55 protein-coding genes, 2 tRNA genes and 1 pseudogene (1 of these 58 cut by a window edge) are annotated in these 55609 nt (G+C 69.2%); 21 read left to right on the top strand and 37 right to left on the bottom strand.

What is annotated here, in order from left to right:
• The 3 genes in view from GT358_RS08385 to GT358_RS08375 are tightly spaced (at most 1 nt apart) and all read left to right on the top strand, a layout consistent with a single transcriptional unit that may run on beyond the window.
• Nucleotides 1-215 carry the 3' portion of a TetR/AcrR family transcriptional regulator gene (locus GT358_RS08385; protein WP_243730789.1) on the top strand. It extends 430 nt beyond the left edge of the window, so only the last 215 of its 645 coding nucleotides appear in the window; the start codon falls outside the window, past its left edge; the stop codon is at nt 213-215.
• A gap of 1 nt (nt 216) precedes the next feature.
• On the top strand, nt 217-1428 hold the full coding sequence (locus tag GT358_RS08380) for an efflux RND transporter periplasmic adaptor subunit (protein ID WP_243730788.1): 1212 nt from the start codon (nt 217-219) through the stop codon (nt 1426-1428).
• Nucleotides 1425-4709 (top strand): efflux RND transporter permease subunit, encoded by a 3285-nt coding sequence (locus GT358_RS08375; RefSeq protein WP_166582157.1) that lies wholly within the window; start codon nt 1425-1427, stop codon nt 4707-4709. Before GT358_RS08380 ends, GT358_RS08375 begins: the two co-directional genes overlap by 4 nt.
• A gap of 164 nt (nt 4710-4873) precedes the next feature.
• On the opposite strand, the gene GT358_RS08370 is transcribed toward GT358_RS08375, so the two are convergent.
• The 10 genes from GT358_RS08370 to GT358_RS08325 form a co-directional block, all read right to left on the bottom strand.
• Nucleotides 4874-4950, bottom strand: a tRNA-Arg gene (locus GT358_RS08370).
• A 42-nt stretch (nt 4951-4992) separates the two neighbouring features.
• Entirely contained in the window at nt 4993-6210 is a 1218-nt protein-coding gene (locus GT358_RS08365; protein WP_166582156.1) for a cysteine desulfurase, read from the bottom strand.
• Nucleotides 6203-6802 carry a YIP1 family protein gene (locus tag GT358_RS08360; RefSeq protein WP_166582155.1) on the bottom strand — a complete coding sequence of 200 codons (600 nt, stop codon included), beginning with the start codon at nt 6800-6802 and terminating at the stop codon, nt 6203-6205. The genes GT358_RS08365 and GT358_RS08360 overlap by 8 nt, the downstream gene beginning before the upstream one ends.
• Nucleotides 6792-7295, bottom strand: coding sequence for a hypothetical protein (locus GT358_RS08355; protein ID WP_166582154.1), 504 nt, complete (start codon nt 7293-7295; stop codon nt 6792-6794). The genes GT358_RS08360 and GT358_RS08355 overlap by 11 nt, the downstream gene beginning before the upstream one ends.
• A complete protein-coding gene (locus tag GT358_RS08350; RefSeq protein WP_166582153.1) occupies nt 7295-8581 on the bottom strand; it encodes a SufD family Fe-S cluster assembly protein in 1287 nt (428 codons plus the stop codon). Before GT358_RS08350 ends, GT358_RS08355 begins: the two co-directional genes overlap by 1 nt.
• Nucleotides 8578-9333, bottom strand: a complete 756-nt coding sequence (gene sufC, locus GT358_RS08345; RefSeq protein ID WP_166582170.1) for a Fe-S cluster assembly ATPase SufC — start codon at nt 9331-9333, stop codon at nt 8578-8580. The genes GT358_RS08350 and sufC overlap by 4 nt, the downstream gene beginning before the upstream one ends.
• A 25-nt stretch (nt 9334-9358) precedes the next feature.
• A complete protein-coding gene (locus GT358_RS08340) occupies nt 9359-9949 on the bottom strand; it encodes a hypothetical protein (RefSeq protein ID WP_166582152.1) in 591 nt (196 codons plus the stop codon).
• A 78-nt stretch (nt 9950-10027) separates the two neighbouring features.
• Complete coding sequence (gene sufB, locus GT358_RS08335) at nt 10028-11539, bottom strand: Fe-S cluster assembly protein SufB (RefSeq protein WP_166582151.1); 1512 nt, start codon at nt 11537-11539, stop codon at nt 10028-10030.
• Nucleotides 11540-11567: 28 nt separating this feature from the next.
• The gene (locus tag GT358_RS08330; protein WP_166582150.1) at nt 11568-12614 is read right to left on the bottom strand and encodes a cysteine desulfurase family protein; all 1047 of its coding nucleotides are present in this window, start codon (nt 12612-12614) and stop codon (nt 11568-11570) included.
• Nucleotides 12611-13069, bottom strand: a complete 459-nt coding sequence (locus GT358_RS08325; protein WP_166582149.1) for an Rrf2 family transcriptional regulator — start codon at nt 13067-13069, stop codon at nt 12611-12613. Before GT358_RS08325 ends, GT358_RS08330 begins: the two co-directional genes overlap by 4 nt.
• 142 nt (nt 13070-13211) lie before the next feature.
• Here GT358_RS08325 and GT358_RS08320 point away from each other — a divergent pair, with 142 nt between their 5' ends.
• The 7 genes from GT358_RS08320 to GT358_RS08290 all read left to right on the top strand — a co-directional run bounded on the left by GT358_RS08320 (nt 13212) and on the right by GT358_RS08290 (nt 19485).
• Entirely contained in the window at nt 13212-13865 is a 654-nt protein-coding gene (locus GT358_RS08320; protein ID WP_166582148.1) for an alpha/beta hydrolase, read from the top strand.
• Nucleotides 13865-14146, top strand: coding sequence for a hypothetical protein (locus GT358_RS08315; protein WP_243730787.1), 282 nt, complete (start codon nt 13865-13867; stop codon nt 14144-14146). Before GT358_RS08320 ends, GT358_RS08315 begins: the two co-directional genes overlap by 1 nt.
• 151 nt (nt 14147-14297) lie before the next feature.
• Complete coding sequence (locus tag GT358_RS08310; protein WP_166582147.1) at nt 14298-15512, top strand: NADP-dependent isocitrate dehydrogenase; 1215 nt, start codon at nt 14298-14300, stop codon at nt 15510-15512.
• Nucleotides 15509-16114: a YitT family protein gene (locus GT358_RS08305; protein ID WP_166582146.1), complete on the top strand. Its 606-nt coding sequence runs from the start codon at nt 15509-15511 to the stop codon at nt 16112-16114. Before GT358_RS08310 ends, GT358_RS08305 begins: the two co-directional genes overlap by 4 nt.
• A gap of 169 nt (nt 16115-16283) precedes the next feature.
• Entirely contained in the window at nt 16284-17213 is a 930-nt protein-coding gene (locus tag GT358_RS08300) for a hypothetical protein (RefSeq protein WP_166582145.1), read from the top strand.
• 81 nt (nt 17214-17294) lie between these two features.
• On the top strand, nt 17295-19112 hold the full coding sequence (gene typA, locus GT358_RS08295; RefSeq protein ID WP_166582144.1) for a translational GTPase TypA: 1818 nt from the start codon (nt 17295-17297) through the stop codon (nt 19110-19112).
• Between the two features lie 124 nt (nt 19113-19236).
• The gene (locus GT358_RS08290) at nt 19237-19485 is read left to right on the top strand and encodes a PepSY domain-containing protein (protein ID WP_166582143.1); all 249 of its coding nucleotides are present in this window, start codon (nt 19237-19239) and stop codon (nt 19483-19485) included.
• A gap of 50 nt (nt 19486-19535) precedes the next feature.
• Here the strand turns inward: GT358_RS08290 and GT358_RS08285 are convergent, their stop codons facing one another.
• Both GT358_RS08285 and alaS read right to left on the bottom strand, forming a co-directional pair.
• Nucleotides 19536-19829 carry a DUF1330 domain-containing protein gene (locus tag GT358_RS08285; RefSeq protein WP_166582142.1) on the bottom strand — a complete coding sequence of 98 codons (294 nt, stop codon included), beginning with the start codon at nt 19827-19829 and terminating at the stop codon, nt 19536-19538.
• Nucleotides 19826-22504 (bottom strand): alanine--tRNA ligase, encoded by a 2679-nt coding sequence (alaS, locus tag GT358_RS08280; RefSeq protein WP_166582141.1) that lies wholly within the window; start codon nt 22502-22504, stop codon nt 19826-19828. Before alaS ends, GT358_RS08285 begins: the two co-directional genes overlap by 4 nt.
• Nucleotides 22505-22764: 260 nt before the next feature.
• Between alaS and GT358_RS08275 the strand changes: the two genes are divergently transcribed.
• The 4 genes from GT358_RS08275 to GT358_RS08260 are packed head-to-tail and all read left to right on the top strand — an operon-like array spanning nt 22765 to nt 26189.
• Nucleotides 22765-23643, top strand: coding sequence for an ATPase (locus GT358_RS08275; protein WP_166582140.1), 879 nt, complete (start codon nt 22765-22767; stop codon nt 23641-23643).
• A gap of 53 nt (nt 23644-23696) precedes the next feature.
• Nucleotides 23697-24617 carry a homoserine O-succinyltransferase gene (gene metA / locus GT358_RS08270; RefSeq protein ID WP_166582139.1) on the top strand — a complete coding sequence of 307 codons (921 nt, stop codon included), beginning with the start codon at nt 23697-23699 and terminating at the stop codon, nt 24615-24617.
• Between the two features lie 55 nt (nt 24618-24672).
• Nucleotides 24673-25578 carry a polyphosphate kinase 2 gene (ppk2, locus tag GT358_RS08265; RefSeq protein WP_166582138.1) on the top strand — a complete coding sequence of 302 codons (906 nt, stop codon included), beginning with the start codon at nt 24673-24675 and terminating at the stop codon, nt 25576-25578.
• On the top strand, nt 25572-26189 hold the full coding sequence (locus tag GT358_RS08260; protein ID WP_166582137.1) for a TetR/AcrR family transcriptional regulator: 618 nt from the start codon (nt 25572-25574) through the stop codon (nt 26187-26189). Before ppk2 ends, GT358_RS08260 begins: the two co-directional genes overlap by 7 nt.
• An 8-nt stretch (nt 26190-26197) precedes the next feature.
• Here the strand turns inward: GT358_RS08260 and GT358_RS08255 are convergent, their stop codons facing one another.
• The 8 genes from GT358_RS08255 to GT358_RS08220 form a co-directional block, all read right to left on the bottom strand.
• On the bottom strand, nt 26198-27283 hold the full coding sequence (locus GT358_RS08255; protein ID WP_371416251.1) for an ABC transporter ATP-binding protein: 1086 nt from the start codon (nt 27281-27283) through the stop codon (nt 26198-26200).
• Nucleotides 27280-28092, bottom strand: coding sequence for an ABC transporter permease (locus tag GT358_RS08250; RefSeq protein ID WP_166582135.1), 813 nt, complete (start codon nt 28090-28092; stop codon nt 27280-27282). The genes GT358_RS08255 and GT358_RS08250 overlap by 4 nt, the downstream gene beginning before the upstream one ends.
• Nucleotides 28089-28958, bottom strand: coding sequence for an ABC transporter permease (locus GT358_RS08245; protein WP_166582134.1), 870 nt, complete (start codon nt 28956-28958; stop codon nt 28089-28091). Before GT358_RS08245 ends, GT358_RS08250 begins: the two co-directional genes overlap by 4 nt.
• A gap of 152 nt (nt 28959-29110) precedes the next feature.
• A complete protein-coding gene (gene rpsI, locus GT358_RS08240) occupies nt 29111-29599 on the bottom strand; it encodes a 30S ribosomal protein S9 (protein WP_166582133.1) in 489 nt (162 codons plus the stop codon).
• Nucleotides 29599-30063, bottom strand: a complete 465-nt coding sequence (rplM, locus tag GT358_RS08235) for a 50S ribosomal protein L13 (protein ID WP_166582132.1) — start codon at nt 30061-30063, stop codon at nt 29599-29601. Before rplM ends, rpsI begins: the two co-directional genes overlap by 1 nt.
• Nucleotides 30064-30194: 131 nt before the next feature.
• Nucleotides 30195-31682, bottom strand: coding sequence for a carboxypeptidase M32 (locus GT358_RS08230; RefSeq protein WP_166582131.1), 1488 nt, complete (start codon nt 31680-31682; stop codon nt 30195-30197).
• A gap of 22 nt (nt 31683-31704) precedes the next feature.
• The gene (ctaA, locus tag GT358_RS08225) at nt 31705-32841 is read right to left on the bottom strand and encodes a heme A synthase (protein ID WP_166582130.1); all 1137 of its coding nucleotides are present in this window, start codon (nt 32839-32841) and stop codon (nt 31705-31707) included.
• Between the two features lie 27 nt (nt 32842-32868).
• The gene (locus tag GT358_RS08220; RefSeq protein ID WP_166582129.1) at nt 32869-33654 is read right to left on the bottom strand and encodes an RNA methyltransferase; all 786 of its coding nucleotides are present in this window, start codon (nt 33652-33654) and stop codon (nt 32869-32871) included.
• Nucleotides 33655-33745: 91 nt separating this feature from the next.
• Here GT358_RS08220 and GT358_RS08215 point away from each other — a divergent pair, with 91 nt between their 5' ends.
• Nucleotides 33746-34369 carry a thiamine phosphate synthase gene (locus tag GT358_RS08215; protein WP_166582128.1) on the top strand — a complete coding sequence of 208 codons (624 nt, stop codon included), beginning with the start codon at nt 33746-33748 and terminating at the stop codon, nt 34367-34369.
• Here GT358_RS08215 and GT358_RS08210 read toward each other — a convergent pair.
• The 3 genes from GT358_RS08210 to GT358_RS08200 all read right to left on the bottom strand — a co-directional run bounded on the left by GT358_RS08210 (nt 34366) and on the right by GT358_RS08200 (nt 36227).
• Nucleotides 34366-35175 (bottom strand): 1-acyl-sn-glycerol-3-phosphate acyltransferase, encoded by an 810-nt coding sequence (locus GT358_RS08210; RefSeq protein ID WP_166582127.1) that lies wholly within the window; start codon nt 35173-35175, stop codon nt 34366-34368. The genes GT358_RS08215 and GT358_RS08210 overlap by 4 nt on opposite strands.
• Nucleotides 35172-35939: a GNAT family N-acetyltransferase gene (locus tag GT358_RS08205; protein ID WP_166582126.1), complete on the bottom strand. Its 768-nt coding sequence runs from the start codon at nt 35937-35939 to the stop codon at nt 35172-35174. Before GT358_RS08205 ends, GT358_RS08210 begins: the two co-directional genes overlap by 4 nt.
• Before the next feature lie 93 nt (nt 35940-36032).
• Nucleotides 36033-36227, bottom strand: a complete 195-nt coding sequence (locus GT358_RS08200) for a DUF3553 domain-containing protein (RefSeq protein ID WP_166582125.1) — start codon at nt 36225-36227, stop codon at nt 36033-36035.
• A 42-nt stretch (nt 36228-36269) separates the two neighbouring features.
• Here GT358_RS08200 and GT358_RS08195 point away from each other — a divergent pair, with 42 nt between their 5' ends.
• Nucleotides 36270-36890 carry a histidine phosphotransferase family protein gene (locus GT358_RS08195; protein WP_166582124.1) on the top strand — a complete coding sequence of 207 codons (621 nt, stop codon included), beginning with the start codon at nt 36270-36272 and terminating at the stop codon, nt 36888-36890.
• Between the two features lie 64 nt (nt 36891-36954).
• Nucleotides 36955-37521, top strand: coding sequence for an HD domain-containing protein (locus tag GT358_RS08190; protein ID WP_166582123.1), 567 nt, complete (start codon nt 36955-36957; stop codon nt 37519-37521).
• 27 nt (nt 37522-37548) lie between these two features.
• On the opposite strand, the gene GT358_RS08185 is transcribed toward GT358_RS08190, so the two are convergent.
• The 6 genes from GT358_RS08185 to rplU all read right to left on the bottom strand — a co-directional run bounded on the left by GT358_RS08185 (nt 37549) and on the right by rplU (nt 42749).
• Entirely contained in the window at nt 37549-38814 is a 1266-nt protein-coding gene (locus GT358_RS08185) for a glutamate-5-semialdehyde dehydrogenase (protein WP_208103425.1), read from the bottom strand.
• Nucleotides 38815-38816: 2 nt separating this feature from the next.
• Nucleotides 38817-39923 carry a glutamate 5-kinase gene (proB, locus tag GT358_RS08180; RefSeq protein WP_166582169.1) on the bottom strand — a complete coding sequence of 369 codons (1107 nt, stop codon included), beginning with the start codon at nt 39921-39923 and terminating at the stop codon, nt 38817-38819.
• Nucleotides 39920-40957, bottom strand: a complete 1038-nt coding sequence (gene obgE, locus GT358_RS08175; RefSeq protein WP_166582121.1) for a GTPase ObgE — start codon at nt 40955-40957, stop codon at nt 39920-39922. The genes proB and obgE overlap by 4 nt, the downstream gene beginning before the upstream one ends.
• A gap of 253 nt (nt 40958-41210) precedes the next feature.
• A complete protein-coding gene (locus GT358_RS08170) occupies nt 41211-41771 on the bottom strand; it encodes a GNAT family N-acetyltransferase (protein ID WP_166582120.1) in 561 nt (186 codons plus the stop codon).
• A gap of 179 nt (nt 41772-41950) precedes the next feature.
• Nucleotides 41951-42220 carry a 50S ribosomal protein L27 gene (gene rpmA / locus GT358_RS08165; protein ID WP_166582119.1) on the bottom strand — a complete coding sequence of 90 codons (270 nt, stop codon included), beginning with the start codon at nt 42218-42220 and terminating at the stop codon, nt 41951-41953.
• Nucleotides 42221-42233: 13 nt separating this feature from the next.
• Nucleotides 42234-42749, bottom strand: coding sequence for a 50S ribosomal protein L21 (gene rplU / locus GT358_RS08160; protein WP_166582118.1), 516 nt, complete (start codon nt 42747-42749; stop codon nt 42234-42236).
• A 213-nt stretch (nt 42750-42962) separates the two neighbouring features.
• Here rplU and GT358_RS08155 point away from each other — a divergent pair, with 213 nt between their 5' ends.
• Both GT358_RS08155 and GT358_RS08150 read left to right on the top strand, forming a co-directional pair.
• Nucleotides 42963-43268 (top strand): hypothetical protein, encoded by a 306-nt coding sequence (locus GT358_RS08155; protein ID WP_166582117.1) that lies wholly within the window; start codon nt 42963-42965, stop codon nt 43266-43268.
• A gap of 97 nt (nt 43269-43365) precedes the next feature.
• Nucleotides 43366-43890, top strand: coding sequence for an Hsp20/alpha crystallin family protein (locus GT358_RS08150; protein ID WP_166582116.1), 525 nt, complete (start codon nt 43366-43368; stop codon nt 43888-43890).
• A 12-nt stretch (nt 43891-43902) separates the two neighbouring features.
• Here the strand turns inward: GT358_RS08150 and GT358_RS08145 are convergent, their stop codons facing one another.
• Nucleotides 43903-44784: a hypothetical protein gene (locus GT358_RS08145; RefSeq protein WP_166582115.1), complete on the bottom strand. Its 882-nt coding sequence runs from the start codon at nt 44782-44784 to the stop codon at nt 43903-43905.
• A gap of 200 nt (nt 44785-44984) precedes the next feature.
• Here GT358_RS08145 and GT358_RS08140 point away from each other — a divergent pair.
• Nucleotides 44985-45074 (top strand) — tRNA-Ser (locus GT358_RS08140).
• A gap of 294 nt (nt 45075-45368) precedes the next feature.
• On the opposite strand, the gene GT358_RS08135 is transcribed toward GT358_RS08140, so the two are convergent.
• Nucleotides 45369-45866 (bottom strand): very short patch repair endonuclease, encoded by a 498-nt coding sequence (locus GT358_RS08135; protein ID WP_166582114.1) that lies wholly within the window; start codon nt 45864-45866, stop codon nt 45369-45371.
• Between the two features lie 67 nt (nt 45867-45933).
• Here GT358_RS08135 and GT358_RS08130 point away from each other — a divergent pair, with 67 nt between their 5' ends.
• Complete coding sequence (locus GT358_RS08130; protein ID WP_208103423.1) at nt 45934-47571, top strand: DNA cytosine methyltransferase; 1638 nt, start codon at nt 45934-45936, stop codon at nt 47569-47571.
• A 907-nt stretch (nt 47572-48478) separates the two neighbouring features.
• Here the strand turns inward: GT358_RS08130 and GT358_RS08120 are convergent.
• The 6 genes and pseudogenes from GT358_RS08120 to GT358_RS08095 form a co-directional block, all read right to left on the bottom strand.
• On the bottom strand, nt 48479-49339 hold the full coding sequence (locus GT358_RS08120; RefSeq protein ID WP_371416250.1) for a hypothetical protein: 861 nt from the start codon (nt 49337-49339) through the stop codon (nt 48479-48481).
• A gap of 44 nt (nt 49340-49383) precedes the next feature.
• A complete protein-coding gene (locus GT358_RS08115; protein WP_208103422.1) occupies nt 49384-51237 on the bottom strand; it encodes a hypothetical protein in 1854 nt (617 codons plus the stop codon).
• Nucleotides 51234-52220, bottom strand: coding sequence for a PD-(D/E)XK motif protein (locus GT358_RS08110; RefSeq protein ID WP_371416249.1), 987 nt, complete (start codon nt 52218-52220; stop codon nt 51234-51236). The genes GT358_RS08115 and GT358_RS08110 overlap by 4 nt, the downstream gene beginning before the upstream one ends.
• A 19-nt stretch (nt 52221-52239) precedes the next feature.
• Nucleotides 52240-54873 carry a Z1 domain-containing protein gene (locus tag GT358_RS08105; RefSeq protein WP_166582110.1) on the bottom strand — a complete coding sequence of 878 codons (2634 nt, stop codon included), beginning with the start codon at nt 54871-54873 and terminating at the stop codon, nt 52240-52242.
• Between the two features lie 113 nt (nt 54874-54986).
• Complete coding sequence (locus GT358_RS08100; protein WP_166582109.1) at nt 54987-55364, bottom strand: hypothetical protein; 378 nt, start codon at nt 55362-55364, stop codon at nt 54987-54989.
• Nucleotides 55361-55609, bottom strand: a pseudogene (locus GT358_RS08095) (hypothetical protein); the annotation flags it as partial. The gene GT358_RS08100 and the pseudogene GT358_RS08095, both read right to left, overlap by 4 nt.

The raw sequence follows: 55609 nt of genomic DNA, 5'->3' as shown, positions 1-55609 counted from the left end.
TTGCGCGCGTCATGGGCCTCGCGGTGGGCGGGCTGTCCGAGGACGAGGCGCTGCACCGGTTCGGAACTCCGGCCCGTCTGGTCTACGTCATCATGCACGGGGCGATGTCCAGTCATCTGTTGCGCGACTCCCAGGATACCGCCCTTGCAGAGCATCTGCTCCGGACGATCGAGCGGATCATGCTCGAAGCCTGCTCCGGCGAGGTGGAGGGCTGACATGGCTCGTCCGATCCGCCGCTTCGGATGGCTGATGCTGCTGCTGATCCTCGGGCTGTCGGCTGCGGCCCAGGAACCGGGCCCTGCCGTCGACCTGACCCTGCCTTCCGTCACCGTGAGCGAGGTGACCGTGCAGACCCTGCGGGACCGGGTCATCGCCTCCGGCCTCGTCGCTCCGGTGGAGGAGGTGCAGGTCTCGCCTCTGGTCGAAGGACAGCCCATCGACGCGCTGCTGGCGGATGTGGGCGACCGGGTGGAGGAAGGCGACGTGCTGGCGCGCCTCTCCACGGCGACGCTCGAGCTGCAACTCTCGCAGCTGGCGGCCAACCGGGCCTCCGTGCGGGCGCAAATCGCGCAGGCCGAGGCGAGCCTCGTCCAGGCGGTCGCCAATGCCGAGGAGGCCGAGCGCGTGGCCGAGCGAACTGCCCGGCTTGCCCAGGAGGGGACCGTCCCCCGTGCCCAGGCCGATCAGGCCCAGGCCGCCGCCATCGCCGCCCGGGCCGCCGTCGGGGTCGCCGAGCAGGGAGTTGAGGCGGCCCGTGCGCAGATGGAACTGGTGGAGGCGCAGATCGCCAATGCCGAACTGCAGTTGGCCCGGACCGAGGTGCGGGCTCCGGTGTCCGGACTGGTGGTCGGCCGCAACGCCCAGGTGGGTGCCGTGGCCAGCGCGGCCGCCGGCCCTCTCTTCACCCTGGTGCGCGACGGCGAACTGGAGTTGCGGGCGGAACTGGCCGAAGGGGATCTGCTGCGGGTTTCGCCCGGACAACGGGCGACCATGACGGCCGTGGGATCGACCGCGCCGATCGAGGGCGTGGTCCGCCTCGTGGAGCCGACCATCAACCCCCAGACGCGCATGGGCGTCGCCCGCATCGCGCTCGACGACGACGCCCGCGTCGTCCAGGGAATGTTCCTGACCGCCGAGATCCTTCTGCGCGAGGAGCGCCAGCTTGCGGTGCCCGTCACCGCGATCGGGACGGGGGCCGAGGGGACCAGCGTCATGCGCATCCGCGACGGTGTGGCCGAACAGGTAGCGGTGCGGACCGGCATCCGCGACGGCTCGCTCATCGGGGTGGTGGAGGGTCTGTCCCCCGGTGATCTGGTGGTGACGAAGGCCGGAGCCTTCGTGCGGGCCGGGGATCGCGTCAACTCGATCCCCGACGCCGATCAGCGGGTGGCGGCACGATCTGCTGCCGACGGAGAGGATACGCCATGAACTTCTCGGCCTGGTCCATCCGCAACCCTGTCGCGCCGCTTCTGGCCTTTGCCCTGCTGATGATCCTGGGCTGGCAGAGCTTCAACGCGCTGCCGATCACGCGCTTTCCGGCCATCGACGTGCCGGTGGTGGCGATTACCGTCACCCAGTCGGGTGCGGCTCCGGCCGAAATGGAAAGTCAGGTCACGCGCGAGATCGAGGACGCCGTGGCCGGCATCGCGGGCGTCAAGAACGTCAGTTCGACCGTGGTGGACGGCCAGTCCACGACGATCGTCGAATACCGCATGGAGGTGCCCACGGCCCAGGCGGTGCAGGACACCAAGGACGCCATTGATCGGATTCGCGGCAATCTGCCGGCCGGTGTCGATGATCCCGTGGTCGCCAAGATCGATGTCGAGGGTCAGGCGATCCTGACCTATGCCGTCACCGCGCCGGGCATGACCTTCGAGGAATTGTCGTTCTTCGTGGACGACACGATCAAGTCCGAGCTTCAGGGTCGCCCGGGGATCGGCCGCGTCACCCGCTATGGTGGATCGGACCGGGAAATCCGGGTCGAGCTCGATCCCTCGCGTCTCGATGCCTACGGGATCACGGCGGCCGCCGTCAGCCAGCAGCTCAGGGCCACGAATGTAAGCCTCGGGGCGGGTCGGAGCGCGATCGGCTCGGGCGAGCAGGCGATCCGCCTTTTGGGCGATCAGGGCGACGCCGCGCGGCTGGCCGAAACCCCCATCGCGCTGCCGGGGGGGCGGCAGGTCCGCCTCGCCGATCTGGGAACCGTCACCGACACCTTCGAGGAGCTTCGGTCCTTCGCCCGGGTCGATGGGCAGGAGGTTGTGGCCTTTTCGGTGTTCCGCGCCAAGGGCGCCTCCGAGGTGTCCGTGGCCGAGACCACGGAGGCCACGCTGGAGGCGATCCTGGCCGCCCATCCCGGCGTGTCGCTGACGCTCGTCGATGACAACGTGAGCTTCACCTACGGTAACTACAAGGCGGCCATCCACACGCTGATCGAGGGGGCCATCCTCGCCGTTCTTGTGGTGCTCGCCTTCCTGCGCAACTGGCGGGCCACCCTCATCGCTGCGGTCGCCCTGCCGCTCTCGGCCGTGCCGACCTTCTGGCTGATGGACGTGCTGGGCTTCTCGCTCAACCTCGTGTCCTTTCTGGCTATCACGCTGGCTACGGGCATCCTCGTGGATGACGCCATCGTGGAGATCGAGAACATCCAGCGGCACATCCGTATGGGCAAGACGCCGTTCCGCGCTGCCATGGATGCCGCCGACGAGATCGGTCTGGCCGTGATTGCCACGACGATGACGATCGTGGCCGTGTTCGTTCCCGTCTCCTTCATGCCCGGCATCCCCGGCCAGTACTTCCGCCAGTTCGGCATGACCGTTGCCATCGCGGTGCTGTTCTCGCTGCTTGTCGCGCGTCTCATCACCCCGCTCATGGCGGCCTATCTCATGCGGGCGCGCGACGCGGCGGGTCACGAGCACCGCGATGGCCTCCTGATGCGGGGGTATCTGCGGCTCGTGCGGGCCACGCTGCGCGCGCGCTACCTCACGCTGCTGGCCGCCTTCGGCGTCCTGGCGGTCTCGATCTACTACATGGCGCAGATCCCCGGCTCCTTCATGCCCGAGGACGATTCGGGGCGCATCTCGGTCTCCGTCGAGCTGCCCCCCGGTTCCACCCTGGACGAGACCCGCGCCGCGACAGACCGCATCCGCGAGGCTGTGGCCGACATCGACGGCGTGGATCGGGTGTTTGTTCTGGGCGGCACGTCCCCGACCGGCGATCTCGACGTGCGGCGCGCCTCCGTCTCGATCATGCTCGATCCCCGCGACCACTCGCTCGAGCGCAAGCTGCTCGAGATCGGCTGGCGCATCCCGATCCTCGGCGACCTGATCCCGCAGGTGGCGCCCAAGGGCCGCATCCGTCCCCAGTCCGAGATCGAACAGGAGGTGGCCGAGCGTCTCGCGCCGTTGCCCGACATGCGGGCGTGGAAGCTCAACATGGGACCCGGCGGGGGTGGCCGGGACATCTCCTATTCCATCCTCTCGACCGACGAGCAGGCTCTGAACTTGGCCGTGCGCCGGCTGGAGGAGGCGCTTCGCGCTGATCCCCTCCTGCAGGCCGTGGCGACGGAAGGCGCCCTGCCCCGGCCCGAGATCCAGATCACCCCGCGCCCCGACGAAGCGGCCCGCTTGGGCGTGACCACGGCGGCCCTTGCCGAGACATTGCGCGTGGCGACGCTCGGCGATTTCGATGCCGCGCTGGCTAAGGTCTCCATCGACGACCGCCTGATCCCGGTCCGGGTCCGGCTGTCGGCGGATGCCCGGGACGATCTGGTGCGGCTGGCAGCCCTGCGCATCCCGACCGCCACCGGAGCCTCGGTCCCGCTGTCGGCGGTCGCGGATCTGACGGTGGCGGAGGGGCCGTCCATGGTCCGGCGTCTGAACCGCGAGCGGGTGGCGACGATCGGCGCAAACCTGCCGCCGGGCGTCCCGCTCGGCGTCGCCACCGCGCGGTTCGAGGAGATCGTGGCCTCTGTGGACCTTCCGCCGGGCGTCAGGACGGCGGAATCGGGGGATGCGGAGATCCAGGCCGAACTGTTCCAGAGCTTCACCAACTCCATGGTGCTGGGCCTGTTCATGGTGCTGGGGGTCCTCATCCTCCTCTTCAAGTCGGTGATCCAGCCTTTCACCATCCTGTTCTCGCTGCCTCTTGCCATCGGCGGGGTCGCCGCGGCGCTGATCCTGACCAACAGTCCGGTCTCCATGCCCGTGCTCATCGGCATCCTGATGCTCATGGGCATCGTGACCAAGAACGCCATCCTGCTGGTGGATTTCGCGATCGAGATGCGCGCCCGCGGCATGGACCGCCTCACCGCGGTCGCGGAAGCGGGCCACAAGCGCGCACGGCCCATCATCATGACGTCCATCGCGATGTCGGCGGGCATGCTGCCTTCGGCGCTAGGCGTGGGGGACGGAGGCAGCTTTCGCGCGCCCATGGCGACAGCGGTGATCGGCGGCATCCTGATGTCGACGGTCCTGAGCCTGGTCGTGGTGCCCTCCTTCTTCCTCATCATGGACGACCTCCAGCGACTGCTGGCGCGCCTGTTCGGCGGGCTCGTCGGCCCGCGTGAGGAGGAACCTGCCCTGCCCGACCCGCGCGATCTGGCTCAAGCCGTGGCGGTCGAGCGGGCGGAGCGGCTGGCTCTGGAACAGCGGCTGCTCAGGCTCGAGGCAGAGGCGACGCCGCGGCCACGTCTGCACGTCGCGGAATAGAACCGGCGGCCCCCGCCGCAGCCGGACGGCCGCCACCGTGCGACGGCGCAAACGCGCCCCATCCTGTTCGCAGATGAAAGGGGCGCGGCGGGCATGACCGGGAGGATCTGAGGGGCGTTTCCGGGGAGCAGGTTCGGAGCGCTTCCCGGAACTCTCCTATCTTGTGGCGCACCCGACAGGATTCGAACCTGTGACCTCTGCCTTCGGAGGGCAGCACTCTATCCAGCTGAGCTACGGGTGCCCGCGCGAGCGGCATAGGCGATCGCGCCGGCGGTCGCAAGCCTCACGCGAAGAGATCGTGGCAGAACTCCAGCGCGTCGATCAGCGCGTCCACCTCCGCAATCGTGTTGTAGAGCCCGAAGGACGCACGGCAGGTCGCCATCTGTCCGAAGAACTCGAGCAGCGGCATGGCGCAATGCGTCCCCGCGCGGACGGCGATGCCGCGGCGGTCGAGAACGGTGGCGAGGTCATGGGCGTGGGCGCCCTCCATGGAGAAGGAAAAGACGGCCGCCTTGCCGGGCGCCGTTCCCTGAAGCCGGAGCCAGCCGAACGATTCGAGCCGCTCGCGCGCGTAGTCGCGCAGACGTGCCTCGTGAGCCGCGACATTCTCCATGCCCAAGCCCGTCAGATAGTCGAGGGCGGCTCCCAGCCCGATGGTCGGGACGATGCCGGGGGTGCCCGCCTCGAACATCAGCGGCGGGTCGGCATAGGTCACGCGGTCGCGCGTCACCTCGCGGATCATGTCGCCGCCCCCCAGGAACGGGCGCATCTCGGCCATGCGGTCGCGCCGGATGAACAGGCCGCCCGAGGCGGAAGGTCCGTAGAGCTTGTGGCCCGTGACCGGATAGAAGTCGCAGCCGATGGCCTGCACGTCCACCGGCATGTGAACGGCGGCCTGACTCCCGTCCACCAGAACCGGAACACCACGCTCGCGGGCGCCCGCGCAGATGGCGGCCACATCGACGACCGTTCCCGTGACGTTCGACAGATGCGTCACCGCGACAAGGCGTGTGCGCGAATCGATGGCATCAAGCACTGCCTGCGGGTCGAGGCTGCCGTCCCGGCCGCATTCCACCCAGCGCAGCTCGGCGCCCTGTCGTTCGCGGATGAAATGCCACGGGACGATGTTGGCATGGTGTTCCAGGATCGACAGCACGATGTTGTCGCCCGCCCCGATCCGGGGCATCGCCCAGCCATAGGCGACGAGGTTGATCCCCTGCGTCGTCCCCGTGGTCAGCACGATCTCCTCGGGGCTCGAGGCATGGAGGAAGTCGGCCAGCTTGCCCCGGACGGCCTCGTAGCGGTCGGTGGCGAGGTTCGACAGGAAGTGCAGGCCCCGATGGACGTTCGCATATTCCTCCGCATAGCCGCGGCGGACCGCCTCGATCACCGCCTGCGGCTTCTGTGCGGAGGCGGCGTTGTCCAGATAGACCAGAGGCCGGCCGTGGACCTGCCGCGACAGGATGGGAAAGTCGGCCCTGATCGCCTCGACGTCATACATGACCGGCACCCTCCACGCCGACGAACAGGCCCGCCACGATCGAGACGGCGATGGCGGCGGCGAACATCGCCAGGACCAGCGTCCCCAGCGTCCGGCCCCACCCGTCGAACCGGTGCAGCGCCCGGACGAAGTGGACGAGACACCAGAGCAGCACCGCGAGACCCGCAAGCCCGACCAGTCCAGCCAGAGGCGGCAGGATCAGCGAGGCGACGAGCTGCACCACCTGCACCATGACCGACAGCACCTCCAGCCAGGTCATCAGCAGCAGCGCCTCGCGGAACGACCCCATGCCCCCGAGAAGCTGCCCTCCGGTCTGGATCGCCCCGGCCGACAGGATCAGCGATCCGATCAGGATGAGCGCATGGACCATCGGGCCGATCGTGACGCCATCGCCGTCCACCCCCGGCAGCAACGGCGTGCCACGGCCCAGAAGGCCGGCAAGGATCGCGTCGATGACCGCGACCAGAACCATCGCCTCGAGGATGGTGCGCAGCGGCAGGCGCCATGCCAGCAGCCTCGTCGCGGTGGCGCCGGGTGCCACCACGCTTTCGCGGAGCATGGGAAGAAGCGCGATGTCCGGTTCAGGCCGCATGGGATCGGTGCTCCACGGCACCCGCCTCGCGCTGGCACAGGATCCAGAACAGCAGGAAGGCCGCGATCCAGGCTGCGCCGACGAGGTTCGCCAGCAGCGACGGTCCGGCGAGCGCTGCCGCCACGCCGTAGAGCAGGCCCAGCGGGACCGCCGCCAGCCATGACCAGAACAGCGCAAGCCGGGCGCCGTAGGCGGTCCCCTGCCCCCCGGCCAGCCGCGAGATGACATGGGCCAGACCGGCCAGCGCATAGAAGATCAGGGGCCAGATGATGAGCCAGGCCAGCATCTCGTAGGCGAGAAGCTGGGCCATCTCGCGGCCCTCCTCCCGGGAGACCCGCACAAGGCGCGGCCATTGCGCGACAAACACCAGGACGCAGCCGATCATCAGAAAGGCGAAGGCCCGCGTTTCCTGCTGACCCCGGGCCATGTGCTCCCGCATCACGACCCGGGGCCCGTTGCGGAAGCTCCGCCCGATATCGGCCACGACGCCCATCAGCTTCGTCTCCGCAGCCAGGCCTCCAGCCGGCGCGACAGATCCTCGGCCAGACGCTCGTCCGCGATCTCGTCAAGCGCCTCGCGCAGGAAGGCCAGAGTGAGGAGGTTCTTGGCCTCCGCCTCCGTCACGCCGCGCGACCGCAGATAGAAGAGCGCATCCGGGTCGAGCGCGCCAGCCGTGGACCCGTGCGAGCACTTCACGTCATCGGCATAGATCTCGAGTTCCGGCTTGGCGAGGAACTGGCTCCGCTCGTCGAGCAGCAGCGCCTGCGACAGCTGGTATCCGTCGGTCTTCTGCGCCCCCGGTCGCACCAGGATCTTGCCCTGGAACACGCCGACAGCCCCGTGGCGGAGCACCTTCTTGAACACCTGCCGGCTCTCGCAGGCCTCGGCGGCGTGGGTGACGAAAACCGTGTCGTCGTGATGGAACTCCCCGTCCCCCACCGACGCCCCCGCGACATGCGCGCGAGCCTCGTCGCCCGCCAGCGTCACGATGGCCTCGTTGCGCGTCAGCGCCCCGTTGAACGTCAGGGTGAAGGAGCGGAAGTCGGCCCGGGCCGCCACGCGGGCGAACAGGTGCGTCGCAGCTCGACGGCCATGATCGCGACCCTGCATGCGCACGTGATGGAACACGCCTCCCTCGGCCACATCGACCTCGATGACCTTGTTGAGCCGCGCCGCTGCCGGTCCGCTGGTCAGAAGCGTCAGACGGGCGCCCGGCTCCACCCGGACGACGTGGTGCAGCATCGCATCCGAGGCGGCCGCGACATGCCGCTGGACGATGTGGATCGGTCGCCCCGGATCGCCGGTCACCCGGATCAGGATGCCATCCGGCGCGAACGCGGTGTTCAGCGCAGCCAGCGGGCGCGGCACGGGCATCTGCCCCTCCCGCTCGAGAACGCCGAACAGGTCCTGTGCCCAGTGTCCGTCCGCCTCCGCGACGGCCGCCAGCCGGTCGATCTCGACCCCCGCCAGCGCCAGATCGTCCGACGCCGCAGGATCGAACACCCCGTCCGTGAAGACCACGCGCAACGCCTCGAGCCCCTCGAACGCCTCTCCGTCCTCGGGGGCCATGGGCTCGGCGGGCAGCGGCAGGGGCGCCACGAGAGAGCCGGGATCGGTGAAGCGCCAGTATTCGTCCCGCTTCTGGGGAACGCCCATCGCGCGCAGCCGGCGCAGCGCGTCGGCGCGCGCAGGCATGATCCAGCCCCCGCCCGGCGGAAGGGATCGCGACGCCACAAGCGCGGCGGTCGCGTCCGCGCGCAGATCCGTCCGCACCGTCATGCCGCCCCCGCCAAGATGTCGGCATAGCCGTTGGTCTCCACTTCCCTGGCCAGCTCGGGTCCGCCGCTGCGCACGATCCGCCCGTCGGCCAGGATATGCACCACGTCCGGCACGATGTGGTCCAGAAGCCGCTGGTAGTGGGTGATGACGAGGAAGGCGCGTCCCTCGTCGCGGAGGGCATTCACGCCGTCGGCGACCAGGCGCATCGCGTCGACATCGAGGCCAGAATCGGTCTCGTCCAGCACGCACATCCGGGGCTGGAGCACGGCCATCTGCAGGATCTCGTTGCGCTTCTTCTCGCCGCCCGAGAAGCCCACATTGACGGACCTCTTGAGCATCTCGGCATCGATGTTGAGCGCGCGCGCCCGGTCCCGGACAAGGCGCAGGAAATCGGCAGAGGAGATCTCCTCCTCGCCGCGGGCCTTGCGCTGGGCGTTCAGCGCCGTGCGCAGGAACGTCATGTTGCCGACCCCCGGGATCTCCACAGGGTACTGGAAGGCCAGAAACAGCCCTGCCGCCGCGCGCTCCTCGGGTTCGAGAGCGAGCAGATCCCGCCCGTCCAGCGTCACGCTCCCCTCGGTGACGGCATAGCCCTCCCGCCCGGCCAGGACATAGGAGAGGGTGGACTTGCCCGACCCGTTCGGGCCCATGATCGCGTGGACGCGGCCGGCCTCGACCCGGAGGTCCAACCCGCGCAGGATCGGCTTGCCCTCCTCCTCGAGTTCGACATGCAGGTTCTTGATCTCGAGCATCATCGTCTCCTCGGCCCCCGGGGCCCTATCGCGGTCTCGTGAAGGCGTCCAGAACCCAGCTCAGGTCGGACGGCCGCAGGATCTGCGGCTCCAGCCGGAACAGGGCGGTCCGTCCGGCCATCTTGGTCGGCCGGGCATAACGCTCGGCCGCATGGTATTCGCGTCTGTCCCGATAATCGTCCCAGAGCACCGTCACCGGCCTCTCGATCCGCAGCGCCGTCGTCAGGAAACAGGCGAGGCGGAACCGCCCGTCGATCACGACGAGGTCGGGATGAACGAAGTCGTGGCGATCCCAGACGCTCGTAGGATAGTGGTGAAACCGGTCCCAGGCCGCGTGGCCCAGCGGAAATCCCCATCGTCCGACCGGTCCGACATCGACGTGATGCACCACGACCGACCGCCGTGTGGGGTGGGCAGCAAACCATGCCCTCAGCTCCGCCGCCCAGGCCGCGCTCGTCTCGACAGAGAAGAGCCGTCCCTCGCCCAGATCGGCCAGTTCCACGGTCGATCCGCCGGCGCCATATTCGAGGATGGTCCCTGCCTGCCGGCCGAGATCGCCCAGCAGCGCCAGGGCTTCGGGCGGCAGACCCGACAGGGGACGCTCGAGCACCGTCATGCCCGCGCGGTCGGCGGCCGCCGTGCCGGACGGGTCCGGTCGGTCCGGACCCGCGCATCCTGCACGCCGCCAGCCATCCTAGCCGACGCTCCCCTCGAGCGAGATGGCCACGAGGCTCTGGGCCTCCACCATGAACTCCATGGGCAGGACCTGAAGGACCTCGCGGCAGAACCCGTTGACGACAAGCGCGACAGCCTCCTCCTCGGTCATCCCGCGCGAGCGGCAATAGAAGAGCTGGTCCTCGTTGACCTTGGATGTCGTCGCCTCGTGCTCGACCTTGGAACTGGTGTTGCGCACCTCGATATAGGGCACCGTGTGGGCGCCGCACCGATCCCCGATCAGCAGCGAGTCGCACTGGGTGTAGTTGCGCGACCCGGCGGCCTTGGGATGCATGGAGACGAGTCCGCGATAGGTGTTCTGCGCCTCGCCAGCCGAGATGCCCTTGGACACGATGCGCGACCGCGTGCGCTTGCCCAGATGGATCATCTTGGTGCCGGTATCGGCCTGCTGGCGGTTGTTGGTGATGGCGATGGAATAGAACTCGCCCTGGCTGTCGTCTCCGCGCAGGATGCAGGAGGGGTATTTCCAGGTGATGGCGCTGCCTGTCTCGACCTGCGTCCACATCACCTTGGACCGGTCGCCCCGGCAATCGGCCCGCTTGGTGACGAAGTTCAGGATGCCGCCGCGCCCCTCCGCATCGCCCGGATACCAGTTCTGGACGGTGGAGTACTTCACCTCCGCGTCCTCCTCGGCCACGATCTCCACCACCGCAGCGTGCAGCTGCGCCGTGTCGCGCTTGGGTGCCGTGCAGCCCTCGAGATAGCTCACGTAGCTGCCCTTGTCGGCGATGATGAGCGTGCGCTCGAACTGGCCCGTGTTCTCGGCGTTGATGCGGAAGTAGGTGCTCAGCTCCATCGGGCAGCGCACCCCCGGCGGCACATAGACGAACGACCCGTCCGAGAAGACCGCGCTGTTGAGCGTCGCATAGAAGTTGTCGGACGGCGGCACCACGCTGCCCAGATACTTGCGGACCAGCTCGGGATGCTCGCGGATCGCTTCCGAGATCGAACAGAAGATCACCCCGGCCCTGGCCAGTTCCTCGCGGAAGGTCGTGCCCACCGACACCGAGTCGAAGACCGCATCCACGGCCACCTTGCGCCCGGCGCCCTCGACACCCGCCAGGATCTCCTGCTCGCGCAGCGGGATGCCCAGCTTCTTGTAGGTCTCGAGGAGCTTCGGATCGACCTCGTCCAGCGACTTGGGCCGCGTCTCCATGCTCTTGGGTCGCGCGTAGTAGTATTGCTGCTGGAAGTCGATCGGCGGGATCTTCAGCATCGCCCAGTCGGGATGCTCCATCCGCTGCCAGCGCGCGAAGGCTGCCAGCCGCCATTCGGTCATCCAGGCGGGCTCGCCGTTCTTGCGCGAGATCAGCCGGACGATCTCCTCGTCGAGCCCCATCGGGGCGAAATCGGTCTCGATCTCGGTGTTCCAGCCATACTTGTAGGAGCCGAGCGAAGCGACAGTCGCAACGGTCGCCTCGTCCACGCCCTCGCGGACGTCCAGACTGTCGATGGTGTCCAGTGCGGCCATGCCGTGTCCTCTTCTCCTGCAGGGGGCGTCAGGCCGCCCTGCTCCTCTGCCTCCTGCGCGCAGCCGCCCAGGCGTCGGCGAAGCGCAGCACGTCGTCCTCGGTCGTGTCGGGTCCCAGCGAGATGCGCAGGGCGCAGGCCGCATCCGCCTCGCTGAAGCCCATGGCGCGCAGACCCGGGCTGGTCCGGACCTTGCCGCTCGAACAGGCCGACCCCGACGAAACCGCGTAGCCGGCCAGATCCATGGCCATCACCTGCGTCTCCCCCTTCCAGCCGGGTGTGAGCGCCAGCACGGTATTGGGCAGCCGCCGAGAGCCGCGCCCCACCAATATGGTGTCGGGGGAGGCGGCCTCAAGCGCCCCTTCTAGAATATTTCTAAGTTCCTCCACCCGCGCCCAGATCCCCGCCGACAGGTCCGCCAGCGCGGCCCGCAGGGCCGCAGCCAGACCCAGGATCGCCGGGACGTTCTCCGTGCCCGCGCGGCGCCCGGATTCCTGCCCTCCGCCGCGCAGCAGGGCGTCGGGCTGCGCGCCGCGCGGCAGGAGCAGCGCGCCCGCCCCCTTGGGCCCGCCGATCTTGTGGCCGGACAGGAACGCCATGCCGATCCCGGCCCAGTCGTGGGCATAGGGAATGCGCCCGACCCCCTGCGTGATATCGCTGACGGCAAGTCCCGCAGGCAGGGACTGGACGATCCCCGTCTCGGAATTGGCGAGCTGCAACGTCGCTCTCCCGGGCTCTGGCGGCGTCACCGTCCCGTCCCGCGCCACGCCGAGTTCCGGCCGGGTCCAGGCCAGGACCGCCTCGTGCTCGATCGGGGCCGACAGCAGGTCGCGCCCCGCCAGCGCCAAGGCCGCCCCCTCGGTGGCGCCGGACGTGAAGACCAGATCGGACGCGGCGGCGCCCAGCGTCTCCAGCACCGCCTCGCGCGCGCGCTCCACCGCCGCGCGGGCGGCCCGGCCCTCCGCATGGACCGAGGACGGGTTGCCGACGAGGTCCAGCCCCTCGATCATCGCGGCGCGTGCCTCCGGCCGAAGCGGCGCGGTGGCATTCCAGTCGAGATAGACTCGGCCGCTCATTCGTCCACAAGCTCCAGAAGCGCCGGAACCGCCGGACAGGGGGCGAGCTGGTTGCGCACCACATCCGACAGCCGGGTCTGGTGCAGGAACACATAGACCTGCGCCGACAACCCCTCCCACAGCCGGTCGGTCAGGATCTGCGCCTCCGTCCCGTTGGCCGCATGGCGCGCGGCGGCGCCGCGATGGAGGGCACTCACCGTCTCGTCAACGGCGCCCAGCACCTCGGCCACGCGGATGTCGGAGGCGGGCCGGCCCAGCCGGTAGCCGCCCCCGGGGCCCCGCACCGACTCGACCAGACCCTCGCGGCGCAGCTTGACGAAGAGCTGCTCCAGATAGGGCAGCGACAGATCTTGGCGCCGCGCGATCTCCGCCAGGGCCACGACCGAGCCGGCCGGCTGGAGAGCCATGTCCGCCAGCGCCACCATCGCATACCGCCCCTTGGTCGAGAGCTTCATCTTCTGCCTCCTGACCGTTGACGCATCGCGGCCGCCTCTTTACTTCGGGCGCGCAGGTCGCTGGCCGGCCTTCACGTTTAGAACTGTTCTAAGGTTTCTGACGCTTTCTGTCAAGAAAGCAGTTCCAGCCCGAGGGGTCTTGATGCCCGAAGTCATCTTCCCCGGCCCCGAGGGCCGGCTCGAAGGCCGCTACCACCCCCAGAAGGACCGGGACGCCCCCATCGCCATCATCCTGCACCCCCATCCGCAATTCGGGGGCACGATGAACAACCGGGTGGTCTACAACCTCCACTACGCCTTCCACGAGATCGGCTTCACGGTCCTGCGCTTCAACTTCCGCGGCGTGGGCCGCAGCCAGGGCGAGTACGATCAGGGCATCGGAGAGCTGTCGGACGCGGCCGCCGCCCTCGACTGGCTCCAGGCGCAGAACACCAACGCCAAGCACTGCTGGGTGGCGGGCTTCTCCTTCGGCGCGTGGATCGGGATGCAGCTTCTGATGCGCCGGCCCGAGATCACGGGCTTCGTCTCCGTCTCGCCGCCCGCCAACATGTACGATTTCAGCTTCCTTGCCCCCTGCCCCGCCTCGGGCCTCATCATCAACGGCTCGGCCGACCGCGTGGCGCCGCCCGCCGACACGCTCGCGCTCGTCAACAAGCTGCACGAGCAGAAGGGCATCACCATCACCCACGAGGTGCTCGAGGGCGCGGGCCATTTCTTCGAGGACCCGCACATGGATCGCATGATCGAGACGGTCAAGGCCTATGTCCGCCGCCGCTTGACGGAGACGACGCGCTGATGCGGGTGGCCGAGGAACTGGCGGACGCGCTCGCCCGCGACGTGATCGCCGCGGCGGACGAGCTCGGGGACGAGGGGCTGATCACCGAGATCTCGGCGGTTCTCGGGGCCTCCTCGCCCACGACGCAGGAAGCCTACATGACCGCCATCCGGGTGCGTCTGGCCGAGCGCCGGGCGCGCAAGGCACTCGAGGCACGGCTGGCGAAGGGGCCCTCGGGCGGCGCCCGGACGGAGATCGGCGCCGGACCGATCCTCGATGCGCCGGAGCCCGGCGGCCACTGATCGGGCGCGCGCCGTCAACCATTTCTTAACCTGTCCGCGCTACACATGACGGCAGGAGGATTCGGGCTTCCTCGGTATACGACGGCATACCCTACCCTTCGTCTCGTGGCCGCGCTATAGCGGCGCCGAACAGCGCTCAGGGGGAGTCCCGATGTCGAAGATCAAGGTTGAAAACCCCGTCGTCGAACTCGACGGCGACGAGATGACCCGGATCATCTGGGCGTTCATCAAGCAGAAGCTGATCCTGCCCTATCTCGACATCGACCTGAAGTATTACGACCTCGGCATCGAGGAGCGGGACCGCACCAACGACCAGGTCACGATCGACGCGGCTTATGCGATCAAGGAGCATGGCGTCGGCGTCAAATGCGCCACCATCACCCCCGACGAGGCGCGGGTGGAGGAATTCGGTCTCAAGCAGATGTGGAAGTCTCCCAATGGGACGATCCGCAACATCCTGGGCGGCGTGATCTTCCGCGAACCCATCATCTGCAAGAACGTCCCCCGCCTCGTGCCCCACTGGACCAAGCCGATCGTCGTCGGTCGCCACGCCTTCGGCGACCAGTACCGCGCCACCGACTTCCTGTTTCCCGGCAAGGGCACCCTGACCATCCGCTTTGTCGGGGATGACGGCCAGACCATCGAGAAGGAGGTGTTCCGCTCGCCCGGCCCCGGCGTGGCGATGGCGATGTACAACCTCGACGACTCCATCACCGACTTCGCCCGCGCCTCCTTCAACTACGGACTCGCACGCAACTTCCCGGTCTATCTTTCGACCAAGAACACAATCCTCAAGGCCTATGACGGCCGCTTCAAGGATCTCTTCCAGAAGGTCTTCGACGAGGAGTTCGCCGACGAGTTCAAGAAACGCGGCCTGACCTACGAACACCGCCTGATCGACGACATGGTGGCCTCTGCGCTCAAGTGGTCGGGCGGCTATGTCTGGGCCTGCAAGAACTACGACGGCGACGTGCAGTCCGACACCGTGGCGCAGGGCTTCGGCTCGCTGGGCCTCATGACCTCGGTCCTGATGACGCCGGACGGCAAGACGGTGGAGGCCGAGGCCGCCCACGGCACCGTGACCCGCCACTACCGCGAGCATCAGAAGGGCAAGGAGACCTCCACCAACTCGATCGCCTCCATCTTCGCCTGGACCGGCGGCCTCAAGCATCGCGCCAAGCTCGACAGCAATGCCGAACTGATGCGCTTCGCGGAGACGCTCGAACGGGTGACAGTCCAGGCGGTCGAGGACGGCTGGATGACCAAGGACCTCGCGCTGCTCGTGGGACCGGATCAGAAATGGCTGACCACGATGGGCTTTCTCGAGAAGGTGGACGAATACCTCAACCGCGCTCTGGCGGGATGAATGCGCCCGCGCCGGCCCCGCACGGCGTCCTAGACGATGTGCAGGGTCTGGCCGCCGGTGTGGTCCTCGCAGCCTTCGGCATCACGATCCTGACCCATCTGGGCCTCGTCACGGGCCAGACGGCGGGCCTCGCGGTGCTGATCTCCTATGCGACGGGCTGGCCGTTCGGCGCAGTGTTCTTCGTCGTCAACCTGCCCTTCTACTGGCTGGGCTGGCGACGCCTCGGTGGGGCCTTCGTGGTCAAGACCTTCGTGGCCGTCGCCGCCCTGTCCGGCCTGTCGGCCCTCATGCCCCGATGGGTCGGGTTCGCCTGGCTCGATCCCGTGTTCGGCGCAGCCCTGTTCGGGCTCGTCACGGGAGTGGGACTTCTCGCGCTGTTCCGCCACGGCGCCTCGCTCGGAGGTGTGGGGATCCTGGCGCTGCTGCTCCAGGATCGGACGGGCTTCCGGGCCGGCTGGACGCAACTGGCCTTCGATGTCGCGCTCTTCGGGGCGGCGCTGCTGCTGCTCGACTGGGCGACCGTGGCGATCAGCGCATGGGGCGCGCTGGTGCTGAACCTCGTCATCGCGATCAATCATCGCAAGGACCGCTATATCGGCTGATGCGAGATGGTCTGGAACAAACGGATGTTCTGCCTCGTTGATGACGTGCAGATGACGCGTCCGTGAGCGGACGCCATCAGAAAGGGCCACATATGCACGGAATCATCTACATCGTCGGACTCATCGTGGTCGTCCTGGCGATCCTGTCGCTTCTGGGGCTGCGCTGACCATGGCAGAACGGACCATCATCACGCCCGGCTCGGCCGGGGGCGGCGCAGGCCCCTATGTGGACTGGCCGGCCATCTTCGCCGGTGCGGTCGTCGCCACCGGCATCGGCATCGTCTTTGCAGGGTTCGGCGCGGCGCTGGGCCTGTCCGCCCTCTCCTTCCGGCCCGGCGAGGGCAGCGGAGTGGGCAGCCTGATCCTCACGGGCCTGTGGGCCCTGATCACGGTCATCGTGTCCTACGGCGCCGGCGGCTACATCGCCGGCCGCATGCGCCGCAAGGTCGAGGGGCTGACGGATGACGAATCGCAGGCCCGCGACAGCATCCAGGGCATGGTCGTCTGGGGCCTCGGGGTCATCGTCGGCGTCTGGTTCGCAGGCAGCGTCCTCGGCACGGCGGCGAATGCGGTCGGCAACGTGGCCGGCGGCGTGGCGCAGGCGGCCGGGGCGGCAGTGGGCGGCGCAGCCAGCGGGGCAGCGACCCTCGCCGACGACGGCGGCCTCGATCTGGGCAACTTCAACCCCATCGAAGCGGTCAACAACCGGCTGCTGCGCGGAACCGGCGTCCAGGTGGACCCCAACGCCACCGTCTCGCCCGTGGCCCGGGACGCCCTCTTCGACGTTGCCCGGACGGGCGAGATCACGCCCGAAAACCGTCAGATCCTGATCGAGGAAGTGGCACGCACCACCAACCTGTCGCCAGCCGAGGCCGAGGCGCGGGTCGATCAGGCCATCGCGGAGGTCAACCAGCTGCGCGCGGACGCGGAGCGGCAGGTCCGCGAGGCCGGAGAGGCCGCCCGGCGCAGCGCAGTGCTGACCGGCTTCCTGGTGGCGGCCGGATTCGCCATCGCCTTTGCCGCGGCCGCCTATGGTGCGGTCACGGGCGGTCGCCACCGCGACGAAGGTCGTCTCTGGAGGGGGTTCCGCTCCTACTGATCCTCGCCTATATGGGCCGCAAAGGGGGGGCGTCGCTGGCGGCGCCCCCCGTCTTTTCTGGATACGCCCCGGGAGAGCGGCATGGACATCCGCAACATTGCCATCATCGCGCATGTGGACCATGGCAAGACCACGCTCGTGGATCAGCTTCTTCGCCAATCCGGTGCATTCCGAGACAATCAGGCGGTGGCGGAACGGGCGCTCGACAGCAACGACATCGAGCGCGAGCGCGGCATCACCATCCTGGCCAAATGCACCTCGGTCGAGTGGAAGGGCACGCGCGTCAACATCGTGGACACGCCCGGCCACGCCGATTTCGGCGGCGAGGTCGAGCGCATCCTCTCCATGGTGGACGGGGTGGTGCTGCTGGTGGACGCGGCCGAGGGGCCGATGCCGCAGACCAAGTTTGTCACCGCCAAGGCGCTGGCGCTAGGACTGCGGCCCATCGTCGTCCTCAACAAGGTGGACAAGCCCGACGCCGAACCGGACCGCGCGCTGGACGAGTGCTTCGACCTCTTCGCGGCGCTGGGCGCGACGGACGAACAGCTCGACTTTCCGCATCTCTATGCCTCGGGCCGGGCGGGCTGGGCCGATCCGGACCTCGACGGGCCGCGGCAGGGGCTCGACGCCCTGTTCGACCTGATCCTGCGCCACGTTCCCTCGCCACGCCAGTTGGCGCAGCGCGACGCGCCCTTCCGGATGCTGGCCACCACGCTGGGGCACGATCCCTATCTGGGGCGCATCCTGACGGGACGGATCGAGTCCGGCACGATCCGCGCGGGCGAGACGGTCAAGGCGCTCTCCCGCTCGGGCGAGCGGATCGAGCAGTTCCGCGTCTCCAAGGTGCTGGCCTTCCGCGGTCTCGCGCAGCAGGGAATCGAGGTGGCCGAGGCTGGCGACATCGTGACCCTGGCCGGGATGTCCAGGGCGACCGTCGCCGACACGATCTGCGACCCCTCCATCGACATCCCCCTGCCCGCCCAGCCGATCGACCCGCCTACCATCTCCGTCACCTTCGGCATCAACGACTCGCCGCTGGCAGGGCGCGAGGGCAAGAAGCTTCAGAGCCGCGTCATCCGCGAGCGCCTGCTGCGCGAGGCCGAGTCGAACGTCGCCATCCGCGTGACCGACACGCCCGGCGGCGAGGCCTTCGAGGTCCACGGGCGCGGCGAGCTACAGATGGGCGTCCTGATCGAGAACATGCGCCGCGAGGGTTTCGAGCTGTCGATCTCGCGCCCCCGCGTCCTGTTCCGCGAGGAGAACGGCCAGCGCCTCGAACCGATCGAGGAGGTCACGATCGACGTGGACGACGAATATACCGGCGTCGTGGTCGAGAAGCTGACCGGCCCCCGCAAGGGCGAGCTCAAGGACATGCGGCCGGGCGGCGCGGGCAAGACGCGCATCGTGGCCCTTGTCCCCTCCCGCGGGCTGATCGGATATCAGGGCGAGTTCCTGACCGATACGCGCGGCACGGGCGTTCTCAACCGCCTGTTCCACGGCTGGGCTCCCTACAAGGGCGAGATCCAAGGCCGCAGGCAGGGCGTCCTCGTCTCGATGGAGAACGGGCAGGCCGTGGCCTATGCCCTCTGGAACCTCGAGGATCGGGGCCGGATGTTCATCAACCCGCAGGACCCGGTCTATGAAGGGATGATCATCGGGGAGCACAGCCGCGACAACGACCTGGAGGTCAATCCTCTCAAGGCGAAGAAGCTGACCAACATCCGCGCGGCCGGCAACGACGAGAACGTGCGCCTGACCCCGCCCGTCCAGATGACGCTCGAACAGGCCATCGCCTACATTCAGGACGACGAGCTGGTAGAGGTCACCCCCACGGCCATCCGGCTGCGGAAGCGCTACCTCGACCCTCACGAGCGCAAGCGTCAGGCCCGGGCCGGGTGATCGCGCCGATCGTCCGCGGAACGCCCGCGCTGACCAGCGGCGGTCCCGCCTGAGGATCGCGGGGCGACGGAACGACATCGTCCCGCAAGCGGTTGAACCGGCATCCCCAACGAGAGGAGATGTCATGACCCGCACCATCCTGACTGCCGCCGTCTTCACCCTCGGTGCGACGGCCGCCCTGGCCCGGCCGCCCGAGAACGCGCTGCCCCTCTCCGAGATCCTGGCTGCGATCGAGGCCGAGCCCAATTTCGGGTATTTCGACGAGATCGACTGGGACAACGACGACGGCGGTCACTGGGACATCGAGTACTACCTGACCGACGGCACCGAGGTGAACATCGAGGTGGACCCCGTCACCGGCGAGCGGCGCTGATCCAGGGGGGCAACGGCGGACGGCCGTTGCCCGATCCTGCCCCCCCGGCTTCAGGGTTGCGGCAGTTCCTCCACCACGACCATGTCGCGCTCGGCCGCGCCTCGGGCGAAGGCAAGCGCCTCCTGATATTCGGGGGAGGCATAGCAGGCCTGAGCAGCTTCGACGGACGGAAACCGGATCACCACATTGCGCGCCCTCGGGCGGCCCTCGAGATGGACGTGTCGTCCCCCGCGGTGCAGGAAGACACCGCCATGGGCCTCGATCGCGCCGGTCGCGCGCCGGGCGTATTCGGCGTAGCGATCCGGGTCGGTGACATGGACGTTGGCGATCCAGAGCGCGGTCATGCGGTCACTCCCTCGATGACGGTTTCGGCGGCACGGATGGCCGCATCGGCCTTGGCGGCGCTGCTGGCCCCTCCCTGCGCCATGTCCGGACGTCCCCCACCGCCGCGCCCGCCCAGTTCGGCCACTGCGGCGCGAACGAGGTCCACGGCGGACAGCCGGCCGACGAGGTCGTCGGTCACGCCGGCCGCCACCGCCGCCTTGCCGCCATCGTCGGCGATCAGGAGAATGGCGCCGGACCCCATTTCGGCCTTCATGCCGTCTATCAGCGCCGGAAGGTCGCGGCCCCTGACGCCCGAGAGCACCTGCGCCCGGAAGGCGACGCCGCGCACCTCGCGCTGCCGGGGCGGCGTCCCCCCTCCGCCCAGCGCCATCTGGCGGCGAAGCTGGGCCAGCTCGTTCTGGAGCGCGCGCCGTTCCTCGGCCAGCACGCGGACCCGGTCGACGAGTTCCGGGACGGGTACCTTGAGCGCCGCGGCCGCTTCCTGCAGGCGACGGTCCTGTTCGCGCAGGTGGCGCAGAGCAGCCTGGCCGGTGAGCGCCTCGACCCGGCGGACGCCGGCGGAGGAGGCGCTGTCGCCCAGAAGCACGAAGGCGCCGATGTCGCCGGTGCGCGCCACATGGGTGCCGCCGCAGAGTTCGATCGAATAGGTGGCACCGTCCGGTCCCTTGCCCGAGCCCGGCGCGCTTCCCATGGAGACCACGCGCACCTCGTCGCCGTACTTCTCGCCGAACAGGGCCTGGGCGCCCAGCGCGCGGGCCTCGTCCGGGGTCATCACCCGGGTCTCGACGGGGCTGTTCTGGCGGATGAAGGCGTTGACCTCCTCCTCGACGGCGGAAAGCTCCTCCGGCGTCAGGGCCTTGCCGTGCGTGAAGTCGAAGCGCAGGCGGTCGGGGGCGTTGAGGCTGCCGCGCTGGGCCACATGCTCGCCCAGCGCGCGGCGCAGCGCCTCGTTCAGCAGGTGGGTGGCGGAGTGGTTGGCGCGGATCGCGGCGCGACGCGGGCGGTCCACCTCGAGGGCCACGGCCTCGCCGGTGCGGAGGGTGCCGCGGGCGACGCGCACGCGGTGGGCAATCAGGCGCCCCTCGGCGAACTTCTGCGTGTCCTCCACGACGATCTCCGCGCCGTGGTCCGACAGGGGGCGAAGCCAGCCCGTGTCGCCGACCTGGCCCCCCGCCTCGGCATAGAAGGGCGTCTGGTTGGCGACGGCCCAGCCCGTCTCCCCCTCCTCAAGAGCATCCACAGGGATGCCGTCGCGGACGAGCGCGAGGACCTGCCCCTCGGCCCGCTCGGTCTCGTAGCCGAGGAACTCGGTCGCCCCGAGGCGGGCGGCGAGGTCGAACCACACGGCGGCGTCGCGCGCCTCGCCCGAGCCGGACCAGGAGGCGCGGGCGCGGGTCTTTTCCTCCTCCATCGCGGCCTCGAAGCCGGCGATGTCCACCGTCCGGCCCTTCTCGCGCAGCGCGTCCTGCGTCAGGTCGAGCGGGAAGCCGTAGGTGGAGTAGAGCCGGAACGCGGCCTCGCCCGGCAGGGGGGCGCCCTCGGGCAGGCGGGCCAGCTCCTCGTCGAGGAGGCGCAGGCCGCGGTCGAGCGTCTCGCGGAAGCGCGTCTCCTCGCGCCGGAGCGTGTCGGCGATCAGCGCCTCGCCCCGGACGAGTTCGGGATAGGCGGCACCCATCCCGCGCACGAGGGCGGGCACGAGGCGGTGCATGACGGGATCGCGCGCGCCCAGCATGGCAGCGTGGCGCATGGCGCGGCGCATGATGCGGCGCAGCACGTAGCCGCGCCCCTCGTTCGAGGGCATCACGCCGTCGGCGATCAGGAACGAGGTGGAGCGCAGGTGGTCCGCGATCACCCGGTGGTGGATGCGTCCCGGCCCGTCCGGGTCGGTCGAGGTGGCATGGGCCGACGCCTCGATCAGCGAGCGCAAGAGGTCGGTGTCGTAGTTGTCGTGCTTGCCCTGGAGCAGCGCGCCGATCCGCTCGAGCCCCATGCCCGTGTCGATGGAGGGGCGCGGCAGGTCGGTGCGCGAGCCGTCCTCGGCCTGCTCGAACTGCATGAAGACGAGGTTCCAGATCTCGATGAAGCGGTCGCCGTCCTCCTCGGGCGAACCGGGCGGGCCGCCCCAGATCGCGGGTCCGTGGTCGTAGAAGATCTCGGTGCAGGGGCCGCAGGGGCCGGTGGGGCCCATCATCCAGAAGTTGTCGCTGGTCGGGATGCGGATGATGCGCTCGTCCGGCAGGCCCGCGACCTTTTTCCAGATCGCTGCCGCCTCGTCGTCGGTGTGGAACACGGTGACGAGCAGGCGGTCGGGGGGAATGGCGAAGTCGCGGGTGAGCAGCTCCCACGCGAAGGGGATCGCGGCCTCCTTGAAGTAGTCGCCGAAGGAGAAGTTCCCCAGCATCTCGAAGAAGGTGTGGTGACGCGCGGTATAGCCCACATTGTCGAGGTCGTTGTGCTTGCCGCCGGCGCGGACGCATTTCTGCGCGGTGGTGGCGCGACGGTAGGGGCGCGTCTCGAGCCCGGTGAAGACGTTCTTGAACTGGACCATGCCGCTGTTGGTGAACATCAGCGTGGGGTCGTTGCGCGGCACCAGCGGCGACGACGCCACGACCTCGTGACCCTGGCGGGCGAAGAAGTCGAGAAAGGTCGAGCGAATGTCGGCGAGGCTGGTCATCGGTGTCCTGTGCGGTGGGTCGGCAGCGCGGGCGCACGAGTGTTAGTCGGCGCGCACGTCGCGGTCCAGTGGCCGCAGGTGTCGCACGGAGAGGTTAACGAACCGTTACACCACCGCGCGCACCGGGGCCGATTCGCGCAACACCTCCTCCCGGGCCCTGGCCTGCGCCGGACAGGGCGGACGTCCGGCGAGGAAGCGCTTGCGCGCCGGTGTGCGCCCGTGTCAGGTCCGCGCCGGCGCAGCGCGAGGGAGGGGGCCGCATGATCCACGACACGCCGGAATCCTGGCGCGCGGCGCCCGAGAAGCGGGTGGTGCTGTTCGGCATGTCCGGCCTGGGCAAGACGCATGTGGCCAAGGCGCTGCGCGCGACGGGACGGTGGTTCCACTATTCGGTCGATTACCGGATCGGGACGCGCTACATGGGCGACCACATCGCCGACAACGCCAAGCGCGAGGCGATGAAGGTGCCGTTCCTGCGCGAGCTGCTCCTGTCGGACTCGATCTATATCGGCTCCAACATCACCTTCGACAACCTGGACCCGGTCTCCACCTATCTGGGCAAGCCCGGGGACCCCGCGCGCGGCGGGCTGCCCTTTGCCGAGTACCGCCGCCGGCAGGACCAGTTCCGCGAGGCGGAGGTGGCGGCGCTGCTCGACACGCCGCACTTCATCGAACGGGCGCGGGACCTCTACGGCTATCCCCATTTCGTCTGCGACACGGGCGGGTCAATCTGCGAGTGGGTGGACCCCGAGGATCCCGAGGACCCGGTGCTGCGCACGCTGGCCGCGTCCTGCCTGCTGGTATGGATCGAGGGGTCGGAGGCGCATACGGCCGAGCTGGTCCGCCGCTTCGACCGGGCGCCCAAGCCGATGGCCTATCGCCCCGACTTCCTGTTGCGGATGTGGGAGAGCTATCGCGCCGAGACGGGGCTGCCCGAGGAGCGGGTGGACCCCGACGCATTCGTGCGCTGGACCTATGCGCGGGCGCTGGCGCACCGCCAGCCGCTCTATGCCGCGATGGCGCGGCGCTGGGGGGTCACGGTCCCGGCCGAGGTGATGGCGGCCGTGGAGGACGAGGAGTCCTTCGTGGACGCCGTGGCCGGGGCGATCGCGCGGCGGGGGCGCGAGGGGGGCGCTTGAAGGCCCCTGCCCTTCTGGCCTAGACACGCAGCCCTGCCGAGGATTGCTGCCCCATGCCGATCAAGCTGCCTGCCGACCTGCCCGCCTTCGATGTGCTCTCGCGCGAGGGGGTGATGGTGATGGCGGAAAGCCGGGCGGAGCGGCAGGACATCCGGCCGCTGCGCATCGGGCTGCTGAACCTGATGCCCAAGAAGATCCAGACGGAGACGCAGTTCGCCCGCCTGGTGGGGTCGACGCCGCTGCAGATCGAGCTGCAGCTGATCCGCATGACCGAGCACCAGACCCGCAACACGGCGGCCGCGCACATGGAGGCGTTCTATCGCCCCTTCGCCGAGGTGGCCGCGTCGGGCGAGAAGCTCGACGGGCTGATCGTGACGGGCGCGCCGGTCGAGCATCTGCCCTTCGAGGCCGTCACCTACTGGGACGAGTTGCGGCGCGTCTTCGACTGGACCCAGACGCATGTGCATTCGACCTTCGGCGTCTGCTGGGGCGGGATGGCGATGGCCTGGCACTTCCGGGGGGTCCCCAAGCACCTCCTCCCGGCCAAGGCCTTCGGCCTTTACCGGCACCGGGCGGTGCTGCCGACCTCGCCCTATCTGCGGGGGTTTTCGGACGATCTGCTTGTCCCCGTGAGCCGCTGGACCGAAGTGCGACGCGACGAGGCCGAGGCGGCGGGTCTTGTCACGCTGCTGGCCAGCGACGAGGTCGGACCCTGCCTGCTTGAGGACCGCGAGCACCGGGCGCTCTACATCTTCAACCACCTGGAATACGACAGCGACACGCTGAAGCAGGAATACGACCGCGACCGCGAGGCAGGCGCGGCGATCACGCTGCCGCGCGACTACTTTCCCGACGACGACCCCTCGCGCCCGCCGACGAACCGCTGGCGCAGCCATGCGCATCTGCTCTACGGCAACTGGATCAACGAGATCTACCAGACCACGCCCTACGAGCTGGAGGAGATCGGGCGCTGAGAGGCCGTTGCCGCCTCCGGGGCGGCAGGCCATGTATGGCGGGGGAGGACCCGCCATGGACGACGCCACACCGCACGAGGACCTGCCGTTCGACGGGGCGATCAGCCGCTACCTGCGCGAGGAGGCGCCCGACGAGATCCGGCAGGCGGTCGAGTCGGGCAACGGCCGGGCCGCGACCGTGCCACGGTTTCCCTACCCCGAGAAGATGCCGCGCGAGGCCTATGCGCAGGAGATGGCGCGCCTTCAGGTCGAGCTGGTCCGCCTTCAGGCTTGGGTGAAGGAGTCGGGCACGCGCGTGGTCGTGGTCTTCGAGGGGCGGGACGCGGCGGGCAAGGGTGGCAGCATCAAGGCCTTCACCGAGAACCTGAACCCGCGCACGGCCCGCATCGTCGCCCTGCCCGCCCCCACCGAGGCCGAGAAGGGGGAATGGTACTTCCAGCGCTATGTGCGCGAGCTGCCCACACGAGGCGAGATCGTGCTGTTCGACCGCTCATGGTACAATCGGGGAGTGGTCGAGCACGTCTTCGGCTTCTGCACCCCGGCCGAGCGCGCGCTGTGGTTCCGGCAGGTGGAGCCCTTCGAGCGGATGCTGGTGGAGGACGGCATCCTCCTGTTCAAGGTCTGGATCAATGTCGGGCGGGCCACGCAGCTCGAACGGATGCTCGCGCGCGAGCGCGACCCGCTCAAGCAGTGGAAGCTGAGCTGGATCGATGTGGAAGGGTTGCGGCGCTGGGGGTCCTATTCCGCCGCCATCACCGAGACGCTGGAGCGCACCGATCATGCGGCCGCGCGATGGATCGTGCTGCGGGGGGACGACAAGCGGCGCGCGCGGCTCAACCTCATCCGGGCGGTGCTGGGACCCATCCCCTATGCGCGCAAGGACCCCGCCGCCATCGGCGCGCTCGATCCGCTGATCGCGGGCGGGCCGGAACTGCGCCGGGGGGATGCGACCGGGTGCTGAAGCGCGGCTATCACCACGGCAACCTGCGGCAGGCGCTGGTCGAGGCCTGCCTGCGGCTGATCGCGGAGAAGGGGCCGACCGGCTTCACGCTGTCGGAAGCCGCGCGCGAGGCGGGCGTCACCCCGGCCGCCGTCTACCGCCATTTCGAGGGGCGCGACGACCTGATCGCCGAGGCGGCGCGGCAGGGCTACGAGATCTTCGCGGATCTTCTCGACTACGCCTATGCCGACGGCAAGCCCTCTGCCCTCGCGGCCTTCGAGGCGACCGGACGGGCCTATCTGGCCTTCGCCCGCAAGCATCCGGGCCATTACGTCGCGATGTTCGAATCGGGCGTCTCGATCCAGCAGACGCCCGAACTGGCACGCGCGGCGGGCCGAGCGATGGGCGTGATGGAGCGCGCGGCACGCGACCTCAGCCAGCACATCCCACCCGAGCGACGTCCGCCGCCGGCGATGTTCTGGGCCCATGTCTGGGCGCTCTCTCACGGCGTGGTCGAACTGTTCGCGCGCGGCACACCCGGCACGCGCAGCCCCTTTTCGCCCGAGGACCTGCTGGAGGCCGGGATCGGCGTCTATCTGCGGGGCCTGGGCCTCGTGCCGCCGGACCGCTGAGCGCGACCCTAGCGGCTGAGCACCACCAGCGACTTCTCGTCCCAGATGACCCCGACCGGCGTGCCCACGTCCAGCACCGGCCGGCCCATCAGGTTCTTCATGGAGATGGTCAGCGGCTCGGCCACGCCCTCGATGCGGACATCGTAATAGGTCATGTCGCCGTAATAGACCACCTCGTCCACGATGCCGGGCGCGACGCGGCCCTGCGGCTCCTCCCCCGGATAGACGATGGACAGCGTCTCGGGGCGGACCCCGAACGTCGTGGGGCCCGGGGTCGCTCCGGCCGGGGCCTGCTCGGGCGACACCTCGCCGCGGCCCAGACCCGCCACATCGACGAGGATGCGCTCGCCCGCCTCGTCCACGCGCCCCTCGAGGAAGTTCATCTTGCCGATGAAGCTGGCGACGCGGCGCGAGTTCGGGCGGCGATAGAGCGTCTCGGGGTCGGCCATCTGGGCAATCTCGCCCTCGAACATGACGGCGATGCGGTCGGACATGATCAAGGCCTCCTCCTGGTCGTGGGTGACGAGGATGAAGGTGATGCCGACATTGCGCTGGAGCTTGATGAGCTCCACCTGCATCGTTTCACGCATCTTCTTGTCGAGGGCGGAGAGCGGCTCGTCCAGAAGGAGGACCTTGGGCTGGAGGATCAACGCGCGCGCGAGCGCGACGCGCTGGCGCTGTCCCCCCGACAGGGCATGGGCGGCGCGGCCGCCATAGCCGCCGAGGCCCACCATCTCGAGCGCGTCGGCCACGGCGCGGGCCTTCTGCTCGCGCGGGCGGGGGTCGCGGCGCAGGCCGAAGGCCACGTTCTGGGCCACCGACAGGTGGGGGAAGATGGCGTAGCTCTGGAACACCATGTTGGTGGGGCGCAGGTTGGCGGGCACCCCCTGCATGTCGCGCCCGTCGATGCGCAGGGTGCCCTGAGAGGGCGCCTCGAAGCCGGCGATGGTGCGCAGGAGCGTGGTCTTGCCGCAGCCCGAGGGGCCGAGCAGCGAGAAGAACTCGCCCTTGCGGATCTCGAGGTCGATGCCGCGCAGGGCGTGATAGTCGCCGTAATGCTTGTGGATCCCCTTGAGCTCGATGAGGGCGGTCACAGAAGGCCTCCGGAGGTCTTGAGTCCCGCCCGCGCCGCGCCCCGGCGGCGGAACCATTCGGCAATGACGAGCAGCGTGAGCGAGAGCGTCACCAGAATCGTGCCGAGCGCCATGATGAGGGGGAGCGAATCGACGAAGCGGGTGAGGCTGTAGATGTAGACGGGCAGCGTCGGATTGGCGCCGGTCAGGAACTGGGCGAGCACGAAGTCGTCCATGGAGATGATGAAGCAGATCAGCAGCGACGACACGATGCCCGGCATCACGAGGGGCAGCGTCACGAGGCGGAACGCGCTCCAGCGGCTTTCGCCGAGGTCCATCGCCGCCTCCTCGAGCGAGGGGTCGAGCGCGGCGAAGGCGCCGTTGAGGATGGCGATGGAGAAGGGCACGCAGATCAGGGTGTGGGCCGCGATCACCGACCAGTTGGTGAGGGGCAGGTCGAAGACCTGGCGGATGACGATGAGCAGGGCCACGGCGATCACGATCTCGGGCAGGGCGATGGGCAGCATGATGAAGCCCAGCGCCGCGCGCTTGCCGGGAAAGCGCGCCATGGAGGCGGCGCGGGCCGCGCAGGTCCCCAAAAGCGTCGCGAGCACGGCGGTGACGGTGGCGATGAAGAGCGAGTTCTGCAGCGCCTGGTGCAGGGCGGGCGTGGTCCAGAGCCGCTCGAACCAGCGGGTGGAGAAGCCCGCGAGCGGAAAGGCGATGATGGCCGCGTCGTTGAAGGCGAAGATCGGCAGAAGCGCGATCGGCGCGAACAGGAACACGAGATAGACGATCGTGTAGATCCCGAGAAGGCGGCCCCGTCTCACGCGCGTCTCCTGAGCCAGCGGAAGAACACGAGACCGAACAGCGCGGCGACGAGGCCCACCACCATCATCACCACAAGGGCGAGCGCCGCGCCGAGCGGCCAGTTGTTGAGCTGGAGGAACTGGATCTGGATCATGTTGGCCGCCACCCGGCCCCCAGGCCCCCCCATCAGCTCGGGCGTGACGTAGTCGCCGATGACGGGGATGAACACGATCAGCAACGCGCCGACCACGCCGGGGATCGAGAGCGGCAGCGTCACGCGCAGGAAGGTGGTCAGGCGGTTCTCGCCCAGGTCCTGCGCGGCCTCGAGGAGGGAGCGGTCGATCTTCTCGAGCGCGACGTAGATGGGCAGGATCGCGAACACCGCATAGGCATGGGCCAGCGTGATGATGACCGAGTTCAGGTTGTAGAGGATGAAGGTCAACGGCTCGTCCACGATGCCGAGGCTGACGAGGGCGGTGTTCACCACGCCGTTGAAGCCCAGGATGATCCGCCACAGGAACACGCGGATGAGGTAGGACGTCCAGAACGGGATGGTGATGATGAACAGCCACAGCGCCTTGCGTTCGGGGCGGACGTGGAAGCTGACATAGTAGGCCACCGGATAGGCGAGCACGACCGTGACGAGCGTGACAAGGCTGGCCACGAGGAGCGATCGGCCGATCAGGGCCCCGAAGATGGGCTCGGTCGCGATGCGCTGGTAGTTCGCGGTGGTGAAGGTCGTGTCGAGGGCGACGCCCTGCTGCGTCATGAAGGAGATCAGGATCACCGCGCCGAGCGGGAAGGCCAGCAGCAGGAGCGTGTAGAGGAACGGAGGCGCAGTGAGGGCGGCCGCCCGCACACGCGGCGACGCGTCGAGAATCCCCATCCGGAAAACCTCATGCCCCCTGTCGGTCCCGGCGGGATGTTCACCGAAGATGGCGGAAGGTTCAACGGCCAAGTGGCACCGGCAGAGCGCTGTCCCGACGGCAAAGGGGCGGCCCGATGGCCGCCCCTGCAAGGATCTTCGATGACGGACGCTCAGCGCTTGGAGAACTGGAAGCTCCGGCGTGCCTTGCGCTTGCCGTACTTCTTGCGCTCCACCACGCGGGCGTCGCGGGTCAGGAAGCCCGCCGCCTTGAGCGCGGGGCGCAGGGCGGGGTCGTAGAGCTGCAGCGCCTTGGAGATGCCGTGCTTGACGGCGCCCGCCTGGCCCGACAGGCCGCCGCCGGCGACCGTGGCCATGACGTCGAACTGCCCCGTCACGCCGGCCACCTGGAAGGGCTGGCGCAGGATCATCTGGAGCACGGGGCGCGCGAAGTACGCGTTCATGTCCTTGCCGTTCACGGTGACCTTGCCCGAGCCGGGCCTGATCCAGACGCGCGCGGTCGCGTCCTTGCGCTTGCCGGTCGCGTAGGAGCGGCCCAGCTCGTCGCGGACGGGCTCGCGCACGGGGGCGGCGGCGGCTTCGGGCGCGGGGGCCGCGTCGGTGGCGCCGAGGTCTTCGAAGGATCGGATCTGGTCGGCCATCACGCGCTCCGGGTGTTCTTGGGGTTCATGGCGCGGACATCGAGCGGCTCGGGCTTCTGGGCCTCCATCCCGTGCTCGGCGCCGGCAAAGACGCGCAGGTGCGACAGCTGGCGGCGGGCCAGCGCGTTCTTGGGCAGCATGCGGCGGACGGCGTTCTCCACCACGCGCTCGGGGTGCTTGCCCTCGAGGATCTGGCCCTGGGTGCGGCCCTTGATGCCGCCCGGATGGCCCGTGTGCCAGTAGAAGGTCTTCTGGTTGCGCTTGTCGCCGGTGATCTGGACCTTGTCGGCGTTGATCACGATGACGTTGTCGCCCATGTCCATGTGGGGCGTGAAGGTCGGCTTGTGCTTGCCGCGCAGGCGGCTGGCGACGATCGAGGCAAGGCGGCCCAGGACGACGCCTTCGGCGTCGATCAGGATCCACTTCTTGTCGATGTCCGCCGGGGTGGCGGAAAAGGTCTTCATGGCTGGTCCCGGATCTGGAGCGGGACGGCGCCCGCGTCGGAGTGGGCGGGTTATACGGATTCGCACGCGCGCGTCAACGGCCCGGCCGAAGTCTTTTTCCGATCTGATCCCGCAACTTGCGCGACACGGTATCATTTTACCGCATCGGCGAGCCCGTAGATCGCGCCGAACTTGTCCCGCAGATAGTCCAGCAGGGGTCCCTCGCCCGGGCTCTCGCCGGTGGCGGCGCGGATCGTGTCGGCCCCCTCGCGCAGCGCGCCGTGCGTCTGGAGCCGCTCGCGCAGCCAGGTCAGGGCGGGTCCGGCATCCCCCCGGGCCAGATGCTCGTCGAGATCGGGAATGTCCCGGCGCAGCGCCACATGGAGGCATCCCGCATAGACGTTGCCCAGCGTGTAGGTGGGAAAGTAGCCGAAGAGCCCCACGGACCAGTGCACGTCCTGCAGCAGCCCGTGCGAAGGCCGGTCCACCGGAAAGCCGAAATCGGCCAGGAACCTGTCGTTCCACGCGGCCTCGAGGTCGGACACCTCCAGGTCGCCCCGCATCAGGGCGCGTTCCAGATCGAAGCGCAGCATGATGTGCAGGTTGTACTGGACCTCGTCGGCCTCCGTGCGCACATACCCGTCGCGCAGGGCGTTCAGGGCGGCGTGGAAGCTGTCGGCGTCGGCGATGCCGAATGCACCGAACAGGTCGCGCATCCGGCCGAACAGCCAGTCCGCGAAGCCGCGCGAGCGCCCGAGCTGGTTCTCGTAGAGGCGGCTCTGGCTCTCGTGCACGCCGAGCGAGGCCCCCTGCCCCACGGGGGTCAGCCGGTGCTCCTCGGCCACGTTCTGCTCGTAGGTGGCGTGACCCACCTCGTGGATGGTCGAGAAGATGCAGTTGAGCGGATCGTCGGCGCGGGTCCGCGTGGTGATCCGGACATCGAGCCCGGAGCCCGAGGAGAACGGGTGCACCGCCTTGTCGAGGCGGCCGCGGGACCAGTCGTAGCCGAAGACGGTGGCGACCTCGCGCGCCAGAGCCAACTGGGCCTCCTCGGGGAATGCGCCGGTCAGGACCGGCGGCGCGGGACGGTCGCGGATCGCGTCGCGCAGCGCGACCAGCGGCGGGCGCAGGGCGTCGAACAGGCGGGCAACCTCCGCTGCCGTGGTGCCCGGCTCGTAATCGGCCAGAAGGGCATCGTAGGGATCGCCCCCCTGCGCGATGGCGGCTCCCTCCTGCCGCCGCAGATCGACCACGTCGCGCAGGACCGGCAGAAAGGCCGCCACGTCCTCCGATTGCAGGCATTCGGCCCAGATCCCGTGCGCGCGGGAGGTGACGCGGGCGATCTCTGCCGCGAGATCCTCGGGCACGCGGCTGTCGCGGGCGAAGCGGCGGGCGATGTGGCGCAGGTTGGCCTCCTGCACCGGGTCGGCCGGACGCGCTGCCGCCAGCCACTCGCCGATCCGGGGATCGGTGCGCCGCTGGTGCAGCACGGCCTCGAGCGCGGCCATCTCCTCGGCCCGCTGGGGAGCGGCCGCGGGAGGCATCACCGTCTCCTGATCCCAGCCGAGACGGCCCATGACCTGAGCCAGCGCCTCGGTCCCGCGCTGGAACGCCATCAGCTCGGCATAGGCTCGGTCCATGCGGCGATCCTGTCGGAACGGGTCAGCCGCGCAGCGACACGGCGACGGGGTGACGGGCGAGGAAGCGGCCGCGGATCACGAGAACCCAGAGCAGAACGGCCACGGCCTGATGGGTGATCGCCACATGGAGCTGCGCCTGGCTCAGCACCGCCCAGATGCCCAGCAGGATCTGGAGCACGGTCGCGGCCAGCACGAGATGGAACGCGCGGCGCGTGACCGGGTGGGGAGAGCGACGCGCCCGCAGCCACACGATCACGGCGAGGATGGCGACCGCGTAGCCCGCCATGCGGTGGATGAACTGCACCGTGCCCGCATTCTCGAAGAAGTTCCGCCAGACGGGCGAGAGGGCCAGCGGATCGGGCGGCAGGAACCCGCCCCCCATGTCCGGCCAGGTCGGAAAGGCCCGCCCCGCGTCGATCCCGGCCACGAGCGCCCCCAGCACGATCTGGAGAAAGAGCAGGTGCATGAGCCCCGTCGAGGCGGAGAACAGCCGCGGCTCTCCCAGGCGGCGCGCGGCGATCAGGTCCGCCTCGCGCCGGCCCAGCAGGTTCACCTGCCAGGCGATGAGGCCGAGGATCAGGAAGGCCACGCCGAGATGCACCGCGAGCCTGTAGGAGGCAACCGCGATCATCCCCTCCTCCAGCCCCGACCGGACCATCCACCAGCCGATCGCGCCTTGCAGGCCGATCAGCGCGCCCACCACGAAGGTCCGCCGCACCCAGTCGCGCCCCATCCGGCCCGAAAGCCAGAAGAACAGGAATCCGGCGATCCAGACCAGTCCCACGATGCGGCCGAGGAAGCGGTGGCCCCATTCCCACCAGTAGATGACGCGGAACTCCTCCATCGTCATGCCGCGGTTGAGCAGCTGATACTGGGGGCTCGCCCGGTAGAGGTCGAACTCGCGCTGCCACTGCTCGTCCGAGAGCGGCGGGAGCGTGCCGGTGACGAGGTTCCATTCGGTGATCGACAGGCCCGAACCCGTCAGCCGCGTCAGCCCGCCGATGACGATCATCGCGACCACGAGAGCGAACAGCGCGATCAGCCAGGCGCGGATCAGCCCGCGCGAATCGCTGCGGCCCCGGTCGATGGCCCCTGCGGCGGTCACCGGCCGCTCGGCGGTGGCGACGTCCTCGAAGATGGTACGCGACTTCTGGGCCATGATGCGTGTCCTCCGGCGCGGCGGACCCTAATCGTCGGCCCTGCCCCCTTCAACCCGCCCGCCCCGCCCGGCCCATCGGACCATCTGACGCAGGATGCCGTGGAGCAGGCGCACGTCCTCCCCCGTGAGCGGCATCCGGCTCCAGAGATTGCGCAGCGCGCGCTTCATGCTGGTGGCCCGGTGCTCGGGCCAGAAGTAGCCCGCCGCCTCGAGCCGCTCCTCGTAGTGGCGCGCGAGATGCTCGATTTCCGCGCCGGTCGCCCAGGCGGCCCCCGCAAGGCCCTCATCGACGGGTGTGACCCGATGGGTGGCGCGGCGCCACTCGTAGGCCATGAGCAGGACGCATTGCGCCACGTTGAGCGACGGAAAGGCCGGGTTCACGTCCACGGTCACGATGGCGTTGGCGAGCACGACATCGTCGTTCTCGAGCCCCGCGCGCTCGGGGCCGAAGATCACCGCCGTCGGCTCGCCGCGTCCCGCGCGCTCGGCCATGTCGCGGGCCGCGGCCTCCGGGGTGTAGACGGGCTTGGTCATGTCGCGCGGACGCGCGGTCGTGGCATAGACCCGTGTCCGGTCGGCCAGCGCAGAGGGAAGGTCCGAATGCAGCGTGGCGCCCTCGAGCACCCGGCCCGCGCCGGAGGCCATCGCCACGGCGCGCGGGTTGGGCCAGCCGTCGCGCGGTGCCACCAGACGCATCCGGCTCAGGCCGAAGTTCCACATGGCCCGCGCGGCGGCACCGATGTTCTCGCCCATCTGGGGGCGGACGAGGACGAACACGGGCTCGGCATCGGGCCGGAGAGGACGGCTGGTCATGGCCCCCCGATAGCGGCCGCGCGCTCGCTTGCAAAGGCCGCACCCGCGCGCCAGAAGCGGCGGACGGCGGCCAGCACGAGCGGAGACGACCATGACCGACCAGCGCGACCGGCCCGGCATCGTCCTGGTCACGCCAGCCGAGATCGAGCTGTCCAGCTTCCCCGACCTCCTGTCGCGCACGCTCGACGCCGCGCCCGTGGCCTGCCTGCGGCTGGCCCTGTCCACTCGCGACGAAGGCCGCCTTGCGCGGGCGGCCGACAGCCTGCGCGAGATCGCGCATGCCCGGGACATCCCGCTGGTGATCGAGAGCCACCTGCTGCTGGTCCGGCGGCTGGGTCTCGACGGGGTTCATCTGCTCGACGGCGCCCGTTCGGTCCGGCGCGCTCGCAAGGAACTCGGGGCCGATGCGATCGTGGGGGCGCTCTGCGGCGTCTCGCGTCACGACGGCATGACCGCAGGAGAGATCGGCGCCGACTACGTGAGCTTCGGACCCGTGGGCGCCACCGCCCTCGGCGACGGCCGCCGCGCGGAGCGCGACCTGTTCGCATGGTGGTCGGAGATGATCGAGATTCCCGTCGTCGCCGAGGGCGGTCTGGACGAGGACGGCATCGCCGCCCTCGCTCCGGTGGCCGACTTCTTCGCCCTGGGCGAGGAGGTCTGGGCGCACGCGGACCCTCCGGCGCGCCTCGCGGCCCTGCACGCGGCGATGGCCTAGAGCGCCGAGCGCACGGCGCGTTCCGCCGCCGCGGCGAGCGTCTTGCGGTCCTGCCCCCGCGCGGGGATCGGCCGGTGGAGCACGACCTCCACCTGCCCGCCAGGCGCAGCCAGCACGGCCAGCGCGTGCGGCCCGAAGGCCGCATCGCCCCACCAGGCGTGAAGCGGTGCCTCACCCTCGTGCGCAGGGCGCCAGCGCAGGGTGATCGGCTGGAGGGCGGCGTCCGGCGGCACGAGCGGATGCCCGAGCGCGGCGAACAGGGCGGAGCGGAAGCGCAGGACGCGCCGCCCGTCGGTCGATGTGCCTTCGGGGAACAGCAGGGGTCTCTGGCCGAGGGCAATCCGCCGGGCGATCGCGGCGGCCTGATCCGCGGCCTGACTGCGCGCCTCGCGCCGGACGAACAGCGTTCCCGTGGCGCGGGCCAGCAGCCCGATGCCGGGCCAGTGCGCCACTTCGGCCTTGGAGACGAAGACCACCGGCGCCACGGCGTTCAGCACGAAGATGTCGAGCCAGGAGGCGTGGTTGGCCACCGCCAGTCCCGGCCCCGTCATGGGCGCGCCTGTCCGCCGGACCCGCAGGCCGAGGAGCGGCAGCGCCATGCGGCAGACCGCGACCGTCACCCAGGGGGTGGCAGGCCTACGCGGACCGCAGACCAGCGCCTCGGGCAGGCGCAGCGCCGACTTGACCGCCAGCCCGAGCGTCAGCAGGCCGATCACGAGAGGGGCCCGCACCGCCAGCCGCAGCCAGCCCGCGAGTCCCGGCCGCGCGGGAGGGGGTGCCGGCAGCCCGGTCCAGGTCAGGCTCATCGGCGGGCGCAGGACGGGGCATAGATCGCCCGCGCGCGTGCCCCGATCCCCCGCGCGCGCAGGACGACGCAGACATCGAGGCAGGCGAAATCGTCGTCCAGGCAGGCGCCCTCGCCCACGGTGGCGCCCAGGCGCAGATAGGCCTTGAGAAGCGGCGGCATCCCAAGGACGGCGGCGCGCCGGTCGAGCGGGCGGCGCCCGATCCGGTCCATCGCGATGGGCCGGAGCGAACGGGGCCGCAGGCCGGCCGGCGAGAGGTGGTGGCGGGCCAGACAGGTCAGCGGCTGGGCGACCGCCTCGGGGTCGCGGCCGTGGAACGAGGCCAGGCCGATCAGCAGGTCGGCGCCGTCCGCGTCCACGAAGGCACCCAGCGCCTGCCAGAGGCGATGCATGGCGGCCCCGCCGCGATGGCCGGGGCACAGGCAGGTCCGACCCACCTCGAGCAGGCGCTGGCCGGAGCGCCGCAGCGGCGCGATGTCGAACTCGTCCTCCGTGCCGAAGCGGCCGGCCTCGGCTGCGCCCTCGGCGGTGAGGATGCGCAAGGTGGCCACAGGTTCGGGTCCGCTGAGGGAATCGAAGAGCAGCAGATGGCGGCAGAACGGATCGTAGCGATCACGCTCGAGCCGCCGGACGGGGTCAGTCAGCGCGCCGCCCCGGACCCCCATCTCCTCGACGAAGATGCGGTAGCGAAGCGCCTGCGCCGCCCGCAGATCGGTCTCCGTGGCAGCCATCCTGACGCTGTAGCGGGGAAGCTCGCGCGACATGGTCCTGTCCGTTTTTTCTCTGCCTACTCGCTTTCATGGCGAAGCACGTTAACGATTCCGCAACCTTTGGCTGCGATGATGGGGCGGGACAGGTCAGGATGGCTCCGGACCGGTCGAGATCAGGAGAAGGGGAACCTCCGTGCCGTCCAGCACCAGCTTGCCCAGTTCGGGAAACATCACGGTGACATGGGTCCCGATGACGGACTGGACCTGCCCCCTGCCCCAGTCGGGCCGGTCGCGGTGCGCCACGATCATGCCGGGCGCCAGGATCGCCAGGATGTCGCTCATCGTTCCCCGCCTGTCGTGCCTGCCGCCAAGGTGACCCCTGCCATGAACGAAGTCCACCGGTTCCCGTCGCCTCTGCCTGCGCCCGATGCCATCGCGGCCGAAGTCGCCTCGCGCATCTGTCACGACCTGGTCAGCCCGCTCGGGGCGATCGCCAACGGCGTCGAGCTGATGGGCCTGACGGGCACCGCCGACACGCCGGAAATGGCCCTGATCCGCGAAAGCGTGGATGGGGCGAATGCGCGCATCCGCTTCTTCCGGCTGGCCTATGGCGCGGCCCTGCCGGACCAGCGGGCCGGCCGGGCGGAGATCCTGGCCGCCCTGCAGGGCGCGTCGCGTGCGGGTCGGACGACCTACGAATGGAACGCGGCGGGGGATCAGCCGCGGGCCGAGGTGCGCGCCGTGTTCCTGATTCTCCAGTGCCTCGAGTCCGCGATGCCGATGGGGGGTGTCGTCCGGGTGGCGCGGGAGGGCACGGGATGGCATCTCGAGGCCGAGGGACCGCGCCTGCGGGTGGAGGATCGGCTGTGGGATCGCCTGGCCGCCCCGCATGCCCCGCAGGGCGCCGGCTCGGTGCAGTTCGCGCTCCTGCCTCTTGCCCTGGCCGCGCTGGGGCGGGTCCTGTCGCTCGATGTGCAGACCGATCGCATCGTGATCCGCTTCTGAGAGCGAGATCGCGGGCCGAACCGCGGGGCGGCAGCCCGCGTTGGGCCGGGGGGAGGAGGAATCCATGACGCCAGACGGTCTCCGGCAGATCGCGGACGCCCTCGCCCTGGCGGCGCGGGCTCATGCAGGTCAGTCGCGCAAGGGCCATCCGGACCAGCCGCAGATCGTCCACATCGCCGATGTCGCCGTGCGGGTTCTGCGCAGCGCGGACGCCGACACGGAAACCATGATCGCTGCCCTTCTTCACGATACGGTCGAAGATACGGATGTAACCCTCTATCAGATCGAGGAATCCTTCGGAAAGACCATTGCCGGGATCGTGGCGGAGCTGACCGACGACCCCACCCTCCCGGAGGCCGAGCGCCGGCGGAGGCAGGTCCAGGAGGCGCCGACCAGGTCCGGTAGGGCCCGGCGCATCAAGCTGGCCGACAAGGCCTCCAATCTCGCCGCGCTGGCCACCGCCGATCCTTCGGCGGTGGGGGAGGACGAGCGGCAGACCTATCTCGCCTGGGCCCTCGACATGCTGGCGGCGCTGCGGGGCACCGACGCGGTGCTGGAGGCGGACCTGGCCGCGGAGGCGGAGCGGTTGCGGCTGGCGCTCGGCCTTGCCCCCGGAGAGGGAGCGGAATGACGGATGGGTCGACGGCCGGGCCGGGGGTCAGGGCCGAACCGTGCCGTCCCCCTCGACCAGATACTTGAAGCTCGTGAGCTGCTCCGCCCCCACGGGGCCGCGGGCGTGAAGCTTGCCGGTCGCGATGCCGATCTCCGCCCCCATGCCGAACTCTCCGCCGTCGGCGAACTGGGTGGAGGCGTTGCGCAGCAGGATGGCGCTGTCGATCTCGCGGAAGAACCGTTCGGCCGCGGCGTCGTCCTCGGTCAGGATCGCCTCGGTATGGCCCGAACCGTAGCACCGGATATGCGCGATGGCCTCCTCCACACCGTCCACCAGCCGGACGGCGATGATGCTGTCGAGATATTCCCGCCCCCAATCCTCCGCGCTGGCGGGGACGGTCCCGGGCACCTCGAGAAGCGTGCCTTCCGTCCGCACCTCCACGCCGGCGTCCAGAAGATCCTGCACGAGGATCGGACCATGCGCTTCGTGGAAGGCCCGGTCGATCAGGAGGCATTCCGCCGCGCCGCAGATGCCGGTGCGCCGGGTCTTGGCGTTGAGGACGACCCGCCGCGCCTTGGCCGGGTCGGCACGGCCATCCGCATAGACGTGGCAGATCCCCTCCAGATGAGCAAAGACGGGCACGCGCGCCTCCTCATGCACGAGGCCGACGAGCCCCTTGCCGCCGCGCGGCACGATGACGTCGATCCAGCGGGCCGCGCCGAGCATCGCGCTCACCATCGCGCGGTCTGGGACGGGCACCATCTGGATGGCATCTGCCGGCAGACCGGCCGCGCGCAACCCCTGCTGGAGGCAGGCATGGATCGCCAGCGAGGATTGCAGGGACTCGCTGCCGCCGCGGAGGATGACGGCATTGCCGCTCAGAAGGCAGAGACCGCCGGCATCGGCAGTCACGTTGGGGCGGCTTTCGTAGATGACGCCGATCACCCCGAGCGGCGTGCTGACGCGGCGGATGCGGAGGCCGGAGGGTACTGTCCATTCGGCCAGCGTCCGGCCCACCGGATCGGGCATGCGCGAGAGCGTTCGGAGCCCCTCCGCCATGGCTCGCAGACGAGTCGGGTCCAGCATGAGCCGGTCGACCAGGGCGGCCGGGAGGCCCCGCTCCTCCGCCCGCGCCAGATCCTGGCGATTGGCCTCGAGGATCGCGGCCTCGTCCGACGCGATCGCGTCGGCCGCCGATGCGAGGGCCGCGGCCTTGCGGTCGGTGCCGGCCAGCGCAAGGATGCGGGCGGCCTCGCGGGCGCGTGCGCCCATCTCGGCCATGAGGGCTTCGGTCTCGTCCGTCCGGTCCAGCATCAGAGCACCATGTCGTCGCGGTGGATCAGGGTCGCGCGTCCCTTGTAGCCGAGGATGCGTTCGATGTCCGCGCTCCGGCGGCCGGTGATGGCGCGCGCCTCCTCGGCCGTGTAGCGCACCAGTCCGAGGCCGAGCCGCGCCCCGTCGGGCGACAGGATCGCCACCGGGTCGCCGCGGCCGAAGCGGCCCGAGACCGCAGCGAGCCCGGCGGGCAGCAGGCTCTTGCCCTCGAGCAGGGCGCGGGCGGCGCCGTGATCCACCGTCAGCTCCCCCTTGGGCTTCATGGCGGCGATCCAGCGCTTGCGGGCGGCCTGGGGATCGGTCTGGGCCAGGAACCAGGTGGCGGGTGCCCCTTCCTCGAGGCTCTGGAGCGGGTGGAGCCGCGCGCCCAGCGTGATCGCCATGGCGCAGCCCCCATCGGTCGCCACCCGCGCCGCCATCAGCTTGGTGACCATGCCGCCCTTGGAGAGACCCGACACGCCCTCTCCGGCCATGGCCTCGATCTCGGGGGTGATCCGCTCGACGATGTCGAAGCGACGGGCGGTGGGGTCGGTCTGGGGATTGGCCGAGTAGAACCCGTCCACATCCGACAGAAGCACCAGCACATCCGCCCCGATCGTCACCGCCACCTGCGCGGCGAGACGGTCGTTATCGCCGTAGCGGATCTCGTCCGTGGCGACGGTGTCGTTCTCGTTCACGATGGGGACGACGCCGAGGCCCAGCATGGTCTGCATCGTGGCGCGGCTGTTGAGGTAGCGGCGACGATCGGCCGAGTCCTCGAGCGTGACCAGCACCTGCCCCGTGACGATGCCGTGGGGGGCGAGCGCCTCCTCGTAGGCGCGGGCGAGGCGGATCTGGCCCACGGCGGCGGCAGCCTGCGACTGCTCGAGAGGCAGCGAGCCGGCCGGCAGGCCCAGCACCGCGCGGCCCAGCGCGATGGAGCCCGACGAGACCAGCACCACCTGCGCCCCGCGGCCCCGCAGGCGTGCCACATCGGCGGCCAGCGCGCGCAGCCAGCCCTCGCGCAGACCCGTGCTGCGGTCCACGAGCAGGGCCGAGCCGATCTTGACGACAACCCGGCGCGCCGTGGCGAGGGACGGGGTCACGGACGCCACGGCTCGGCCTCCGACCGGGAGGGAGCGGCGCCGCGCCGCCCCTCCTCCACGCGTTCGCGCAGGGCGCGCAACACCTCGGTCACGCCCTCGCCCGTGGCGCCGGACATGAGCAGGACGGGCCCGCCGGTCGCGCGTTCGAGCGCCGCCCGGCGGGTCGCGCGGTCCTCCCCGGAGAGCGCATCGACCTTGTTGAGAACGGTGACGCGCGGCTTGGCCGCGAGGTCGCCCCCGTAGAGTTCGAGCTCGCGCAGGATCACGGCGTGGTCGTGAACCACATCCGCCGCGGTGCCGTCCACGAGGTGCAGCAGCGCCCCGCACCGCTCCACATGGCCGAGGAAGCGGTCGCCGAGGCCCCTGCCCTCGCTTGCCCCCTCGATCAGGCCGGGGATGTCGGCCACGACCATCTCGGCCCCGTCCACGGCGACCACGCCGAGATTGGGAACGAGTGTCGTGAAGGGATAATCGGCGATCTTGGGGCGGGCGTTCGACGTGGCGGCGAGAAAGGTGGACTTGCCCGCGTTCGGCAGGCCGAGAAGCCCCGCATCGGCGATCAGCTTGAGCCGCAGCCAGAGCGTGCGTTCCACCCCCGGCTGGCCGGGATTGGCCCGGCGGGGGGCGCGGTTGGTGGAGGTGGCAAAGCGGAGATTGCCCCAGCCGCCATTGCCGCCTTCGGCCAGCACGACGCGCTGGCCCGCCTCGGTCAGGTCGGCGACCAGGGTCTCGCCATCCTCGTCCAGGATCTCGGTCCCCACGGGGACGCGCAGGACGATGTCCTCGCCACGGGCGCCGGTCTTCTGGCTGCCCTGGCCGGGGCGGCCGTTGCGGGCGAAGAAGTGCTGCTGGTAGCGGAAGTCGATCAGGGTGTTGAGGCCGTCCACCGCCACGGCGACCACGTCGCCGCCGCGGCCCCCATCGCCCCCGTCGGGACCGCCGAACTCGACGAACTTCTCGCGCCGGAAGGAGACGCAGCCATGTCCCCCGGCGCCGGAGCGGATGTGGACGCGTGCAAGATCGAGAAACTTCATGGCCGGGCCCACCTCGTCAGGGCGCAGGGCATAGCGGAAGGCCGGTCGGGGCTCAATGCCGGGGCCGGAGATCGGCAGGGGCGAGAACAGGGATGCGGCATGGGAAACGTTCCGGGGCAGGTGTCGCGGGCTGCCCCCCTTGTCGCAGGAACAGGTTAACGAAACCTTGGGGCACCGCGCGTTGCGCGGCGCGGGCAAGCCTCTGCCGGAGCGAGGGAAAAAGGGTTAGCGGCCGTTAAGGGGGAGCCGCGCCTCAGGGATGGAGCTGGAGCGCGTAGGTCCAGGTGGGCACGATCTGTCCGCGAGCGACGCAGTAGGTCTCGGCGTCGCCGAGATATTCGAAGCCGTTGTTGGTCAGCACGCGCGCCGCCCCCGGATTGTCCTGGATCACCTCGGCGAAGAGGGCGTCGCAGCGCTGGGGATTGGCCGCCACGAGCGCGCCGATCGCGCCGGTGGCCAAGCCCGTGCCCCACACGCCGGGCGCGATCCAGAAGCTGATCTCCGCCTGGGCGCGGTCCATCCGCTTGAGGCAGACAAGGCCCAGAAGCTCGCCCGCGCCGGACGCGGAGCCGTCGAGCGCCCAGATGTCCTCTCCCCGGTCGGGAGCGGCGGAGCGCGCCACCAGCGCCTCGGCCGCGCCGGGCGGATAGGGATGGGGGATCGAGCGGGTGTTGCGCGCCACGCGCGGATCGCCGGCATAATGCGCGATCAGACCGGCATCGGACCGCCGCAGGGGCCGCAGCACGAAGCGTTCGGCCGCGATGATGGGCTGGGCCGAGGGGGGAGCGACGGGCTTGGCGGTGGATTCGAGCATGACAACGGTTCCAGGAACGCGGCCGGGCGGGGCCTGGCGGTCAGCGTAGCGGCACAGGATTTCGATTTCGTAAACGCATATAGGATCGGGCCGGTCGCGTCACATCCCCGTGACGCGAAAAACACAAAAGCGAAGGGGGCCGGATGGTCGGCCCCCTTCGAGTCGGCGATGTGCCGGCGTCACTCGGCCGCGGGGGCGTCCGGCACGACGGCCACGAAGGTGCGGCCCTTAAGACCCTTGCGGAACTGCACGCGCCCTTCGGCCACGGCGAACAGCGTGTGGTCCGTGCCCATGCGCACGCCGTCGCCGGGCCAGACGCGGGTGCCGCGCTGGCGAACGATGATGTTGCCGGGGATCACGATCTCGCCCCCGAACTTCTTGACCCCGAGGCGGCGTCCGGCGCTGTCGCGCCCGTTGCGGGACGAGCCGCCGGCCTTCTTGTGTGCCATGAAACCCTACTCCTCAGGCTTGGGCCGCGTCGCCGTCCTCGGCGCCCGACCGGGTGGTAGCAACGGCCGCGACCGCGGCCACGGCCGCCGCTGCGGCGACAGCCCCCACGGCAGCGGCCACGCCGCGGCCCCGGCGGGGCACGGCGGCCGGAGCGGCCGGAGCGTCGGCAGCGGGCGCGCGGGTCCCCGCCCCGACAGCCGCCTTGACGCCGGTCCCCTCGGCGCCCGAGGGCAGGATCTCGGTGATCCGCACCAGCGTGAGCTGCTGGCGATGGCCCTTGGTGCGCTTGCTGGAATGCTTGCGGCGGCGGCGGACGAAGTGGATGACCTTTTCGCCCTTGATCTGGTCGATCACCTCGGCCTGAACGGCAGCGCCGGCCACGACGGGGGTGCCGATGGAATCGCCCACCATCAGCACCTCGTTGAACTGGATGGTCTCGCCCGGCTCGGCGGCGAGCTTTTCCACCCGCAGCACCTGACCCGGCTGAACCCTGTACTGCTTGCCGCCGGTCTTGAGAACCGCGAACATCGGTCGTCCTTTCGCTCTGTCGCGCCCTGCGGCCCCCGTGTCCGGGCGTCCGGGAACCCTTCGGCTCCGCCTTCGGGCAGCGCGCCCCGAAGGGCGTCGGTCCATCCCGCGCGCAGACCCGCCCACGCCCGGCCCGGCCTGCGAATCCGCTTGCCGAGGACGCGGCTTATGGGTCCAAGTGCCCGCGAAGTCAACCCGATCCGGGAGTCCGCGATGCGTCCTGTCCTGCTTCTGCTGCTTCTGGCCGGTTGCGGTTCCTCGCTGAACCTGCCCGCCCTGGTCGATCCGGCGCAGGCGCAGCGGCGCGGTGCGACGGAGATGGCGGTCAAGTCGGCCTTTCCCCAGATCCTGGCCGAGATCGAGGCCGGCGGGGGTCCCGCGCTCACCCGGGCGATGGATACGGCGGGCGTCCCCCCCGGCGACCGCGAGGCGCGCACACGGCAGTTGCAGGGCGACATCGCTCTGCGGGGCGGCAATGCCGCGGCCCTGGTGGCGGCGCTGATGCTCTACGGCCGGTAGGAAACCGGAGGCGCCGCCTGCGCGTTGATCCGCGCCGGGGCGGAGAAGCCGGACCTGGCTCCGCGCCGGCGAGGACGTGTTCCCAAGGAGCATCATCATGGCGCGCAATCCGCTTTCTCCCTATCGCGGCGGGATGTTCGGCAGTCTGGAGCCGCTGTCCTCGCTCCATCGCGAGATGAACCGCCTGTTCGACGAGGTGCTGGGCGGCCCGTCCGGCGGGCCGGGTCAGGGCGGCCTGATCGACGCGTGCCTCGACGTGTCGGAAACCGACCGCGAGATCCGGGTCTGTGCCGAGCTGCCGGGCGTGTCGGACGATGATGTGGAGGTCAGCCTTCAGGACGACGTCCTGACCATCCGCGGCGAGAAGAAGTTCGAGCGCCGCGACGAATCCGAGCGCCACCACCTGGTGGAGCGGTCCTACGGCACCTTCCAGCGCAGCATCCGCCTGCCCGGACCCGTCGATGCCGACAAGGTGGAGGCCCGGTTCGACAACGGCGTGCTGACCGTCACGCTGCCCAAGGCGCCCGACAGCGGCCGCCGGCGGATCGCGCTGCGGCGCGGGGGCTCGTCCGCGCCATCCGACCAGGGCCAGACGGGCGGCGCCGAGGCTTCGGGCAGCTGACGGCCGGCGCCGTCAGATCTCGCGCGTGTCCATGTAGCGCGCCGCCAGCAGGCCGAGGCGGCGCGACTGTTCGGAAAAGAGCGCGTCGAAGGCTCCGCCCAGCGCCCGTGTCAGCGCGCGGCCCGGCTCCGATTCGGAGAAGGCGATCAGCGCCTCGATGTCCGCGTCGGAGGCGGGTCCGTAGGCGCGCAGGAGAAAGGCATAGATCCATTCCGTCGTCTCGGCCCGGATCTCGGCCTCCCGCGACCAGAGGTCGCCCAGAAGTTCCGCCTCGCCCGTTTCGGGGCGCAGGGCGCCGGAGTCGAGCAGCGCACCGAAATAGGCGAGGCTCGCGTTCATGGCACTGGCCACGTTGACCTCGATGAGGTCGGTCGCCTCCACGTAGCGCCGCAGCAGCGCAAGCCGCGGATCGCCCGCCGCAACCGCGACGGCCGCGGCCTCGCGCGCCTCCTGCTCCACCTCGTCGTCGAGCATGTCCTCGCGCGCGGCGAGTTCGAGCGCGGCGATGCTCCGGCCCGGCTCGCTCTCGAAGAAGGCAGAGGCGAGGGCCGCGGTCGCAGGGTCCATCCGTGCCGCCAGTTCCGTCTCCAAGATCTGTTGCGCCGTCCCGGCCTCGTGGATCAGGGCCACGCCTTCGGTCCATGCCGCGGGCGGCGGGCTGGGGCCGAAGATCTGCGCGCCGAGGTCGGCGCCGTGGCTGCGACCCTCGCGCGACATGACCTCGAGGATCTCGGGCAGCAGAAGCACCTCCATCAGGTGCCTTGCGGCCTCCTCCCGGCTGGGGGCGGATGGCGACCCGGCGCGCTCGGGCGGGGCACCGGCGCCTTGCGCCAGGACCGGCGGCGGCGCGAGCGGCAGGGCGAGGACCAGCAGGGCGGCGGCGAGGCGGGGCATGGCACGCTCCGGTTTGGGGGTCCGGCGGAACCCGAGGTCATCGGGCCTGCGGGCCGCATGCCCGCAGCGCCGAGATAGCCTACCCCCCGCGCAGCGCAAGCGCGGCCCCCCGCTGCGCACGCTCTTGTCACCCGCTCCGGTCGGCTCCGCGAAGGGCTTGCGCCTGCTTCTCCGCCCGACTACAGGGGGCCGGTGGCCGCGGAGAGGTGCCGGAGCGGTCGAACGGGGCGGTCTCGAAAACCGTTGAGGGTGCAAGCCCTCCGTGGGTTCGAATCCCACCCTCTCCGCCACTTGCTCCCGCGAATGCGTTCTCCCGATCCGGCTGCGGCCGGATTTTTCCGTTGTTTCCGAGGGTTATGCGGGGCGCGCTGTTAACCGCTCCGCGCCCGGAAGGCCCGAAATCGTTCTCTCCGGCTCCGAATTCTCTGCACCTGTTGACTTGACTGCAGGCGGTGCAGCGCTTGCAAGCCATTGAAATCATGAAGCTGCAAGCGGCGCGAAGCTGTTGACTCCGACGACAGGGGCCGCGGGTCAAGATGGAACGGAGATCGAACCTTCGCCGGTTTGGCGAGGTATTCCGGAAATCATGCGCGGAACCTTGCGACGCCCCTGCCGTCATCGCGTGCGGCAAGGTCGCCTTCGCCGATCTCGATGTCCGGTTCGCCAGCGGCCAGCCACGAGACAAGTGCATCGCATGTCGCCGAGACCTGGTCCGGCTTGCGCAGGGCACATTCCCATACCGTCGCAACGCGCCATCCGAGTGTCGCAAGCGTTTCGAGCGTGGCACGATCCCGTCGGACGTTCGCGGCGAACTTCTCTGCCCAGAAATCCGGGCGGGTCGTGGGCGTGGTCGCATAGCGGCAGCCTTCGTGGCGGTGCCAGAAGCAGCCATGCACGAAGATGACGGCCTGGTGCTTCGCGAGGATCAGATCGGGCCGCCCGGGGATGCCCTTGCCGTGCAGCCTATAGCGAAAGCCGCGCGCATGCAGCGCACGCCTCAGCACCATTTCGGGCTTCGTGTGCTTGCCCCGGATACCGGACATCATCCTCGAGCGGGTCTCCTTGTCGACGATATCCGCCATTTGCCTCCTGGCCTCTGCGTCCGGACCTGGTATACAGCCTGTAATCCGAATTCGAGAGGCCCCTGATTTGCCAGCCACTTTCGGCATCGTCGATCTTTTTGCAGGTCCGGGCGGGTTGGGCGAGGGATTTGCGTCCCTCGATGTCGGCGGCCACGCGCCGTTCCGGATCGGCATCTCGGTCGAGAAGGAGGCCTCGGCGCATCGCACACTGACCTTGCGCGCCTTCCTGCGGGCGTATCAGGCGCGTCACGAAGTGATGCCAAAGGCCTTCATCGACTTCCACGCCGGGCTGATCCCGCAGCCCGACTGGAGCGAGGTGGATGCGGCGGCGTGGCAGCATGCGACGGCCGAGGCGCAGTGCCTCGAGCTCGGGACCGGGGCTGCTGCGGCCGCCGTCGACCATGCCATCCGCGCGCTGCGCCGGGAGTTCGACGATACCATCCTGATCGGCGGCCCGCCCTGCCAGGCCTACTCGCTTGTCGGGCGCGCTCGGGCGAAGGGGAAGGTCGGATACGTTCCCGAGGAGGACAAGCGGCATTACCTCTTCCGCGAGTACATCGGGGTGCTGGACCGCCTGCGCCCCGCGGCCTTCGTCATGGAGAACGTCAAGGGCATGCTGTCCTCGACGGTGGAGAGTCGTCTCGTCTTCGAGATGCTGATGGAGGACCTTGCCTCGCTCGGCACCGGACAAGATCATCGCTACGAGTTGCGGGCAATCCGGGTGATCGATGGCGTGGCGCGTCTGGAGGAAGCGGCGCAGCCTTCCGATTTCATCGTCCGCGCCGAAGAGTTCGGCGTCCCGCAGCGTCGTCACCGCGTGATCATCGTGGGCCTCCGCTCAGACCTCGCAGGCAGGGCCACCGGGACGAGTGTACAGGTTTCCGGGGTGACACGGACGGTCGCCGATGCCATCGGCATGATGCCGGAATTGCGCAGCGGCGTGAGCCGCGGAAGGGATGACGCGGAATCCTGGCGACACCACGTCATCGAGGCTGCCCGCTTGCTGGCCGAGATTTACCGCGGCGCGGAAGGGCCGCTGCGCGAGGTGTTTTCCGATGTGGGGGGGACCCTGAAGAGGCGACCGCTCCCGCCGCGCCTGTCGTCACGGCGTCCAGAGGGCTACGGCACCTCCAACGACGAGCTTCTTGCCTGGCTCGAACGCCCTGCGCTGCGTGGCCTTGCCCAGCATGAGACACGCGCGCACATGGCCGAGGATCTGCGGCGCTATCTGTTCGCCTCGGTCTTCGGCAAGGTACGCGGATACAGTCCCAAGGCCGCAGATTTCCCGCTTGCCCTGACCCCGGACCACCGCAACTGGCACAGCGGCGTCTTCAATGACCGTTTCCGTGTCCAGCTGGCCCGTGAGCCGTCCACGACAGTGACGAGCCACATCTCCAAGGACGGGCACTATTTCATCCATCCCGATCCCATGCAGTGCCGCAGCCTCACCGTGCGCGAGGCGGCGCGCCTGCAGACCTTTCCGGATGACTACCTGTTCCTCGGCAACCGGACCGAGCAATACGTCCAGGTCGGCAACGCCGTTCCGCCCTACCTCGCCCGCCAGATTGCCCAGCTTCTCCTGCGCGGCCTCTCCGGACCGCTGTCCGAAGAGGCGGTGGAGGCAAGGTCCGCAGACAACACTGCTCGCAGCCCCGCGATGTCGTCACCCAGCACACCCGCCTCCGAAAGCCTGCCGAGCAGGTAGTCGAGCGCGTTCCTTTCGCCCCGGTCCAGTGCAGCGTGCCCTGCAGCGAGATTTTCCAGAGCGGATTGAGACTTGGGGGAAAGCCAGCCGCGCCGTCCGGCCTCCTGTCGCACATTCCGGGCCGCTTCCGCGAGGGACACCCCACGCAGCAGAGGCTCTGCCTCGCCAAGAGAACCTTCCGGGACGCCGAAAAGCTTGTCGAGGAAGCTGGCGAGATCGTCGGGCGGCAAGTCCGCAAGGGACCTGATCTCGTTGCGGACCCGGATACGGAGGATCGCACGACGCATGATGTCTTCCATGGCCGCCTTGCCATGATGGCGCGCAGCGCGCAGCCACGCTTCCGCGACCGCCAGGGCGAGGACCGGGTCCCCACCGATGCTCGGCCTCTCGGTGATCTGCACCAGAGCATCCTCGGTCAGTTCCTCCAGAAGTCGCCAGCGCTCGGGATGACCTGCCCCGCGGTCGAGCGCGCGACCGCGCATCCAGAGTCTCTGGAACGTGTTCCGGACGCCGCCGCAGTAGCGCTCCGCCGACCTGCCGAACCGCCAGTGCACGATGTCGGGGGCCACGACCGCAGCGACGAAGGACCAGACATCATCCCGAAGTGCCTCGCCACTTCGGAAGAGCTCGGATTGAGCAAGCCAAGCAGCAGTCTCGGCGTCGAAGCCGGCGTGGGACTGCCGCCCCCCCTCCCGCCCGAAGCCATGTTTCTGTGCGATCTCGACGAACTTCTCCCGCAGGGCTGCAAGGGACGCTGCGGGGACTGGCGTTCCGCCGGTTGCAGCATAACGGACCTGATCGGGAAGGTCGCCCGGACGGAACCCGACCCAGCCCGAGGGTCCATGATCGAGAAAGCTGCGCACGAGCTCGTCGCAGGCGGGGCCGGGAAGCCTCGGAAGCAGATGTCTCACAGGTCTCCTCCCGGTTCTGCGAGCGCAAGCATGGTCGATCGGAACACGCCCGGCCGGCTTTCGAGCACGGAACGGATGAAGGACGCATCCTTCCCGGGCCACGCCTTGCGCAGCCATGTCGCGGCCTGAGCGCCCAGCGACCCGGGCTCGGCCGCGTGCATCATTGTCGCGGCTTCGGGATCGGCCAGAAAACGCTCACAGATCTGGCTCATGACATCGGCAAGGAGAAACTGGATCGTGGCAGGATCCTCGTCCTCGATCCGTCGGAGAACCTCGCCGGACTTCTCGTTCAGGTAGAGGCGGACGGCCCCATGGAAGTCGCGCGTCCAGTCCCCCGGCGACCAGTGCAGGTGCCAGGGGGCGGCACCCGCAATTCCGCCGCCGAGCATCTGCACGAGGTCCGCCGTCTCGATGGGGAAGCGAGGCTCTTCCCCCTCCAGTCTGACCCGAGCATTGTCGGACCAGAGCCGGTCGCCGGTATGGACGGGCGAGAGCGCCGAGGATTCTGTGGGGGCATTCGCCAGGAGGATCTCGGTCTGCAGATCCAGGATCATCGAGAGCGCGTTGCCCTCGATGGTCCGCTCGAACTCCCAGGAAGTGTCTCCGGGGCGGAACTCCCGGCGTGTGCGGGTGAGGATCAGGCGAGGCAGCCTGCCCTGACCTGTCCCGATCCTCACCGAGCCGGAAAGGGCGAGCTGATCGACGGGGATGCCGAGATCGGATGCCGCCAGTTCGAGATCCAGGCGCAAAGTCCGGCGGATGCGGATATCGCTCGAGCTGTCCCAGTGCGGCAGGAACTCGCCCGCAGCCGACCATTCGCTGCCGTCCAGCGAAATCTCCCATGCCGAGGCGTCCACGGCCGATCCTGACAGCGTGAGGAACGGAAAGGCGACCCGACGGTTCATGTTCCGGCCTCCGACAGGACATCGGCATCGGTCGTCACGGCGCAGTCATCCGGGACGCGGATCCGGATCTCGAACCGTCCTTCCCGGCCTGCGAGGTCGAAGGTGTTGCCGGCAGTTTCCGCCTCTCCGTCCAGCCACCTGACGGACAGGACATCGGGTCGGCCGACAGTGTCATCGGCCGACCCGAGCGTCGCCCCTTCCACGGCGACAGAAGCCGAGGCAACCAGCCGCAAGCCACTTCGCCGCGTGTCCTGTGTCACCTCTGTAAGGAAGACGGCAATCCGGTCGCCATTACCCGCCTCGAGGCGCTGGAAGACGGGTCGACTTGCCCGCGCCCTCGAGGGACGACCGCCTCCGGAACCGCCGGACCCTCGCCGTCGACCGGCCCCGTCGCCTCCGACGTTCTCGAGCACGGCTCCCAGGCGCCCGGCAAGGCGGGCGAGCGACGGGCCGGATGTGTCCCCCGACCTCGGGGAAACCGGCTCCATGCCCATCTCGGCGGCGACTTCCCTGAGGCGCTTCAGCGCGATGTTGACGTAGCGCTTCTCGTTTCCTCTCGGCAGGTTATCCGGAACCCAGTCGTCATGGGCCGGCGGTTCGGAATCCGCGAAGGCCTGCTCCACCTCTTCCTCTTCACTGGCAATGAACACGCCCGCCCATTCCAGCCGGGCGTCGGGTAACGGATTGCCTTCGAGATACTTCACGACGAGTTCGACCGGTCGCATCAGCGCGATGTGGTGCATCTGCTCGGGGATCAGGCGTATGTCCTCATCCGCAGTCAGATGACGCCTCGGCCGCCGCAGGCCCTTTTCGATCGCGAGAGTCCCGAGGAACTTCTGTGGCCTCTGGGACTCGATCCGCCGCACGTCGTTCCCTGCGCGGGCTCTTGCCGCGCTCATGGCCTTGCACAGCAGATCGAACGGGGCGAGGTCCTCTGGCGCAGGAAGGGGTAGCTCCTTATCCTCGACCATCACCCTGCAGGTGAAACGGTGCTTCGCCGGAGCGTCGCGCATCATCCGCGGCCAGAAGTTCCAGAGCAGCGTCTCGATGATCCTGTTTCCGGTCGCCATCAGATCGTCGTCGTCGGGCTGGAAACCGAGGATCATGATCGATGTCCCGGACATTCCCGGGTCGCGTTCCGGAAGACCGAGGTGGCTGGCCATCGTCGCAGCGGCAGCACCTGTCACCGGATCGGCGACCCCGTCCTCCGGATCCCTCACACCCCACCAGTGACGGCCCGTGAAGCGCCTCCTCATCCCGTTCTCCGGCCTCTCGAAAGAACGGCCGACATGGCACGCCATCAAGCGCCGCCCGTCAGTACCGGCGCCGTCAGGCAGCGTATCCACGATGATCGTGCTGCATGCACTGGCTCGATACAGGGCGACCTTGCCGAAGCCATAGGTGCCTCCCCCCTGTTCGGTGTCCCGTGCCGTCCCGATGTTGCGCAGGAAGTCGATGAAATTGGTCTGTTCGGTTCCGACCGGGATCCTGTCCGACCTCGTCGGGCCGCCAAGGCCAACGGTGCCGAAGTCGCAGATCTCGAGAACGACCGCCCTTTCGGCTTCGCGGAAGGCCGAGATCACGGCGGACGATCCCGGCTCCTCCGGAACCTCGGCAAGGATGAATCTGCGAAGGATTTCGCGCTGGGCATCCGCGAGTGTCCGCAGCCTGATCAGAATCCCGGGCCCGGTGCCCGGTCGCGCGGCATCGGCAATGTTCTGGACCGCTTCGCGGATGACCGTCTGCAACGGGTCGAGCGTTGGCGCGCCGAGGAGGCGGCGGAAGTTATCGCCGATGTTTCCGGTCGAACCGTAGGGTTCGGAATGGAGCTCGAGCGGACTCAATGTCATCCGGACAATTCCTGAAGGAGCGAGACGAATTCCGAAGGCGGGCATTCTGCGTCAGAGGCATGCCCGAGATCGATCCTGTAGGTCGCATCGATGACACCTGCAGGGATCCTTCCCCCGACAAAGCCCGAAGGCGCGATGCGGGGAAAATCCGGGCCGACACGGTAGAGGCGTTCTGCCTCTGTCCTGAATGCGAAACGGTTCCATGCGCCGTCGTGCACATCCGCGCAGCCGACGGCCTCGAGCAGCACCCGCAGTCCCGCAGGGTCGTCGGCCCGCAGCAACGCCCTGTCTCCGAGCGATGCCACTGTGAGAAGCCCGCCCTCGACCGCCTCGAGGACCAGATGTGCAAGGTGCAGCGATCCGCTGGAAGGCGGCTCGAGCTGATCAATGCCGTTTATGGTGACCTGGTTGGCCCCGGCGCCGAGCGATGCCTTGACCTCCAGCGACACGTCTCCCGCCCGGAAGTCGTGCCGGTCTCCAGCCGGCCCGCGCCAGCAGCGCCAGGCCGACGGAGAGATGTCGAGGAGCCGGTTCAAAACGATGAGTTCGGCCACGAGGCCGACAACCCGCGAACGGTCCACCTCGGTCCCTGCAGGAGAAACAAGCAGTTCGCGGAAGTCATCGAGCGCACCTGCCACCGCCGCGACCCCGTCGTTGCGGTCGGCCAGACGGCGGACGATGTCATCCACGACCTCCCCGAATACCGCTTCGAGATCTGGCGACATGCAGATGACATCGAGAAACCGGATCGCGCGTTGCCCATGCGTGAGGCTCGTCACGCCGATCTTCAGGGCAGTGCCTGTCTCGAAGGGACCGATCTTCTCTCCTGTCGCAAGCGGCACCAGCAGCCGCGCCTCGCCTGCGGAACCGACGGCCAGCCGGACGGGCCCTGCCTTCGTTGTTGCGCCAAGAGGCAGCGACGGGACGCCTGGAACATCTCCGTCGATGTGGCCTGCCCGAAGCACGTTCCAGCGTCCCGACACCGGGCTCTCCTGCCTGGGTCTAGACACCTGCTGCCTCCGTCTGCGCGGCCTCCTCCTCCTCGATCGCGGCGACTTCCTCGGCCGACAATGGCTGAAGTTCGACGGAGACGAAGTTCCCACCCTCCGTGACCGATCCGGGGAAGACGATCCCTATGCCCAGCACGTCATGCACGGCATCCAGCGACAGCCTTGCCTTGCTGTCGCGTTCGGGGCGCGAGTCCCGCGCGATGGGATAAAGCAGGAGAAGCGGAACCTGTCCCACCGCCTCCAGCCTCGCCGCCTTCAGCTCCTCCCAGCTTCCGTTGCCTTCAACACCATCGCCACAGTCGAAGAGCACGTCGCGTCTCGACATGAGCGCCTTGATGTCCGCGATACCGTTCGCGTCCTTCAACCTCGCGCGGTTGACCATCCTGACGGAACCGATCGTACCGAGAGGGAAATCGGAATCGCGACCTCGGCCGGATTCGACGATACCGACGTTCCATCGGGAAAGGCGTGGGTCGACCCCGTCGACGAAAGGTAACAGCATCGACGGCAGGAGATCGGCCTGGGTTGGCTCGACGACATAGGACTCGAGGAACCTCCGGACGGACGACCTCGGCACGTCGCGCCAGAGCTTGCGGTCCACCACTTCCCGATCACGCAAGCCAAGCGCCTCGATACGGCTGACCAGGTCGCTGCCTGCTGCCCAGTTCCGCTCGAGCTGTTCCGCGTCCGTGTGAGCGAAGCGAAACGTCTGGCGGTGTGTTCCCCAGTAGCTGACTGCGCAGCGCCTGGCGGCACGCATCTTGTTCGCCGCCGTGATCGCCATGCCCGGGATCGCCCTGATCCGGACGGCAAGGTCCATCGGCGTGAGGTCGCGGATCCTGTACTGCTCGATGTCGTCCCTGATTTCCTGCTCGACAGAGGCAAGCGCCCTGAATCTCAGCTTCAGGCCGCGCGGCATCCAGATCCGCGGAAGATCCTCGTAGCCGGGCCGATAGCCGAACCAGCGTCCCATCTGGAGAAGCGTGTCATACTGGTTCGCAGTTCTCAGGAAGTAGCTGACCATCAGGCCTTCGAGGGTCAGCCCCCGGGCAAGGATGGATCCGCCGACCACGATGTAGGTCCTTGCCTTGCCTGAATAGTCGATCCTGTCGTCGCTTGCGCCGTTCTCGACCGGGAACTCGATGCATTCGAGCACTTCCGGCAGATACTGGAAGACCTCCTCAAGGGTCACCGGCCTCGCATCCGTCAGGTCGTCCGGCAATCGTCCCTGTTCCCCGGCCCAGACCTCTCCGAGCCTCGATCCGATGTCGGATGCCCGATCCACGAGATCCCTGCGGTGCACGTCGACCCAGCCCTCGATCAGGGCCGCAACCCGCTCATGCGCGCGGACGAAAGCCGATGTGTGCACCAGCATCGTCATGTGCTGGTCCCCATGTCCGCGGGCGCGCCTCGCGGCGCAGCACGCTAGGAAGTAGAGAACGGCGGCCTCGAGGCTCGGCGTCATGGCAGGCTGGAAGGCGTCGCGCTCCTTCCGGCTGCGCGGTTGCAGCCTTGCCTCGTCCTCATCCGGCACGTCGCGGATCATGTCGAGCCCTTCCTCGTCGGGGCGCATGTCTTCCGGATCGACGGGCGTCTTCCCGAACAGACGTTCGGTGCCGAAGTACCGATCAGGCTTCGGCAGGGCCGTGATGAAGTCGCGAGGATAGAGATCGTCGAGTTCCTGGCCGTCGACACGGTAGGGGTTGATCAGCACATTCGCGAAGGGTGTGGCGGTGTAGCCGACGTAGGTCACAGCCGGGAGCAGGCCGAGAAGCTCGCGGATGCGCTGGTTGATGGCCGTCATGTCCAGCTCACCGCGCGCCGAGTTCACGCTGGCCTGGTCACATTCGTCGTCGATGACAAGAACCCGGAGCTGCTGCAACACGGCGGGTAATGTCTCCCTGATCGCCTTGCGCAATTCCCCGAGGGGCGAGACGTTCTTCTTGATGACGGCAAGTTGCGCCTTGTCGGAATGGGAGAGGAATCCCCCCTGGGGCGGCGCACGGAAATCCCTGTCCACCTCGTTCGACGTGAGCACCTGCCAGTTCAGGGGGTTGCGCCGCACCAGGTCGGAATACAGTCTGAGCTGGGTCTGGTGGCGCAGCTTGTTCGTCAGGCCGGCCAGGACGATGACAGTATCGTAGCCGGCGTCGAGTGCCTTGGCCATCACGGCCGTCATGTTGGCCGTCTTTCCCGACTGGACGTGGCCGACGACCAGTCCACGACACGAGAACTGGGCTTGCTCCGGATTGCGCGGGTTCTCGAGAAGCGAGACGACCTCGTTCGAAGCGTCATCGATGCCGCGCACATCATCCTCGTGCCACTTCTTCTCGTTCAGAAGGAAGGCCTTCACGGCGGGCCAATGAAGGTCAGACGGTCTGGGGCCGAAGTACCATTTCGGCCGCTTCCGGATCACCGAATGACTATGAAGTATCTCGATCTGTTCGAACTCGCGGGTGACAATGGCGGCGGCTTCGTCGATCTCGGCGGACAGATGAACCGCAAGCCCGGGGGAAAGCAGGTCGAGTTCGGCGCGAACGGCCGCAACCGCGCTTTCGATATTGCCATGCCGAGGCAGCGCCTGGCGAATGCGTTCAACCAATCCATCGACCTGGGGCCCCGGCACAATGCCCTCCTGACTGCAAATCTGGCAATCTCCAGAAGTACTGGATCAAGCCCAAGCAATCACGCGATGATTTCGGGATCAAGACGAGGATCAGGCTGGAAGTGCCGAAGATGTCAGAAAGACTTCCGCTGACCTTCCCACTCCTCCGGGAACCCGTCCATCAGCCGGGCCAGGGTCACCTGCGGCGCCTGCCTGCCGTCGAGGATTGCCTCGACGATGTCCGGCGCAAGCAGTGTCAGGCGCAGGATGCGGGTGAGGTAGGACGGTGCGATGCCCTCTTGCGCGGCGAGGTCGGCGATGGTCGTATAGCGGCCGGCGTCGATCATCCGCTTCCAGCGGAAGGCGCGGGCCAGTGCCTTGACGAGGGCGTCGTCGGGGCGGCGGGGCGGCGCGATGCCCTCGGGCAGGCGCATTTCCTTGCGCCCGCCGCGCTTCGCGAGCCGGAAGGGCACGCGGAGGGTGACGGTATCGGCGGGCGCGGGACGGATCATGCAGCCTCTCCGACCGCGCCCGCCAGCATCTCGCGGGCGAGGCCGGCAAGGCCGTCGATGCGCAGGCGCAGGTCGAAGCCGTCGGGGGCGAGGTCGATCCGCTCGACCAGCAGCGCGACGATTCGCGCCCGCTCGGCGGGGAAGAGTTCGTTCCAAAGCGGATCGAGCTGCTGCAGTGCGGTCCGGGCGTCGGCCTCGGTGATATCGTCAGTATGGACGCGCGCCGCCTTCCACGTCCCCGCGAC

It is taken from the genome of Rubellimicrobium sp. CFH 75288 (genome assembly GCF_009904055.1).
Taxonomy (GTDB): domain Bacteria; phylum Pseudomonadota; class Alphaproteobacteria; order Rhodobacterales; family Rhodobacteraceae; genus Rubellimicrobium.
Note: the sequence above shows the minus strand (reverse complement) of the source record. Positions and strands in the feature narration are given on the sequence as shown.

Excerpts from the sequence above, each read along its gene's own strand:
- GT358_RS08380 (WP_243730788.1), top strand. The coding sequence starts at position 217 with ATGGCTCGTCCGATCCGCCGCTTCGGATGGCTGATGCTGCTGCTGATC.
- GT358_RS08375 (WP_166582157.1), top strand. The coding sequence starts at position 1,425 with ATGAACTTCTCGGCCTGGTCCATCCGCAACCCTGTCGCGCCGCTTCTG.
- GT358_RS08365 (WP_166582156.1), bottom strand. The coding sequence starts at position 6,210 with ATGTATGACGTCGAGGCGATCAGGGCCGACTTTCCCATCCTGTCGCGG.
- GT358_RS08360 (WP_166582155.1), bottom strand. The coding sequence starts at position 6,802 with ATGCGGCCTGAACCGGACATCGCGCTTCTTCCCATGCTCCGCGAAAGC.
- GT358_RS08355 (WP_166582154.1), bottom strand. The coding sequence starts at position 7,295 with ATGGGCGTCGTGGCCGATATCGGGCGGAGCTTCCGCAACGGGCCCCGG.
- GT358_RS08350 (WP_166582153.1), bottom strand. The coding sequence starts at position 8,581 with ATGACGGTGCGGACGGATCTGCGCGCGGACGCGACCGCCGCGCTTGTG.
- sufC (WP_166582170.1), bottom strand. The coding sequence starts at position 9,333 with ATGCTCGAGATCAAGAACCTGCATGTCGAACTCGAGGAGGAGGGCAAG.
- GT358_RS08340 (WP_166582152.1), bottom strand. The coding sequence starts at position 9,949 with ATGACGGTGCTCGAGCGTCCCCTGTCGGGTCTGCCGCCCGAAGCCCTG.
- sufB (WP_166582151.1), bottom strand. The coding sequence starts at position 11,539 with ATGGCCGCACTGGACACCATCGACAGTCTGGACGTCCGCGAGGGCGTG.
- GT358_RS08330 (WP_166582150.1), bottom strand. The coding sequence starts at position 12,614 with ATGAGCGGCCGAGTCTATCTCGACTGGAATGCCACCGCGCCGCTTCGG.
- GT358_RS08325 (WP_166582149.1), bottom strand. The coding sequence starts at position 13,069 with ATGAAGCTCTCGACCAAGGGGCGGTATGCGATGGTGGCGCTGGCGGAC.
- GT358_RS08320 (WP_166582148.1), top strand. The coding sequence starts at position 13,212 with ATGCCCGAAGTCATCTTCCCCGGCCCCGAGGGCCGGCTCGAAGGCCGC.
- GT358_RS08315 (WP_243730787.1), top strand. The coding sequence starts at position 13,865 with ATGCGGGTGGCCGAGGAACTGGCGGACGCGCTCGCCCGCGACGTGATC.
- GT358_RS08310 (WP_166582147.1), top strand. The coding sequence starts at position 14,298 with ATGTCGAAGATCAAGGTTGAAAACCCCGTCGTCGAACTCGACGGCGAC.
- GT358_RS08305 (WP_166582146.1), top strand. The coding sequence starts at position 15,509 with ATGAATGCGCCCGCGCCGGCCCCGCACGGCGTCCTAGACGATGTGCAG.
- GT358_RS08300 (WP_166582145.1), top strand. The coding sequence starts at position 16,284 with ATGGCAGAACGGACCATCATCACGCCCGGCTCGGCCGGGGGCGGCGCA.
- typA (WP_166582144.1), top strand. The coding sequence starts at position 17,295 with ATGGACATCCGCAACATTGCCATCATCGCGCATGTGGACCATGGCAAG.
- GT358_RS08290 (WP_166582143.1), top strand. The coding sequence starts at position 19,237 with ATGACCCGCACCATCCTGACTGCCGCCGTCTTCACCCTCGGTGCGACG.
- GT358_RS08285 (WP_166582142.1), bottom strand. The coding sequence starts at position 19,829 with ATGACCGCGCTCTGGATCGCCAACGTCCATGTCACCGACCCGGATCGC.
- alaS (WP_166582141.1), bottom strand. The coding sequence starts at position 22,504 with ATGACCAGCCTCGCCGACATTCGCTCGACCTTTCTCGACTTCTTCGCC.
- GT358_RS08275 (WP_166582140.1), top strand. The coding sequence starts at position 22,765 with ATGATCCACGACACGCCGGAATCCTGGCGCGCGGCGCCCGAGAAGCGG.
- metA (WP_166582139.1), top strand. The coding sequence starts at position 23,697 with ATGCCGATCAAGCTGCCTGCCGACCTGCCCGCCTTCGATGTGCTCTCG.
- ppk2 (WP_166582138.1), top strand. The coding sequence starts at position 24,673 with ATGGACGACGCCACACCGCACGAGGACCTGCCGTTCGACGGGGCGATC.
- GT358_RS08245 (WP_166582134.1), bottom strand. The coding sequence starts at position 28,958 with ATGGGGATTCTCGACGCGTCGCCGCGTGTGCGGGCGGCCGCCCTCACT.
- rpsI (WP_166582133.1), bottom strand. The coding sequence starts at position 29,599 with ATGGCCGACCAGATCCGATCCTTCGAAGACCTCGGCGCCACCGACGCG.
- rplM (WP_166582132.1), bottom strand. The coding sequence starts at position 30,063 with ATGAAGACCTTTTCCGCCACCCCGGCGGACATCGACAAGAAGTGGATC.
- GT358_RS08230 (WP_166582131.1), bottom strand. The coding sequence starts at position 31,682 with ATGGACCGAGCCTATGCCGAGCTGATGGCGTTCCAGCGCGGGACCGAG.
- ctaA (WP_166582130.1), bottom strand. The coding sequence starts at position 32,841 with ATGGCCCAGAAGTCGCGTACCATCTTCGAGGACGTCGCCACCGCCGAG.
- GT358_RS08220 (WP_166582129.1), bottom strand. The coding sequence starts at position 33,654 with ATGACCAGCCGTCCTCTCCGGCCCGATGCCGAGCCCGTGTTCGTCCTC.
- GT358_RS08215 (WP_166582128.1), top strand. The coding sequence starts at position 33,746 with ATGACCGACCAGCGCGACCGGCCCGGCATCGTCCTGGTCACGCCAGCC.
- GT358_RS08210 (WP_166582127.1), bottom strand. The coding sequence starts at position 35,175 with ATGAGCCTGACCTGGACCGGGCTGCCGGCACCCCCTCCCGCGCGGCCG.
- GT358_RS08205 (WP_166582126.1), bottom strand. The coding sequence starts at position 35,939 with ATGTCGCGCGAGCTTCCCCGCTACAGCGTCAGGATGGCTGCCACGGAG.
- GT358_RS08200 (WP_166582125.1), bottom strand. The coding sequence starts at position 36,227 with ATGAGCGACATCCTGGCGATCCTGGCGCCCGGCATGATCGTGGCGCAC.
- GT358_RS08195 (WP_166582124.1), top strand. The coding sequence starts at position 36,270 with ATGAACGAAGTCCACCGGTTCCCGTCGCCTCTGCCTGCGCCCGATGCC.
- GT358_RS08190 (WP_166582123.1), top strand. The coding sequence starts at position 36,955 with ATGACGCCAGACGGTCTCCGGCAGATCGCGGACGCCCTCGCCCTGGCG.
- obgE (WP_166582121.1), bottom strand. The coding sequence starts at position 40,957 with ATGAAGTTTCTCGATCTTGCACGCGTCCACATCCGCTCCGGCGCCGGG.
- GT358_RS08170 (WP_166582120.1), bottom strand. The coding sequence starts at position 41,771 with ATGCTCGAATCCACCGCCAAGCCCGTCGCTCCCCCCTCGGCCCAGCCC.
- rpmA (WP_166582119.1), bottom strand. The coding sequence starts at position 42,220 with ATGGCACACAAGAAGGCCGGCGGCTCGTCCCGCAACGGGCGCGACAGC.
- rplU (WP_166582118.1), bottom strand. The coding sequence starts at position 42,749 with ATGTTCGCGGTTCTCAAGACCGGCGGCAAGCAGTACAGGGTTCAGCCG.
- GT358_RS08155 (WP_166582117.1), top strand. The coding sequence starts at position 42,963 with ATGCGTCCTGTCCTGCTTCTGCTGCTTCTGGCCGGTTGCGGTTCCTCG.
- GT358_RS08150 (WP_166582116.1), top strand. The coding sequence starts at position 43,366 with ATGGCGCGCAATCCGCTTTCTCCCTATCGCGGCGGGATGTTCGGCAGT.
- GT358_RS08145 (WP_166582115.1), bottom strand. The coding sequence starts at position 44,784 with ATGCCCCGCCTCGCCGCCGCCCTGCTGGTCCTCGCCCTGCCGCTCGCG.
- GT358_RS08135 (WP_166582114.1), bottom strand. The coding sequence starts at position 45,866 with ATGGCGGATATCGTCGACAAGGAGACCCGCTCGAGGATGATGTCCGGT.
- GT358_RS08115 (WP_208103422.1), bottom strand. The coding sequence starts at position 51,237 with ATGACATTGAGTCCGCTCGAGCTCCATTCCGAACCCTACGGTTCGACC.
- GT358_RS08100 (WP_166582109.1), bottom strand. The coding sequence starts at position 55,364 with ATGATCCGTCCCGCGCCCGCCGATACCGTCACCCTCCGCGTGCCCTTC.